This is a genomic window from Streptomyces sp. NPDC058741 (assembly GCF_042746715.1).
Lineage (GTDB): Bacteria > Actinomycetota > Actinomycetes > Streptomycetales > Streptomycetaceae > Streptomyces.
The window spans coordinates 1-44506 of record NZ_JBHYQH010000050.1 but is presented as its reverse complement, the minus strand read 5'-3'; the positions used below and the strand labels follow the sequence as shown (position 1 = coordinate 44506).

Below are 44506 nucleotides of genomic sequence, written 5' to 3'. Positions count from 1 at the left end.
GAGCCGGTACGGCCGGCTCCGCCGACGGCGCCGTGTCGGGGCGCTTGATCCGGAGCGTCTCCAGGCGAACGCCCGGAGCGTCCAGCGCCGCTCGCCGCAGCACCGCCTCGGCTGCCCGCTCGGCGATCCACGCCCCGTCCCGCGCGTCACCCAGCGGCAGCAGTCTGCCGATGCCCAGCTGATGTCTCACTGCCTGCGTCCACCGGTCGGCCGTCATTCCTCCAGCCTGCCGTATCAGAGGCGCGCTCCCCGGTAACCATGCTTACGGTGGTCGCAGGACGACGACCGAAAAGGACGTACGGCGATGACAGACATGACGGAGAACCGGGGCGGGGAGAGCGAGACCCCGGCGGTGCGCAGGAGCCCGCTGGTCAAGCGCGACGGCGGGGACCCGGGCTCCCGGGGCCGCACCACCATCGCGGACGGCGTCGTGGAGAAGATCGCCGGTCTGGCCGCACGCGACGTCGACGGCGTGCACGCCATGGGCAGCGGCCTGTCCCGCACCTTCGGCGCCGTGCGCGACCGCGTTCCCGGTGGCGCCAAGTCGGTCACGCGCGGCGTCAAGGCCGAGGTCGGCGAGGTCCAGGCGGCCCTCGACCTGGAGATCGTCGTCGACTACGGCGTGTCGATCGCCGATGTGGCCCGGGACGTGCGGGAGAACGTCATCACGGCCGTCGAGCGGATGACGGGCCTGGAGGTCGTCGAGGTCAACATCGCGGTCAGCGACGTGAAGCTGCCGGACGAGGAGGAAGAGGAACCGGAGCGCCGGATCCAGTGAGGCACGGACCACGGGACACGACAGCGGCTGAGGAGCTGAGGACCGCATGAGCATGGGCGTGGCTGGCATGATCGCCGGCATGGCGCTGGCCTTCGCCGGGTATTTCGGCGGATTCGGAGCCTTTCTGCTGGTGGCGGCGCTGGGCGCCGTCGGTTTCGTCGTCGGCCGGTTCCTGGAGGGGGACATGGACTTCGGCGACTTCTTCCGGTCCCGCGGCGAACGGCGGCGGTGACGCCTGTGAGCACGGGGGCCGGTGAGCTCGACAGACCGCCGACGGTCGTACCGCCGGGCGAGCGCGGCGCGACCCGCATCGCGGACCGGGTCGTCGCCAAGATCGCCTCGCAGGCGGCCCACGAGGCCGTCGGCAAGCTGCCGCCGGACGCCGGACGGCCCTCCGCCACGGTCGCCGTCCATCACGAGGTCGCCCATGTGCGGGTCCAGGTCGAACTCGACTACCCCTGCGACATCGGCGCCCGCTGCCACCGGGTGCGTCACCACGTGGTCGAGCGGGTAGGCGACCTGGTGGGCATGCAGGTGCCGGAGGTCGTCGTCCAGGTGGAGCGGCTGCACCTGGTTCCGGCACACGGCGCGGTAAACGGGAGGACGCGATGAGCGAACCCGGGGACACGGAAGCCTCCGACGGAGCGACCCAGCGCCTGCCCGTCCTGGAGAAGTCCGGGGCGGGCGACGGCACCGGACCCGACCAGTCGGCCTCGTCGTCCGCGTACGGGCCGCCGCCCGCACCGGACGGCGACGGCGGGCGCGCGGGCCGCTTCTGGTCGGCGCGCCGCATCCCCGCCGGCATCGTCGCCGTGCTGCTCCTGGGCCTGACCGGGCTGTTCCTGTACGACATCGTGTCCGTGCGCGCCGGCCGCCCCGGCATGGCCTGGCGCAAGGAACTGGCCCGGCAGCTCGCCGAACGGCCCCTGGACGACACCTGGGTGCTGGTCGGCGCCGGCGTCGCCGCCGTCCTGAGCCTCTGGCTGCTGATCCTGGCCGCCACCCCGGGCCTGCGGCGCGTGCTCCCGATGCGGCGCACCCACGCCGACGTCCACGCCGGCCTGCACCGCGACGCGGCCGCCTTCGCCCTGCGCGACCGGGCCATGGAGGTGGCCGGTGTCCGGACGGCGCGGGCCCGGGTGCGCCGGAGGCGGGCGGACGTGCGCGCCGTGTGCCACTTCCGCGAACCCGACGACGTACGAACCGAGCTGGACGCCGTGCTCGCCGACGCGGTCCGCGGACTGGGGCTGGCCAAGCCGCCCTCGCTGTCGGTGCACGTCCGGCGTCCCGGCCGGAAGGGGTGAGACAGCCGTGCTCAGGGTCGTCAACCGCGTGTTCCTCGGCCTCCTGGGCCTCGTCCTGCTGGTCGCCGGCGGATCCGTGCTGGCCGTCGGCCTCGGCGCGCCGGTGCCCTCCTGGTGGATCCACGACAGCAGGCACGACGTGCTGCTGAGCGACGCCGAGCGCACCCGCTGGCAGGACGAGGGCTGGTGGTGGCCGGTCGTCATCGCCGCCCTCGCGGTCCTCCTGCTGCTCACCCTGTGGTGGCTCGTCTCCGTGCTCCGCCGGCGCCGCCTCGCCGAGGTCCTCGTCGACACCGGCGACGGCGAGGGCGCGCTGCTGCGCGGCCGGGCCCTGGAGCACGTCCTCACCGAGGAGTCCGCCCGGATCGACGGAGTCGACCGGTCGCGCGCCCACCTCAGGGGCCGCCGCCACGCCCCCGAGGCCCGAGTGCGCCTCGTGCTGGAGCCGCACGTGGACCCCGGTACGGCCCTGACCGACTTCACGGCCGGCGCCCTGACCCACGCGAAGAGCTCGGCGGGCCTGGACTCACTGCCCGCGGAGGTGCGGATGAAGGGCGTCAAGCACCGCGAGGAAAGGGTCAGTTGAGCACGTGGCCGGACGGGGCGACGTGCTCAGAAGCCGTGCCGCGCTCCGCCGTCGACGGGCACCATGACGCCCGTCAGGTAGGAAGCGGCCGGCGACAGCAGGAACGCGGCCGTCCGGCCGAACTCCTCGGGCGTCCCGTACCGCCGCAACGGGATCCTCGACTCGGCCGCAGCCCTGGTCGCCTCGGGATCCGCCGAGAGCGCGTCCAGCTCCCGGACCCGGTCCGTGTCGATCCGCCCGGGCAGCACGCCCACCACCCGGATCCCGCGCGGGCCGAGCTCGCCGGAGAGCGACTTCGCGAAGCCCGCGAGACCCGGCCGCAGCCCGTTGGAGATCGTCAGCCCCGGGATCGGCTCGTACACCGACCCGGACAGCACGAACCCGACGACGCCCCCGGCCTCCAGCTCCTCCGCCGCGGCCCGGGCCAGCCGCACCGCGCCGAGGAACACCGACTCGAACGCCGCCTGCCACTGCGCGTCCGTGTTGTCCGCGACGAACCCCGCCGGCGGCCCGCCCACGCTCACGAGGACGCCGTCGAAACGGCCGAAGTGCTCCCGCGCGGCCCCGATCAGCCGGGCCGGCGCGTCCGGGTCGGCGTTGTCGACGGCCACGCCCACCGCGTTCGGGCCCAGCGCGGCCGCCGCCTCGGCGACCCCCTCGTCGCCCCGGCCCGAGACGACCACCCGCGCCCCGTCCTCGACGAGCGCACGCGCGGTGGCGTTGCCGAGGCCGCGTGTGGCCCCCGTGACGACGTACACCCGGTCCTTCAGTCCAAGATCCATGGCCCCTATCCTGCCCCGTCCGCCCCGTACAGGGCGAGGGCGGTGCTCACCAGTCCGATGTGGCTGAACGCCTGCGGGAAGTTCCCGAGCTGCCGGCCGGAGACCGGATCGAACTCCTCGGACAGCAGACCGACGTCGTTGGCGAGCCGCACCAGCCGTTCGAACAGCTCGCGGGCCTCCTTCGTGCGGCCCGTCATGTGCAGGGCGTCCGCGAGCCAGAAGGAGCAGACCACGAAGACGCCCTCGCTGCCGGGCAGTCCGTCGACGTCCTCGTCGCCGGGGTCCCGGCTGCTGTAGCGGCGCAGGAATCCGCCGTGGTCCAGTTCCTCGCGGACCGCGTCGATGGTGCCCAGCACCCGCGGATCGTCCGGCGGCAGGAAACCGACCCGCGGGATGAGCAGCAGCGCGGCGTCCAGCTCCCGGGAGCCGTAGGACTGCGTGAAGGTGTTGCGCTCGGCGTCGTAGCCCTTCTCGCACACCTCGCGGTGCACCTCGTCGCGCAGCTCGCGCCAGCCCTCCAGGTCGCCGCCCAGCTCCGGGTGCTCCTCCAGGGTGCGCACGGCACGGTCGGCGGCCACCCACACCATCACCTTCGAGTGCACGAACTGGCGCCGGCCGCCGCGCACCTCCCACAGCCCCTCGTCGGGCTGCCGCCAGTTCGCGCGCAGGAAGTCCATCAGGGCCGTCTGCAGCGCCCACACGTCCGGCTGGGCGGACAGGCCCGAGGCGCGCGCCAGCGACAGGGAGTCCATCACCTCGCCGTAGACGTCCAGCTGGAGCTGGTTCACGGCGTCGTTGCCGATACGGACGGGGGAGGAGTCGTCGAAGCCGCCCAGCCACGGCAGCTCGAACTCGGGCAGCCGCCGCTCACCCGCCAGGCCGTACATGATCTGCAGATCGGCCGGGTCGCCGGCGACCGCGCGCAGCAGCCAGTTCCGCCAGGCCTCGGCCTCCCCCTGGTAGCCCGCCGCCAGCAGCGCGCTCAGGGTGAGGGTGGAGTCGCGCAGCCAGCAGTAGCGGTAGTCCCAGTTGCGCACCCCGCCCGGCTCCTCGGGCAGCGAGGTGGTGGCGGCGGCGACGATGCCGCCGGTCGGGGCGTAGGTGAGGGCCTTGAGCGTGATCAGGGAGCGGACGACCTCGTCCCGGTAGGGCCCGTCGTAGCGGCAGTGCGCCACCCAGGTCCTCCAGTCCTCGACGCTGTGGCGCAGCGCCTCGTGGGGGTCGACGAGCGACGGGCGCGGCTCGTGGGAGGGGTGCCAGGTCAGGACGAAGGCGACCTTCTCGCCCTTGCGCACCGTGAACTCGGCGTGTGTGCCGAAGTCCTCGCCCCAGCTGCGCACCTCCGGCTCGCTGCGCAGCCAGGTGGAGTCCGGTCCCGCCACGGCGACGCGGTGGCCGTCGGTCCTGCGCATCCAGGGGACGACCGAGCCGTAGTCGAAGCGCAGCTTGAGGACGCTGTGCAGCGTCACCTCGCCGTCCAGGCCCTCGACGATCCGGACGAGGTCGGGGGCTTCGTCGCGCTGGGGCATCAGGTCGGTGACCCGGACCGTCCCGTGTTCGGTCTCCCACTCGGTGTCCAGGACGAGGGTGTCGGGGCGGTAGGCGCGCCGGGTGCACCGGTCCGCCCCCACGGGGGCGATGCGCCAGTGCCCGTTGTCCTCGTCGCCGAGCAGCTTCGCGAAGCAGGCGGCCGAGTCGAAGCGGGGCAGGCACAGCCAGTCGACGGAGCCGTCCGTGCCGACCAGGGCCGCGGTCTGTTCGTCGCCGATGAGCGCGTAGTCCTCGATGCGGGGGTGCACGGAGTGCGGATGCCCGGCAAGTCGGCGCCGCAATCCGGTCGGGGGCCGCGGGAGTGACGGGCCGTCCCGGCGGCCGCCGGCCGGGTGCCGTGCGGTGTGCGGGGGCCGGACTTCACCCCCGCCGGTCAGGCCCGCGGCCGGCTCGGGCCGGGACGGTCCTCCCTGGACTCACCCTGGGGCTGGGGCTGGGGGTGTGTCGTGGGGTTGTGGGTGCGGTTGTGGTCGTCCGCGCGGTTCCCCGCGCCCCTGAGGGGCGTGTCCCGGCTGGGCTGTTGGTGGTGATGTCGTCGGGCGGTGCGCCCATGGCTCCGGCGCTCGTGCCGGCACTCATTGCGGGGGCGCGGTTCCCCGCGCCCCTGAGGGGCGGGGTCACACCGAGGCCGGCTCCGATGTCTCGGCGTCGGCCGCCGAGGCCGTCTGCTCGGCGCGCTCCCGGGCCTCGCGGCGGGCCAGGACCACCCAGCCGACCGGGACGGCGGCCGAGAACAGCCACCACTGGACGGCGTAGGCGTAGTTCAGCGCGGCGTCCTCCTTGCCGGGGTCGCCCAGCAGTTCGGGGGAGTCGCCCTTCGGCTCGGGGGCCGTCTGGGCGATGTAGCCGCCGAGCACCCGGGCGTCCAGGCGCCGCGCCTCGAACTCGCTGTTGATCAGCATGATCTGCCGGTCCGGGAGACCCTCGAGGTTCCTGATGCCGCTCGTTTCGGTCGTCTCGTCGGGCATCAGCCGGCCCTTGATCGTCACCTCGCCGGACGGCGGGGCGGGCACCTCGGGGAACGTGCTCTGGCTCGGCCCGGAGGAGGGGATCCAGCCCCGGTTGACCAGCAGCACCCTGCCGTCGTGGAGGACGAACGGGGTCAGGACGTGGTAACCGACCTTGTCGTCGGCGTTGGTGCGGCGGCGGACGACGACCTCGTCCTCGGCGTCGAAGCGGCCCTTCGCGGTCACCGTGCGGTAGCGCTCCGCGCTGGTGACGGTGTGCCCCGGCCCGGTCAGCGCCTCCACGGGCACCGGCTTCGCGGCCAGGGCGTCGGCGACGCGCTCGTTGCGGGCGGTGCGCTCCTCGTAGCGGTGCATCTGCCAGATGCCCAGCCTGATCATCGTGGGGATGAGGAGCAGGGCGATCAGTGTCAGGATCACCCACTGCCGGGACAACAGGAAGCGGTACACCCCACGACCGTACAACTCGGTCGTGGGGTGCATTCAGGCGGGTACCGGCTCACACCTTGTCGACGATGCCCGCCTTTCCCTCCGCGCGGGCGCAGTGGGCGCCGCAGTACCAGTGGCCCTCGGCCTCCACGCCCTGCCCGATGATCTGCACCCGGCAGTGTTCGCAGATGGGGGCCATACGGTGGATCGCGCAGGCGAAGCAGTCGAAGACGTGCACCACGCCCTGCGCGTGCACCTCGAAGGTCATTCCGTACTGATTGCCACAAACCTCACAGGTCGCCATGCGCCACAGGGTGAGCCGTCGCCCCCGCCCGGGCGAGCGGCGGCCGGGCGAGTCGCCCGGCAATCACCCGTCCGTACGGTCGGGACCTGCGGTGACCGGTCACTCCCGCGGTGCGGGCTCCACGTCCGCGAGGAGCTGGCCGAACGCCGCCTCGTCCACGACCGGGGTGCCGAACTGGCGGGCCTTGACGACCTTGGAGGTGCCCGAGTCCGGGTCGTTGGTGACGAGGAGGCTCGTCAGCCGGGACAGGCTCGTGGCCACGTGCAGCCCGGCCTCGGTCGCGCGGTCCTCCAGCAGCTCCCGCTCGGTCGAGGTGTCGCCGGAGAAGGCGACCCGCATCCCCTGCTTGAGCCGCCCGCCCGGCTCGTACCGCCCGGGGTTGGGGTAGGGGCAGGCGGGCCGTTTCCGGGCGGGGCGCCACGTCGTGGCCCGGTAGCCGCCGTACCCCGCCTGCTGCCCGATCCGGGGCGTGGCCGGGCGGTCCGTCCACTCGGTCAGCGGCCGGCACTCGTGCAGCGGCAGCGGTACGTTCTTCGCCGCCGCGGCCAGGAGGCTGGGCCGGAACGCCTCCGCGAGCACGCGCGCGTCGTCCAGCGCGTGGTGCGCCCGCTGCTGGACGACGCCGAAGTGCGCGGCGAGCGACTCCAGCTTGTGGTTGGGCAGCGGCAGCCCGAGCTCCTTGGAGAGCGCGATCGTGCACAGCCGCTGCCGCACCGGCGCCTCGCGGTTCGCGCGCGCGTACTCCCGGGCGATCATCTGCCAGTCGAAGACGGCGTTGTGCGCGACGAGCACCCGTCCCGCAAGCCGGCTGGTGAACTCCTCGGCGATGTCGGGGAAAAGGGGCGAGCCCTCCAGTGCCTCGCTGGTCAGACCGTGGATCCAGACGGGGCCCGGGTCGCGCTCCGGATTGACCGTCGTGTACCAGTGGTCCTCGACCTCGCCGCGCGCGTCCAGCCGGTAGACCGCCGCGGAGATGATGCGGTCGTCCCGGGCCAGGCCCGTGGTCTCCACGTCGACGACCGCGTATCCCTCGGGGTACGCGGCCGGCCACGACGTGGGGGAGAACGCTGCGGTCGTCAGGTCTTCGAGCATGGTCCCTGAGGATACGGGCCGCGACTGACACCGCCGTCCGCCAGGTGCGCCCGCCCCGCCTCTCCCGATGCCCCCTCAGGCGTGCTGTCCGGTCTGTCCGTTCGCGAGGGGTACGTCTGACCCATGCTCAGGGTTTCGGGGCCAGGGGCCGCCCGTTCGGCGCGCTTGGCCGGGATCGCCAGGAAACAAGCGCGTACCGTCGGTAATACTCGTTGGTGGCAACGTCTGGTCGCCGGCGTGACGACGGTCCTACGGTGCTGGCACGCCGAACCTGCCCGATGTCGTGCTGTGGTCGATCCCCTCCTTCGTGCTGCTCACCGTGGTGGAGATGGTCAGCTGTCGGCTCCACCCCGACGAGGACGCCGAGGGCTACGAGGCCAAGGACGCCGCGACGAGCGTCGGCACGGGGCTGGGCAGCCTCGCCTTCGACTTCCTCTGGAAGGTCCCGATCGTCGCCCTCTGCACGGTCCTGTACGAACTCACGCCCCTGCGCGTGCCCGTTCTGTGGTGGACCGTCCCCCTGATGCTGCTCGGGCAGGACTTCTTCTCCTACTGGTCCCACCGCGGCCACCACGTCGTGCGCATCCTGTGGGCCTGCCACGTCGTGCACCACTCCAGCCGCAGGTTCAACCTCACCACCGCGCTGCGCCAGCCCTGGACGTCCCTGACCTCGTGGCCGTTCTACGTGCCGCTCGTCCTCGCCGGAGTCCACCCGGCCGCCCTCGCGTTCTGCTCCTCGGCGAACCTCGTCTACCGGTTCTGGATCCACACCGAGCGCATCGACCGGATGCCCCGCTGGTTCGAGTTCGTCCTCAACACCCCGTCGCACCACCGCGTCCACCCTGCTTCCCAGGGCGGCTCCCTGGACCGCAACCTCGGCGGCATCCTCATCGTCTGGGACCAGCTGTTCGGCTCGTTCGTCGCCGAGACCGAGCGGCCCCGGTACGGGCTGACCAAGAACATCGACGCGATTGCCCGCGGCCACGACCGAGGCGAGCGCGAGGGCGGCGAGGAACCCGGCGGCGGCCGCGTACGCCGACCAGCTGCGGGGCACGGCCGGGACGGTGGCGGTCCCTTCCGGGGCCGTCCCCGGCACCGACCGCGCCAGCCGGTCCACGAACAGCTCGCCGACGGGTACGCACAGCGCCGCGAACAGCACCGTGCGCAGCAGCGCTGTGCCCCCGGCGCCGGGCGCTTCGGCCTCCCCGGTGCCGTGCAGTGCGGTGGACGGGCCGAGCAGCGGGATCAGCGCGCCCAGCACCAGGACGGCGGCGGCACGGCCCGCACCGGCGCGCCGCGCGGACCCGCGTGCACCGGCGGTCCCGCCCCCGGGTCGTGTCAAGGTCACCCCAGGATCCTCACCAGCCCTCCCAGGAGGGGGCAAGTCCGGAAGCGGTGAACGGACAGAACCGGAACAGCTCGGTCGGCCCCGGCCCTGAACCGCCCTCACGAACGCAGCGGGCCGGGCAGGTCACCCCGCCCGGCCCGGACCGCCCTCACATCAGCCCTGCTTGGTCACCGCGTCCAGCGCGTCCGCGATGCCCCAGCCGTAGAAGCCGTTGCGGTTCTTCGTGCCCTCGCACACCGCGTCGACCTTGCCGTCGGCGTCGATGTCGTACGGGTCCGTGCACGCCTTGCCGTCCGCCTGCGCGTACAGCAGCGCCTTCACCATGGCCGGCGGCGCGTCCGGGTGCGTCGACTTGATGAGTGCGGCCACGCCCGCGACATGCGGGGACGCCATGGACGTACCGGCCATGTAGCCCCACTTGCCGCCCGGCAGCGTGCCCAGGATCAGTCCGCTCCTGGCCGGCGGCTCCGGCTTCTGGTAGGCCGTCGAGTCGCCGCCCGGCGCGGCTATGTCGGCCACGCCCAGACCGTAGTTGGAGAAGGACGACTTGAGGCCCTTGGCACCCGTCGCGGCGACGGTGACGACACCCGGCAGCTGGGTCGGGATGTCCAGGCACTCCGAGGGGTCGACGACCCGGTCGCCCGGGGTGGTGTCGTTCGGGGAGGCGGGGTCGGTGATCTCGTCGGACGACAGGTCGTAGTTCTCGTTGCCGGCCGCCGCGACGTTGACCGCGCCCTTCTTCTCGGCGTACCGCGAGGCGCGGGTGACGGCCTCCACGAGCGCCTTCTGGTCCGGGTCGTCCGTGCAGTTGAAGTACCAGGGGTCGGTGTAGTAGCTGTTGTTGGTCACGTCGACCCCGTGCTCGGCCGCCCACACGAAGCCGCAGACCACGGCCTCCGTGTAGAAGAAGCCGTCCGGGTTCGACACCTTGATGCCGGAGACCTTCACCCCGGGCGCCACACCGGTCATGCCGACGCCGTTCTTGGCGGCGGCGATCTCACCGGCCACGTGCGTACCGTGCGGGCTCTCCGAGGCGGCGGGCCGCCACGCCCCGTCCGCGGTGTCCGGCTTGCCGGAGACGCAGTTGACGGAGGCCTCGCGGTCGAAGTTGGGCGCGATGTCGGGGTGGGTGTCGTCGACGCCGGTGTCGATCACGGCGACCGTGACCTTGCTGCTGCCCAGCGACTTCTCGTGCGCCCGGTCCGCCTTGATGGCGGGCAGGTCCCACTGCAGGGACTGCAGCGGGTCCTGCCCGTCCGCCGCCTCGGCCTCCGCCACCTCGGCCGCGCTCAGCGTCCTGGGCGTGCCCAGGTCGGTCGTCGCCGCCGAGGGCAGCGGCGCCGTGCGGGTGGCGCCCGCCGACTGCACGCCGCGCACCGTGCGCATGGTCTTGGCGAAGTCGGGGTTCGAGGAGTGGACGACGAGGACGCCGATCTGGTCGTACGACGTCACGATCGTGCCGCCGGCCGTGCCGACGGCCTTCTTCACGTGCCCCGAAGCGCCGTGCCCGGGCTTGACGTTGACGACGTAGCTGAGCGGCGTGGCGTCGGCCGAGACCACCGCGGGGGCGGCGTCCTCGATGGCCGTGGCCGCGGTGTTCGGCAGGAACGCCAGCGCCGTGGCCACGGCCATCCCGGCCGGTATCGCGACGGCGCGGCGGTAGCGCGCGTGCGGCGCAGTCATGGTGTCTCCAGTTCGTTCGCGGTACGAGCTGATGGTGCGGAAGGTCTCAGCGGCACGGGCGGGTCACTTGACCGCGCGCAGCGCGTCGACGATGCCGTGTCCGTAGAAGCCGTTGAGGCGCTCGCCGCCCTCGCACACCGCGTCCTGCGTGCCGTCGCCGTCCTGGTCGTAGGACGTCGGGCAGGCGGTCTCGTCGGCCTGGGCCTTCAGCATCGCCTGCAGCTGCGCAGGGGAGGCCCACGGGTGCTTGGACTTCAGCAGCGCGGCGACACCGGAGGCGTGCGGCGCTGCCATCGAGGTGCCCTGCAGGAAGGCGTACGCGCCGTTCGGCATGGTGGACAGGATGCGGCCGTCCTTGGACGGCGTGTCCGGGATCTGGTAGCGGCGGTCGCCACCCGGCGCGGCGACGTCGACGACGCCCTCGCCGTAGCTGGAGTAGTACGACTTGACGTTCTGGACGCCGGTCGCGCTGACGGTGACGACACCCGGCAGCTGGGTCGGGATGTCGAAGCACTCGTGCGGGTCGATGGTGCGCTCGACGGGCGTGGTGTCGTTCGGGCTGGAGTCGTCGAGGATCGCGTCCGAGTCGAGGTCGTGGTTGGAGTTGCCCGCCGAGGCGACGTGCAGCGTCCCCTTGCGCTGGGCGTACCGCTGCGCCCGGTTGACCGCCTCGACGATCGCCCGCTGGTCCGGGTCGTCCATGCAGTTGTACAGCCACGGGTCGACGTAGTAGCTGTTGTTCGTGATCTCGACGCCGTGGTCGGCGGCGAACACGAACGCGCACACGACGCTCTCCGGGTAGAAGAGGCCGCTGGCCCGGTCGGTCACGTTGATGCTGGACACCTTGACGCCGGGAGCGACACCGGCGACGCCGACCCCGTTGCGGGCGGCGGCGATCTCGCCGGCCACATGGGTGCCGTGGTAGTCCTCGGGCGTGTACGGCCGCCAGGAGCCCTCGCTGGTGTCGGCCTTGCCGCCCGCGCAGTTCGCGGACTGCTCCGCGGAGAAGTTCGGCGCGATGTCCGGGTGGGTGTCGTCCACGCCGGTGTCGATCACGGCGACGGTCACCTTGCCGCTGCCCGGGTTGATCTTCGCGGCCTGGTCGGCGCCTATCGCGCGCAGGTCCCACTGGTCGGCCTCGAGCGGCTCGCTCCCGGGCTCCTGTGCCGACGCTGCCTCGGTCCGCTCCGCCTGGGCGGCCGTCAGGTACTCGACCGCGCCCTCCTCCCTGGTCCCCGCGGCGGCCAGCGGCGCCGTGCGGGTGGCGCCCGCCGACCGGACCCCGCGGGCCTTGCGTATGGACGCGGCGAAGTCGGGGTTCGAGGAGTGGACGACGAGGACGCCGATCCGCTCGTACGTGGCCACGACCGAGCCGTCGGCCCTGCCGATCGCCTTCTTCACCGACGCGATCGTGTGCCGGTCCACCGAGGTGTTGACGACATAGGCCAGCGTCGGCGACTCCGCAGTCCGGGTGGCCGACTCCGCGTGCGGGGCCGCCGACGCGGCAGCGGGCAGGAAGCCGAGCGAGGCCGTCAACGACAGCACGACGGGCACGGCGAGAGCGAGCCGGCGCCTGGAACGCAGATGAGACATGGGGTCTCCACATCCTCCGGAAACGAAACCGGCCCGAGACGCAGATGGTGCTCGGGCAGGTACATGACGAGGTGGTGCAGGGGTGAAGCTATCCCGCCCTCTCGCTGGCCAGCAACGTTTTGTCGAAACCACTTCGGAAAGAACGCCGCCCGGTTGAACCGCTCCTCGCGTGCCGCCGTGACGTTGGACAAGGAGTGCGAGGACACTCGCCTCCGCCCCCGTATCCACCGCTCACGTCATTGCGAGGAGACTCCGTGGCAACCGACGCACCGCCCCCCTCGAAGGAGCAGCACAAACTCCCCTCACCGGAGGAGTTCGCGGAGGTGCATCAGAGCGCGGAGTTCGCTGAACTGCGCCGCTCCTACCGCTCCTTCGCCTTCCCGCTGACCGTCGGCTTCATCGTCTGGTACCTGCTGTACGTCCTGCTGTCGAACTACGCGGGCGGCTTCATGGGCACCAAGCTGTTCGGCAACGTCAACGTCGCCTTCGTCCTCGGCGTCGCCCAGTTCGTCACCACGTTCCTCATCGCCTGGTGGTACTCGCGGCACGCCGCCGCCAAGCTCGACCCCAAGGCCGAGGCCATCAAGTCCCGGATGGAGGGCGGCGCATGAGCCCCGCACAGCAGACCCTGCTCGCCGCGAACGAGGCCAGCGAGCACCGCCCGCTGATCATCACCCTGTTCGCGCTGTTCGTCCTCGCCACCCTCGGCATCACCGTCTGGGCCGGCCGCCAGACCAAGGACGCCGCCGACTTCTACGCCGGCGGACGCCAGTTCAGTGCCTTCCAGAACGGCCTGGCCGTCTCCGGCGACTACATGTCCGCCGCGTCCTTCCTGGGCATCGCCGGCGCCATCGCCCTCTTCGGCTACGACGGCTTCCTGTACTCCATCGGCTTCCTGGTCGCCTGGCTGGTCGCCCTGCTCCTGGTGGCCGAACCGCTCAGGAACTCCGGCCGCTACACCATGGGCGACGTCCTGGCCTACCGCATGCGCCAGCGCCCCGTCCGCACCGCCGCCGGCACCTCCACGATCGTCGTGTCGATCTTCTACCTGCTCGCCCAGATGGCCGGCGCGGGCGTCCTCGTCTCGCTGCTGCTCGGCATCACCTCCGACGCCGGGAAGATCCTCATCGTCGCCCTGGTCGGCGTCCTCATGATCGTCTACGTCTCCATCGGCGGCATGAAGGGCACCACCTGGGTGCAGATGGTCAAGGCCGTGCTGCTCATCGGCGGCACCGTCCTGATCACCTTCCTGGTCCTGCTGAAGTTCGACTTCAACATCTCCGACCTGCTCGGCAAGGCCGCCGAGAACAGCGGCAAGGGCGCCGCCTTCCTGGAGCCCGGCCTCCAGTACGGCGCCACCGGCACCTCCAAGCTGGACTTCATCTCCCTGGGCGTCGCCCTGGTGCTCGGCACCGCCGGCCTGCCGCACATCCTGATCCGCTTCTACACCGTGCCCGACGCCAAGGCCGCCCGTAAGTCGGTGAACTGGGCCATCGGCATCATCGGCGGCTTCTACCTGATGACGATCGCGCTCGGCTTCGGCGCCGCCGCGCTCATCTCGCAGGACGAGATCATCGCGTCCAACCCGTCCGGCAACACGGCCGCACCCCTGCTCGCGCTGCACCTGGGCGGCGTCGACTCCACCTGGGGCGCGATCCTGCTCGCCACCATCTCGGCCGTGGCCTTCGCGACGATCCTCGCCGTCGTCGCCGGCCTCACCCTCGCCTCGTCGTCCTCCTTCGCGCACGACATCTACGCCAACGTCATCCGCAAGGGGAAGGCCTCCGGCGCCGAGGAGATCCGCGCCGCCCGCTGGGCGACCGTCTTCATCGGCGTCGTCTCCATCGGCCTCGGCGCCCTCGCCCGCGACCTGAACGTGGCCGGCCTGGTCGCGCTCGCCTTCGCGGTCGCCGCCTCCGCCAACCTGCCCACGATCCTCTACAGCCTGTTCTGGAAGCGGTTCACCACCCAGGGCGCCCTGTGGTCGATCTACGGCGGCCTGATCGTCGCCGTCGGCCTGGTGCTGTTCTCGCCCGTCGTCTCCGGCGACCCCAAGGCGATGTTCCCCGACGTGGACTTCGCCTGGTTCCCGCTGAAGAACCCGGGCATCATCTCCATCCCGTTCGGCTTCCTCATGGGCTGGCTCGGCACGGTCCTGTCCAAGGAGAAGCCCGACGCCGAGAAGTACGCGGAGCTGGAGGTCAGGTCCCTGACCGGCACCGGCGCCCACTGAGCACGACTCCGTCCGCGCGGCCGCCTCGTAGGAACCTCCAGGTCCCTGCGGCGCGGCCGCGCCGTTCGTCGTGGGATCGCGGTCTGTGGTGATGTCGGTGCGGTCACGTAGGCTCACAGGAGTCGGAGGAACACTGCTCCGGGCACGTCCGCGTCGAGGGAGGGGGCCCACGTGCTCATCGACACCTACGGCCGAGTGGCCACCGATCTGAGGGTCTCGCTGACCGACCGCTGCAATCTGCGCTGCACCTACTGCATGCCCGAGGAGGGGCTGCAGTGGCTGGCCAAGCCGGATCTGCTGACGGACGACGAGATCGTGCGCCTCGTCCACGTGGCGGTCACGTCCCTCGGGATCGAGGAGGTCCGCTTCACCGGCGGCGAGCCCCTGCTGCGCCCCGGCCTGGCCGGCATCGTGGAGCGCGTCGCCGCCCTGGAGCCCCGCCCTCAGATGTCGCTGACCACCAACGGCATCGGCCTCAAGCGCACGGCGGCGGCCCTCAAGGCGGCCGGCCTGGACCGGGTCAACGTCTCCCTCGACACGCTCCGGCCGGACGTCTTCAAGACCCTCACCCGCCGCGACCGCCACCGGGACGTCGTCGAGGGCCTGCACGCCGCCCGCGACGCCGGCCTCACCCCGGTCAAGGTCAACTCGGTCCTGATGCCGGGCCTCAACGACGACGAGGCCCCCGACCTCCTCGCCTGGGCCGTGGAGCACGACTACGAGCTCCGCTTCATCGAGCAGATGCCGCTGGACGCCCAGCACGGCTGGAAGCGCGACGGCATGATCACGGCAGGCGACATCCTCACCTCGCTGCGCACCCGCTTCGAGCTCACGCCCGAGGGCGAGGACACGCGCGGCTCGGCCCCGGCGGAGCGCTGGCTGGTCGACGGCGGCCCGCACGTGGTGGGTGTCATCGCCTCGGTCACCCGCCCGTTCTGCGCGGCCTGCGACCGCACCCGCCTCACGGCCGACGGCCAGGTCCGCACCTGCCTGTTCGCCCAGGAGGAGACCGACCTGCGCGGCGCCCTGCGCTCCGGCGCACCGGACGAGGAGATCGCCCGCATCTGGCGCCTGGCGATGTGGGGCAAGAAGGCCGGGGCGGGCCTCGACGACCCGGCGTTCGTCCAGCCGGACCGCCCCATGTCGGCGATCGGCGGCTGACTCAGCCGCGGCTCGCTTCCCACTCCCGAAGGGCCACGACGTCCTTCAGGAACCCCCGCACGCCGAGGAACCGCGACAGATGCTCGCGGTGCTCCTCGCAGGCCAGCCACGTCTTGCGCCGCTCCGGCGTGTGGACCTTCGGGTTGTTCCACGCGAGCACCCACACCGCGTCGACGCGGCAGCCCTTCGCGGAACAGACAGGCGTCTCGTCACTCACAGGTTCGTCTCACCACTGCACACAGAAAAGGCGACGCCGAGCAGCCACGGGGGGAGCTGCCCGGCGTCGGTCCGTCGCTCCGACGGGGGATGCGGAGCGCGTACGAAGTATGTCACGGGTACCCCCGCACCCGGCACCGGAACAGCATGATTGATCTCAGGTCTTCTTGAGCTTGGCGGGATTCCGGCTTGCGCCGCGTCCCGTCCGCTCCTCGGGCGCCCTACCGCTCGCCCGGCTCGCGCCGCGCCCCCGGCACCGGACCCGACGCGGCATCCTCCGACTCCGACATGGAGTCCGCCCGGGCGGACTCCCGCTCCGGCGGCGCGATCATCGGCCGTGCAGGGGGCCGCACGAACGTCGACGGCAGAGACGGCGCGTTCTCGCGCCCCGCGTTGGCGATCACCACCGCGATGTACGGCAGGACCAGCCCCAGCGCCAGGGCCACGATGGCCACATGCCGTTCGACGTTCCACAACGTGGCCGCGAGGACCACCGAGACCGTGCGGATCGTCATCGAGATCACGTAGCGGCGCTGCCGCCCCCGGACGTCCTCCTGGAGCCCCGTGCGGGCGCCGGTGATCCGGAACACCTCGACGTTGCCGCCGCCATGCCGCTTCCGCATCGCATTCCACCATCCGCCCGCATCCGACTCTCGCCGCCCCGTCACCGTCCTCGGCCGGTCGTGACCCTGACCGGGACAACTCCTACGTTACGCCGCGTCCGCGGCCGCCACGAGACCGGGTCCGCCCCCGGACGGCGCACACCGACCGCCGGAGCGCGGACGCCACGCGTCGGCATGCGCCGCAGCGCATCTGGGCCGACACTGGCGGTAGTCCGTCCGCCGAGCCGTACGAGGAGGCAGCGATGGGCTGGTTCTGGGCGATCATCGTAGGACTGGTTCTCGGCCTGATCGCGAAGGCGATCATCCCGGGCAGGCAGCACCTTCCCCTGTGGCTGACCCTCATCCTGGGCATGATCGGCGCGGTCGTCGGCAACGCCGTCGCCCGGGCGGCCGGGGTCGACGCGACGGAGGGCATCGACTGGTGGCGGCACGTCTTCCAGCTGGTGACGGCCATCGTCTTCGTCGGTCTCGGCGACCGGGCCTGGACGGCGGCCAGGGGAGAGCGCGCATGACGGGTCACACGGAAGGGGGCGGTCTCCGCGCCGGAGACCGCCCCCTTCACCGTTGTGTTCAGCCGGTCGTGACCTCGACCGCCGCCAGGTTCTTCTTGCCCCGGCGCAGCACCAGCCAGCGGCCGTGCAGCAGGTCCTCCTTGGCCGGGACGGCGTCCTCGGCGGTGACCTTGGCGTTGTTCACGTACGCGCCGCCCTCCTTGACCGTGCGGCGCGCGGCCGACTTGCTGGCCACCAGGCCGACCTCGGCGAACAGGTCGACGACCGGGCCGAGCTCGGCGACCCGGATGTGCGGCACCTCCGACAGGGCCGCCGCCAGCGTCCGCGCGTCGAGTTCCGCCAGCTCGCCCTGCCCGAACAGGGCCCTCGACGCGGCGATCACGGCGGTCGTCTGGCCGGCGCCGTGCACCAGCGTCGTCAGCTCTTCGGCCAGCGCGCGCTGCGCGGCCCGGGCCTGCGGGCGCTCCTCGGTCTGCCGCTCCAGCTCCTCCAGCTCCGCGCGCGAGCGGAAGGACAGGATGCGCATGTACCGGGAGATGTCCCGGTCGTCCACGTTCAGCCAGAACTGGTAGAACGCGTACGGCGTCGTCATCTCCGGGTCGAGCCAGACGGCGCCGCCCTCGGTCTTGCCGAACTTGGTGCCGTCCGCCTTCGTCATCAGCGGCGTCGCCAGCGCGTGCACGGTCGCGTCCGGCTCCAGGCGGTGGATCAGGTCCAGGCCCGCCGTGAGGTTGCCCCACTGGTCGCTGCCGCCCTGCTGCAGCGTGCAGCCGTAGCGGCGGTAGAGCTGGAGGAAGTCCATGCCCTGCAGGAGCTGGTAGCTGAACTCGGTGTAGCTGATGCCCTCGGAGGACTCCAGGCGCCGTGCCACGGAGTCCTTGGTCAGCATCTTGTTGACGCGGAAGTGCTTGCCGATGTCGCGCAGGAACTCGATCGCGGAGAGGCCCTCGGTCCAGTCGAGGTTGTTGACCATGACGGCCGCGTTCTCGCCCTCGAAGTCAAGGAACGGCTCGATCTGCCCGCGCAGCCTGCCGACCCATCCTGCGACCGTCTCCGGGTCGTTCAGCGTGCGCTCCGCGGTCGGGCGCGGGTCGCCGATCAGGCCCGTGGCCCCGCCGACCAGCGCCAGCGGCCGGTGCCCGGCCTGCTGGAGCCGGCGCACGGTGAGCACCTGCACCAGGTGCCCCACGTGCAGCGACGGAGCCGTCGGGTCGAAGCCGCAGTAGAACGTGACGGGACCGTCCGCGAGCGCCTTGCGCAAAGCGTCCTCGTCGGTGGACAGGGCGAACAGCCCGCGCCACTTCAGCTCGTCGACGATGTCCGTCACGGTTCTCGCATCTCCTCGAATGGGCCGGCTCGCAATCAGGTACGAGGTTATACGCCCTGGCTGACAGAGCTCATATTGAAGTCCGGCACCCGCAGGGCCGGCATCGCCGCCCTGGTGAACCAGTCGCTCCACTCCCGGGGCAGCGTCTTCTCGGTCCGGCCCGCCTCCGAGGCCCGGCCCAGCGCGCCGACCGGCGACTCGTTGAACCGGAAGTTGTTCACCTCCGCCGTCACCTCGCCGTTCTCCACGAGGTACACGCCGTCCCGGGTCAGGCCCGTCAGCAGCAGCGACGCCGGATCGACCTCGCGGATGTACCACAGGCAGGTCAGCAGCAGCCCGCGCTCGGTGGCGGCGACCATCTCGTCCAGGGAGCGGTCCTCGCCGCCGTCCAGGACGATGTTGTCGATGCCCGGCGCCACGGGAAGCCCGGTCAGGCCCGCGCTGTGCCGGCTGGTGGTCAGGCGCCGCAGCTCGCCCTCGCGCATCCACTCGGTGGCCGCGAGCGGCAGCCCGTTGTCGAACACCGACTGGTCGCCCCCGGAGGAGTGCGCGATCACGAACGGCGCCGACTCCAGGCCCGGCTCGTGCGGGTCGCTGCGCAGGGTCAGCGGCAGATCGGTCAGCTTCTCGCCGACCCGCGTGCCCCCGCCCGGCTTGGAGAACACGGTGCGGCCCTCCGCCGCGTCCCGGCCCGAGGCCGACCACAGCTGGTAGATCAGCAGGTCCGCCACGGCGGTCGGCGGCAGCAGCGTCTCGTACCGGCCCGCGGGCAGTTCCACACGCCGCTCGGCCCATCCGAGGCGCACGGCCAGATCCGCGTCCATGGCGGCCGGGTCGACGTCCTTGAAGTCCCGCGTGGAGCACCCGGCCCAGGCGGACCGGGTCCGGTCGGGCGACTTGGCGTTCAGCTCCAGCGTCCCGTTCGGCTGGTCGTGCCGCAGCCGCAGCCCCGTGGACGAGCCCAGGTACGTCGACACCAGCTCGTGGTTGGCGAAGCCGTACAGCTCCCGGCCGCCCGCACGCGCCCGTGCGAAGGCCTCGCCGAGCGCCGGCGCGAAGTCGGCGAACACGGCCGAGGACGTCTCGGCGGGCGCCTCGGTGAACTCCGGCGACCGCTCCACGCCCGCCACCAGCGGCTGCGCGTCCTCGGCGGGCCCGGCACCGCGCGCGGCGGCCTCGGCGGCCCGCACCAGCGGCTCCAGCTCGTCGGCGGTCACCGCGGACCGCGACACGACCCCCGAGGCCGTGCCCTCCTTGCCGTCGACGGTGGCGACCACGGTGAGCGTGCGCCCGCGCGTGACGCCGTTGGTGGTCAGCGCGTTGCCCGCCCAGCGCAGGTTGGCGGTGGACCGCTCGTCGGCGATCACGACGCAGCCGTCCGCCCGGGACAGTTCGAGGGCGCGCTCGACGACCTCGTGCGGCTTGCTGGTGCGCGCGCTCATCGGCCGGCCTCCTGGGTGGTGTTGAGACTGTGCTTTCCCGGGGGGGCGACCCCCGGACCCCCGGCCGAGCCCGCAGCTGGCGTTCATCGGCCGGCCTCCTGGGTGGTGTTGAGGATGTTGACGCCCTTGAACAGGGCCGAGGGGCAGCCGTGCGACACGGCAGCGACCTGACCGGGCTGGGCCTTGCCGCAGTTGAAGGCGCCGCCCAGCACGTACGTCTGCGGCCCGCCCACCGCGGCCATCGAGCCCCAGAAGTCGGTGGTCGTCGCCTGGTAGGCCACGTCCCGCAGCTGCCCGGCCAGCCGCCCGTTCTCGATCCGGTAGAAGCGCTGCCCGGTGAACTGGAAGTTGTAGCGCTGCATGTCGATCGACCAGGATCGGTCGCCGACGACGTAGATGCCGCGCTCCACGCCGCCGATCAGATCCTCGGTCGACATCCCGGCGGGGTCCGGCCGCAGCGACACGTTGGCCATGCGCTGCACCGGCACATGGCCGGGAGAGTCGGCGTAGGCGCACCCGTTGGACCGTTCGAAACCGGTCAGCCGCGCGATGCGCCGGTCCAGCTGGTAGCCGACCAGCGTGCCGTCCTTGACCAGGTCCCAGGACTGGCCCGCGACGCCCTCGTCGTCGTAGCCGACGGTGGCGAGGCCGTGCTCGGCGGTGCGGTCGCCGGTGACGTTCATCAGCTCCGAGCCGTAGCGCAGCGTGCCCAGCTGGTCGAACGTGGCGAACGACGTGCCGGCGTAGGCGGCCTCGTAGCCCAGCGCCCGGTCCAGCTCCGTGGCGTGCCCGACGGACTCGTGGATCGTCAGCCACAGGTTGGACGGGTCGACGACCAGGTCGTACACGCCGGCCTCGACGCTCGGGGCGCGCATCTTCTCGGCGAGCAGCTCCGGGATCCGCTCCAGCTCGCCCTCCCAGTCCCAGCCGGTGCCCCGCAGGTACTCCCAGCCGCGTCCCACGGGCGGCGCGAGCGTGCGCATCGAGTCGAACTCGCCGCTCGACTCGTCCACCGACACGGCGTTGAACACCGGGTGCAGCCGCACCCGCTGCTGCGTGGTCACGGTCCCTGCCGTGTCGGCGTAGAACTTGTTCTCGTGGACGGTGAGCAGGGAGGCGTCGACGTGGTCCACCCCGTCGCCCGCGAGCAGCCGCGCGCTCCAGTCCGCGATCAGCCCGGCCTTCTCCTCGTCGGGCACGGTGAACGGGTCGATCTCGTACGAGGAGATCCACGTCTTGTCGGCATGCACGGGCTCGTCGGCCAACTCCACCCTCCCCCACTGCCCGGAAGGCGTGGGAGGTGCCCCCACGTCCGACCCGGCCGCCTTGATCACCTGCGCGGACAGCTTGGCCATGGCCACCGCCTGCGAGGCGACCTTCGCGGCCGCGTCCATGGTCAGGTCCACGCCGGACGCGAACCCCCACGTCCCGCCGTGCACCACCCGCACCGCGTACCCGAGGTCGGTGGTGTCCGACGACCCGGCGGGCTTGGCGTCCCGGAACCGCCAGGAGGCGCCGCGCACCCGCTCGAACCGGAAGTCCGCGTGCTCGGCGCCGAGCGCACGCGCGCGTGCGAGGGCCGCGTCCGCGAGGGCGCGTAGGGGGAGGGCCGTGAAGGCCTCGTCGATGGTATGAGGCACCGCCGTCTCTTTCCGTCGAGGTGAGCGTGATCGCCGTGCTGGCGGGATGCGCGTGATGGCCGTACTGAGTGACCGGTCCGATCATCTCCTCCCGCGGGCCCGGGGACCACGCGTTTGCCGCCCCGGGACGGCTGCTTTCTGTAGGGACCCGACAGTGAGTCCCGTACGCCACTGTCGGTGCCCGATTGTCCGCGGGCGTGCCGGGACCGATAGGTTTTCGAGGAAGCCGCCTGTCGTCCGCCTGTCGTCCAGGCACCCGGGCGGACCCGCAGACCGCTATCGAAAGGGTGATCCGTTGAGCCGCTCGGTTCTCGTCACCGGAGGCAACCGGGGCATCGGCCTCGCCATCGCCCGTGCTTTCGCCGACGCCGGCGACAAGGTCGCCATCACGTACCGCTCGGGTGAGCCGCCCGCCGGCTTCCTCGCCGTCCGGTGCGACATCACCGACGCGGAGCAGGTGGAGCAGGCCTACAAGGAGATCGAGGTGGCCCACGGCCCCGTCGAGGTCCTGGTCGCCAACGCCGGCGTCACCAAGGACCAGCTCCTGATGCGCATGTCCGAGGAGGACTTCACCTCGGTCCTCGAAACGAACCTCACCGGCACCTTCCGGGTCGTCAAGCGTGCCAACCGCGGCATGCTGCGCGCCAAGAAGGGCCGCGTCGTGCTGATCTCGTCGGTCGTCGGGCTGCTCGGCTCCGCGGGCCAGGCCAACTACGCCGCCTCCAAGGCCGGCCTGGTCGGCTTCGCGCGCTCCCTCGCCCGGGAGCTGGGCTCGCGGAACATCACCTTCAACGTCGTCGCGCCCGGCTTCGTCGACACCGACATGACCAAGGCGCTCACCGACGAGCAGCGCTCGAACATCGTGTCGCAGGTGCCGCTCGGCCGGTACGCCCGGCCGGAGGAGATCGCCGCGACGGTGCGGTTCCTCGCCTCGGACGACGCCTCGTACATCACTGGAGCCGTCATCCCCGTTGACGGCGGACTGGGAATGGGTCACTGATCACCATGAGCGGAATCCTCGAGGGCAAGCGCGTCCTGATCAGCGGTGTGCTGATGGAGTCCTCCATCGCCTTCCACGCAGCCAGGCTGGCCCAGGAGCAGGGCGCCGAGATCATCCTCACGGCGTACCCGCGGCCCACCCTGACCGAGCGCATCGCCCGCAAGCTCCCCAAGCCCACCAAGGTCATCGAGCTCGACGTGACCAACGACGAGCACCTCGGGCGCCTCGCGGACATCGTCGGCGAGGAGCTCGGCGGCCTCGACGGTGTCGTGCACTCCATCGGCTTCGCCCCACAGGACGCCCTCGGCGGCAACTTCCTCAACACGCCGTTCGAGTCGGTCGCCACCGCCATGCACGTCTCGGCGTACTCCCTGAAGTCGCTGACCATGGCCTGCCTGCCCCTGATGCAGAACGGCGGCTCGGTCGTCGGCCTGACCTTCGACGCGCAGTACGCCTGGCCGCAGTACGACTGGATGGGCCCGGCCAAGGCCGCCCTGGAGGCGACCAGCCGCTACATGGCCCGTGACCTGGGCAAGCAGAACATCCGCTGCAACCTGATCTCCGCGGGCCCGATCGGCTCCATGGCCGCCAAGTCCATCCCGGGCTTCAGCGAGCTGGCCTCCGTGTGGGACCACCGCTCCCCACTGGAGTGGGACCTGAAGGACCCCGAGCCCGCCGGCCGCGGCATCGTCGCCCTGCTGAGCGACTGGTTCCCCAAGACCACCGGCGAGATCATCCACGTGGACGGCGGTCTGCACGCCATCGGCGCCTGACCCGCCCCGCGTCGCCGACGCCCCGTTCCCCGCACCGCGCGGGGAGCGGGGCGTCACTCGTCCGGCTCAGCCGGCCGGGCGGGGCGGGCCGCAACTGGGCAGGCTGGAATACGCGTTCACCCCGTGAACCCCTCCGCAGCACGGCCGAGGAGGTCCCCTTGTGCGCTCGTCCCGCCGAACGGCCTCACTGTTCCTCGCCGTCGCTCTCGTGACGACCCCGGCGTCGGAGGCGGTGTCCCACGCGCGCGTGCCGGCGTCACCCGCGCGCGTGCCCGCCGGCGAAAGCCCGGCCGCGGACCCCTTCGGAGCCGCCTGCCGGATCCGCGTCACCGGCTCCAAGGTGACCGCGTACTGCCACAACCCCTATCCACAGACCGACCGCGTCAGCCTGCACGTCGAGTGCGCCCGCTGGTGGGACATCGACACCGACAGCGCCCCGATCGAGGCGCAGCCCGCGCAGACCGTGCGCCTGACGGGACGCTGCTGGAAGGAAGTCGGCACGGCGTGGATCAGCCACCGGAGGGCGGGCTGACCCCGCCCGGGCGGCACAGGAACGGATAGCGCGCGGCCTCCGCCGCCGCCTCGTCCGCGCCACCCGCGCGGATCGCGTCGAGCAGACGCCCGTGGTCCATGTACGTCTCCGGCGTCAGCTCCTCGCCGACGTCCTCGCGCAGCCAGTCCCGCAGCACCTCGCCCAGGTCCGCGTACATGGCGGTCATGACGTCGTTGTGGGAGGCCGACACCACCGCGAGGTGGAAGGTCGCGTCCGCCGTCACGAACGCCTCCGCGTCGCCCGAGGCCCAGGCCTCCTCGCGCCGCAGCAGCAGCGCGTCCAGCTGCTTGAGGTCCTTCTCCGTGCGCCGCTCGGCGGCCAGCCGGGCCGCGGCCGACTCCAGCGTGGAGCGCAGCTCGGCGATGTGCCGCGGATCGGCGTCGGCGAACCGCCGCTGCATCACCCCGGCCAGCTCGCTCGTCGCCACGACGTACGTGCCGGAGCCCTGACGGATGTCCAGCAGCCCGTTGTGCGAGAGCGCGCGGACGGCCTCACGGACGGTGTTGCGGGCGACGCCGAGCTGCTCGACCAGCTCCGGCTCGGTCGGGATCCGGGAGCCGACCGGCCACTCGCCCGAGGTGATCTGCGCCCGCAGCGCGGCGATGACCTGCTCGGACAGCGCCGAACGGCGGGGATGGCTCAGAGGCATGGTTCACCTTCGCACGGGCGGGGGTGGACAGAGAATCATCCTATGATTCTATGATGGGTCTCATGGCTGGTGAGGAAATCCGGACGATGACGCCCTCGACCGTCCGCCGCTCGGCCGGGCGGGACACCCGGGAACCGGGCGGCTCCTCCGCGCGCGCGTGGACGATGCGGCTGCTCGTCGCCGGCATCGTGCTGTCCGCGCTGAACCTCCGTCCGGCCATCACCAGCCTCGGCGCCCTCCTGGAGGAGGTCCGGGACGGGCTCGGCATGAGCGGCAGCGTGGCCGGACTGCTGACCTCCGTGCCGCCGCTGTGCTTCGCCGTCTTCGGCGTCATGGCCCCCCGGCTCGCCCGGCGCTTCGGCCCGGGCGCCGTGGTGTGCGCCGGCATGGCCGCCATCGCCACCGGCCTGCTGCTGCGGCCGTTCACCGGGAGCACGGCCGGGTTCCTCGCCGCCAGCGCCCTCGCGCTCATGGGCATCGCGGTCAGCAACGTCCTGATGCCGGTCATCGTCAAGCAGTGGTTCCCCGACCGCGTCGGCTCCATGACCGGCCTCTACTCGATGGCTCTCGCCCTCGGCACCGCCCTCGCGGCCGCGGTCACCGTGCCGGTGACCGACGCCCTCGGCGGCGGCTGGCAGTCGGGCCTGGCCCTGTGGGCGGGCCTCGCCGCCGCGGCGGTCCTGCCGTGGCTGCCGTTCGTCCGCGGACGCGTCACGCCGACGGACACGGGGGAGCGGGCCGGGGCGCCGCGGACCGGCGCCGACGGGCCCGCACGGGACACCGCGGCCGGGGCGCGGAACCCCGCGGCGGGACCCGCGCGCGAGGCCGCTCCCCGGCTGCGGATCACCCGCAGCCGCACCGCCTGGGCCCTGGCCGTCTTCTTCGGGCTCCAGGCCACCGCCGCCTACATCACGATGGGGTGGATGGCGCAGATCTTCCGGGACGCCGGGGTGCCCGCGGGCACCGCGGGACTGCTGCTGGCCCTCACCATGGTGATGGGCGTGCCCCTGGCCTTCGTCATACCCCGCCTGGCCACGCGGCTGCCCCACCAGGGCCCCGTCGTGCTCGCCCTGGGCGTCTGCGGCCTCGCCGGATACGCCGGGCTGTACCTCGCCCCGGCCGCCGGAGCCTGGGCCTGGGCCCTGCTCCTCGGCGTGTCCAACTGCGCCTTCCCGCTCGCCCTCACCATGGTCGGCATGCGCGCCAGGACCGGCTCCGGCGTCACCCAGCTGTCGGCTTTCGCGCAGAGCACCGGGTACCTCATCTCCATCCCGGGACCGCTCCTGGTGGGCGTCCTGTACCAGCACAGCGGCGGCTGGGGCCTGCCGCTCGCGCTGATGGGCGCCCTGATGGTGCCGCAGATGGCGGTGGGCTTCCTGGCCGGCCGCGACCGCACGGTGGAGGACGAGGCCGCCCGCTGAGTCCCGCCCCCGAGGACGCTGCGTCCTGCCCCCGGACGCTGAGTCACGCCCCGAGGGCAGGGCACCACCCCGGGGCGCCGGGCGCGCACGGCGGGTGGGACACTGTCCCCATGCCAGTGCTCGACCCGAACCCCCAGCACGGTCAGAAGAAGATGCTGCTCGTCTTCGGCGCCTTCTTCGCGATCTTCATCGTCATCGCCGTCATCGCGACCCTCGCCTCCCCGTGACCGCCGCTCCACCGCCCGTGGTGGGGCTGTCCCCCCTGTCCCCTAGGGGGTGAGGGTCAGGGTCGAGTGGGTGGGTCACCGGATGGGCCGGCGCGCGCGCGTTCCGTAGCGTCGAGATGTGACCACGACAGAGGGTCACCGGCCACTCGACGAGCGGAGGCACCATGTCGGCTCCTGTGCGCACCCGGACCTGCCCGGCGTCCCGGGCCGGTGCCGACAGCCGGCTGCCCTGGTGGGCCCTGGCCCTGCCCGTGCTCGCCTTCACGGCCCTGCTCGCCCTGATCCTCCAGCCCTCCGACGCCCACGCGGCCGCCGGTGAGCCCGCGATCACCCACCTCTTCGAGCGGTTGCAGCAGCTGACGGGCCGCTGAGCAGCGCCGGACCCACCGGTCAACTCCCTGCGCCCTGTGGTGTGTTTCATGCGAAGCTGGATCTCATGAGCGTCGCAGAACTCCGCAGGATTGTCCTCTTCCGCCATGCCAAAGCCGACTGGCCGCAGGTGACCGATCACGAGCGCCCGCTCGCTGAGCGGGGCCGCAAAGACGCAGCGGAGGCCGGGCGCAGGCTCGCCGACACCGGCGTCCCCTTCGATCTGGCCCTGTGCTCCACCGCGGTCCGGACCAGGGAGACCTGGAAGCTCGCGGTCCAGGAGTTCCCGCAGCGGCCGAAAACCGTCTACGAGGAGCGGGTCTACGAGGCCTCGCCGGGCGAGCTGATCGCCCTGCTCAACGAGACGCCCGACGACGCGCGGAACGTCCTCATGGTCGGCCACAACCCCGGCATCCAGGGCCTGGCCGAGATCCTCGCGGGCTCGGCGCAGGACGAGGCCCGCGAGCGGATGTCCCGCCGCGGATTCCCGGCCGCCGCCTTCGCCGTCCTGTCCTTCAGCGGCTCCTGGAAGAGCCTGGAGCCGGCCACCGGAACGCTCCAGGACTACTGGGCGCCGACCGAGTAGGCGACTGCCGTGCGGGTGAGCGGCTGACGCGCTGTCCCCACGGTGAGTCGGTCACCGTGGGGACAGCACCTCCCCGACCAGGGCCCGGCGTCCTGCCGTGCCGGGCCCGGAGGGACGGCTCAGACCGCGTCGACGCCGTCGACGGTGTCGGCCGCCTCGACCTCTTCGCGTGTGATGCCCAGCAGGTACAGGACGGTGTCCAGGAAGGGGACGTTCACCGCCGTGTGGGCGGCCTCGCGCACCACCGGCTTGGCGTTGAAGGCGACCCCGAGACCGGCCGCGTTCAGCATGTCCAGGTCGTTGGCCCCGTCACCGATCGCCACCGTCTGCGACAGCGGCACCCCCGCCTCCGCGGCGAACCGGCGCAACAGCCGCGCCTTGCCCGCCCGGTCGACGATCTCGCCGGTGACCCTGCCCGTCAGCCGGCCGTCGACGATCTCCAGGGTGTTGGCCTGGGCGAAGTCCAGTCCGAGCCGTTCCTTCAGATCGTCCGTGACCTGGGTGAACCCGCCCGAGACCACGCCGACTTGGTAGCCGAGCCGCTTCAGCGTACGGATCAGGGTGCGGGCTCCGGGCGTCAGCCGTACCTCGCTGCGCACCTTGTCGACCACCGAGGCGTCCAGCCCCTCCAGCAGCGCCACGCGCGCGTGCAGGGACTGCTCGAAGTCCAGTTCCCCGCGCATCGCCGCCGCCGTCACCTCGGCGACCTTGTCCTCGCAGCCGGCGTGCGCGGCGAACAACTCGATGACCTCGTCCTGGATGAGCGTCGAGTCGACGTCCATCACGACGAGGCGCTGCGCACGCCGGTACAGCCCGGCGCCGACGACCGCCACGTCGATGCCGAGCTTCGCCGCGTCGGTCGCCAGGGCGGTGCGCAGCGGCTCGGTCTCCACGCCGGACACGGCGAACTCGACCGCGGTGACGGGGTACTTGGCCAGCCGGAAGATACGGTCGATGTTGCCGCCGGTCCGGGTGATCCGCGCTGCTATCGCGGCCGTCGCCTCCGCGGTGAGCGGGTGCCCGAGCACGGTGACCAGGGAGCGGCCCAGCCCGCGCGGCCGGTTGTCGCCGAGGCCGGAGATGATCTCCGCCTGCATCTTCATCGACTCGGCCCAGCTGTGGACGGTCGACCGCAGATCCCCCTCCCGCCCGGGGGGCGGCTCGGTCACGAGCGCGCACAGCACCATCCGGCCACGGGTGACGACCTGCTCGATGTCGACGACGTCGACGGAGTAGGCGGCGAGGGTGTCGAAGAGGCCGGCCGTGATGCCGGGCCTGTCCTTGCCGAAGATCTTCACAAGGAGGGTGGGGACGTCGGCAGGGACGTCGGAAGACGAGGTCTGCGAAGCGCTCATGGTCCTTCCACCGTATCCGGCGGGCCGGGCACATCGCCCCCGAGGTCCGCCTGGCGGACAGCGAACAGTGGGTGTCGCGTCCGTGGCGTGAACCTTGCGTACCGGTACCGCGTCCCCGCGCCGGGGGATGCGGTACCGGTCACTTTCCGCCCCGTGGCCTGCGCGGTGGCGGGGGAGGGGCCGGTGGGGGCGGCGGCCAGTCGCCGGGCCGGGCCGGCGGGCCGTTGCCGTTCCCCGGTCCCGGGGACTGCCGCGGGCCACGGGGCGGAGGGCCGACGGGGCGGGCGACCGTGGGAGCCCCGTAGATGCTGCCGCTGTCGTCGTCGCGGGCGGCGGCCTCGTCGTCCGGCGACGCCTCGTCCGGGCGCCGAGGGGCGCGGGATGGCCACTGGGGGGTGCCGTGTGGTTGTCCGGGGACGCCGAGTCCGGACCCGGCCCGACCGGACCCGCCCCCTGCCCGCGCCCTCTCCGCCGCGAACCGCCCCGCCGCCCCGCTCGCCCAGGCCAGCGACGCCCCCGCCGCCCCGGCAGCCGCTCCCCACACCGCGCCCAGCAGCAGGGCGGCCCCCGGACGGCCGTGCAGTTCGAGCCCCGCGCCGAACGCGTCGAAGCCGAGCACGGACAGCGAGGCCGTCACGGAGACCTCCGTCAGCCAGGCCAGCAGGGGCAGGGCGAGCGCGGTGGCGACGCCCAGCCGCAGCGCGCACCGGCCCGCGAAACCGAGAGCACCGGAACCCCCCGCTCGGGAACCCCCCAGTTCGAACCCCCCCGCTTCGGAACCGGCTGCCCCGGCCCCGGACACCACCGGCGTCCGCACCGCCGTCAGCACCCCCGCCAGCAGCAGGAGCAGGCCCGCCGCCACCCCCAGCAGCCACATCCGCCGGTCCAGCTCGGCCAGCCGCCCGAGGGTCACCGGCTGGTCGGGCCGCATCGTGAGGAGGTCGTCCAGCGGGTCCGGCAGGAAGCGGGTCAGCTCGCCGGTCGCGTGGCCGTCCCACGGCACGGAAAGGCCGATCGGGAGGCCCGTCCACACCCCGTTCGGTGCCCCCAGCAGCGCCGCCCCGGCGATCCGCTTCGGGTGGCCGTCGCCGGCCGCCGCGTACCCGGCCGCCGCGAGCCCCGCCGCCACCGCGCCCAGCAGCACGGTCACCACGGCCGACGCGGCCGGCCGTACGACCCGGTGCACGGCCTCCCAGCCCGGTGGCAGCGGAGTGCGGCGCGAGGCCAGCAGGGCGACGAGGAGGACCCCCGCCGCCCAGCCGAGCCCGCCGAGCAGCGTGGGCGCGGTGTCGACCGTGAAACCGACCGACGCCCGCGCGTCGACGAGGTCGCCGAGGCGGTCCGGCAGCAGCCCGCCGACGTCCCCCAGCCCGGGTACCTCCGGACCGCCGTCCCCGCCGGTGACGTCGTCCAGCCCCAGCGAGCCGCCGTCGATCGTGACGACGTCGCGCCCCGCCCAGGCGAGACCGCCCAGCATCGCCACGAACAGCGCGACCACCGCGCCCGCCCGCGCCAGGAGTTCGGGCGGCGCGATCACAACTCCCGCCGCCCGAAGGGACCTCAGGAAGAACCACGACAGCACCAGCGCCCCGACCAGGCTCACCCCCAGTGGCGTGATCTCGATGGCCGTCTCCGCCTCCGCGCCCGACAGGCCGAACGCCGAGACGTCACCGGACGGTGTGACCGAACCCCTCGCCGCCAGCGCCACCACCGCCGCCGTCATCGGACCCCAGGAACCGGCCGCGTCCGCCTCCAGCAGCCTCAGGCCCAGGGCCGCCGTCCCCGCCATCCCGATCAACGCCCAGCTCACGGCGGCGACGGCGGACACCAGCACGTCCCCCCACGGCACGCGCGCGCCGTCCCCCGCCGCCCCGGCCCCTGCGGCAGCACCCATGGCAGACCCCCCGATCCGCTCCGCGGCGGAACACCGCGCATGTCCCCCTCGCGTCGAAATACCACTCTCCGGCCCGTTTTCCACCGCGTCAACGGGGTGGGCCGGAGCGGTCCGGCGCGCTCTTCACAAGGTCCGACTTTCGGTCAGGGGGCCGCTCCTGAAATAGTTCCCCCCGATGTTCGACATCCCTAGACTCCCCATGTCGGGGGTAACTCGGGGGACAACTCAGTGGGGCATGGAGTGCCGGAACTCGTACTGGAATCAAACGGACGTACCTGGACGCTCGATCCGTCCAGGTCATACACCCTCGGACGTGATCCGCAGGGGGACGTCGTCTTCGACGACGCCAGGGTCTCCTGGCGTCACGCCACGGTCAGTCACAACGGCCGCAGTTGGGTCATCGAGGACCACGGCAGCACCAACGGCACCTTCGTGCAGGGCCGCCGGATCCATCACATGGAGCTCGGCCCCGGCTCGTCGGTGCACCTGGGCAACGCGACCGACGGACCGCGCCTGAACCTCTCGGGCGCCGAGGCCCCCGTCGCGACGCCGCAGGCCGCGCCCCAGCAGCAGCCGTTCGCGGCGCAGGGCGCGAACCCCGGCTGGGGGCAGCAGGCGCCCGACCGGCAGCCGCCCCGGCAGCAGCCACCGCAGGCCGGATGGCAGCAGCCGCAGCAGGCCGCCGCGCACATCCCGCAGCAGCAGGGCCCCGGCGGTGTCGCGGGGGCACCGCCGGTCCACGGCGACCGCAGCCCGACCTCCTTCCACCAGTTCTCCCTGGGCCGTGTGATGCGCATCGGCCGTGCCCTGGAGAACGAGCTGGTCGTCTCGGACCTGCAGGTCTCCCGGCACCACGCCGAGTTCCACGCCACGCCCGACGGGCGCATGGAGATCCGCGACCTCGGCTCGCACAACGGCACGTACGTCAACGGCCAGCCGATCGCCAAGGGCGGCTCGCAGCTGCTCGGCCCGACCGACGTCGTCGGCGTCGGCCACTCGACGTTCCGGATCGTCGGCGACCGGCTGGAGGAGTTCGTCGACACCGGTGAGGTGTCCTTCTCCGCCCGCCACCTGACCGTCACGGTCGACGGGGGCAAGCAGATCCTCAGGGACGTCTCCTTCGGCGTCCCGGAGAAGTCGCTGATCGCGGTCATCGGACCGTCCGGTTCCGGCAAGTCGACCCTGCTCAAGGCGCTCACCGGCTACCGGCCCGCCAACCAGGGCGAGGTCCTCTACGACAACCGCGACCTCTACAAGCAGTTCGCCGAGCTGCGCCAGCGCATCGGTCTGGTCCCGCAGGACGACATCCTGCACAAGGAGCTGACCGTCAAGAAGGCCCTCAAGTACGCGGCCAAGCTCCGCTTCCCGGCGGACACCACGGCCGCCGAGCGCGAGGCCCGCATCGACGAGGTGCTGCGCGAGCTGAAGCTCGACATCCACAAGGACAAGAAGGTCACGTCCCTCTCGGGCGGCCAGCGCAAGCGCGTCTCGGTGGCCCTGGAGCTGCTCACCAAGCCGTCGCTGATCTTCCTGGACGAGCCGACCTCCGGGCTCGACCCGGGCATGGACCGCGACGTCATGCAGCTGCTGCGCGGGTTGGCCGACGACGGCCGCACGGTCCTCGTCGTCACGCACTCCGTGGCCGAACTGGCCCTGTGCGACAAGCTGCTGGTGATGGCGCCCGGCGGCTCCGTGGCCTACTTCGGCCCGCCGGAGGAGGCGCTCAACTTCTTCGGCTACGGCACCTGGGCCGACGTCTTCTCCGCCTTCGAGAACTACCGCGACTACGACTGGGCGGGCCGCTGGAAGGGCTCGCAGCACTACCAGATGTACGCCGCGGACCTCGACGCCGTCGCGCCGCAGTCCGTACAGGTTCCGCCCATGCAGGCGCTGAGGCCGCCCAAGCCGCAGGGCTGGATGTCGCAGTTCGTCACCCTGGTGCGGCGCTACGTCTCCGTCATCGCGTCCGACAAGGGCTTCCTCGCCCTGATGGTGATCCTGCCGGCCGTGCTCGGCGCGGTCAGCCTGCTCATCGACGCGGACCGCGGCCTGCTGCCGAACCCGCCCAACCCGCAGACCGGCCGGATCATCCCGAACGGCACCGCCACCACGGTCCTGCTGATCCTCGCCGTCGGCGCCTGCTTCGCGGGCGCGGCCAACTCGGTCCGGGAGCTGATCAAGGAACGGGTCATCTACGAGCGGGAGCGCGCGACCGGCCTGTCCCGCTCGGCGTACCTGATGTCGAAGGTGTTCGTGCTCGGCATGATCACCGTGCTGCAGGGCCTGCTGGTCGGCGTCATCGGCTTCTCCAGCCGGGAGATCCCCGAGGAGGGCCTGGTCCTCGGCGGCGCGACCCTCGTGGAGCTCTCCATCCCGATCATGGCCCTGGGCTTCACGTCGATGATGTTCGGCCTGATCATCTCGTCGCTGGTCAAGACCGCCGAGAAGACCATGCCGCTGCTGGTGATGTTCGCGATCATCCAGGTCGTCTTCACGGGATGCCTGTTCGCGTTGCACGGCTCGATCGGCGTCAACCAGTTCTCGTTCCTGATGCCCTCGCGCTGGGCGGTCGCCGCGTCGGGCGCCACGCTGGACTTCAACAGGATCAGCCCGCCCGAGACGGCCGGCGACACCGACCCGCTGTGGGAGCACACGGTCGGGGCGTGGGCCATGGACATGGGCGCCCTGCTCGCGCTCGGGGTGATCTGCGGCTTCTTCGTGGCGCGCTTCCTGCGCCGCCACGAGCCCGAGGTCATGCGCAAGTAGTCACGGCCTCACCATGCCCAGAGGGCGGCACCTCGTCAGGAGGGTGCCGCCCTTCGGCGTTCGGTCCGGCGAAGCAGAGGTCCGCGCCAGCCTCAGTACGCGCTGTCGACGTTGTCCATGGAGCCGTACTTGTCGGCCGCGTAGTTGCAGGCGGCCGTGATGTTGGCTACCGGGTCGTAGATGTCCCAGGAGGTGCCGGGAACGTGCCAGTGCTTGAAGGTCGGCGGGATGACCTGCAGCAGACCCTTGGACGGGATGCCGTTGACGGCGTTGATGTCCCAGTTGTTGATCGCGCGCGGGTTGCCCGAGGACTCCCGCATGATGTTGCGCTTGATGCCCTCGTAGGAGCCGGGGATCCCGTGCTTCTTCATGACGTCGAGCGACTCGCGGATCCAGCCGTCGAGGTTGTTCGGGTAGGTCTTCTTGGCGGCCTTCTTCGCCTCGGCGCGCTTGGCGGCGCGGCTCGCGGCCTCCTTGGCCTGGCGCTCGGCGGCGGCCTTCTTCCTCGCGGCCTCGGCGGTGGCCTGCTTCTTCGCGGCAGCGGCGGCCTCGGCCTTCTTCTTGGCGGCAGCGGCAGCGGCGGCCTCGGCCTTCTGCTGGGCGGCGATCTGCTCCGCCTTCACGCTGGCGCCGGCCATCTGGTCCGTGACGCTGGCCTTCACGTCCTTGATCTGCTGGTTGCTGAACGCCACCGCAGCCGGCTGAGCGGCCTCGGTCGTGGTCTTCGTCGAGGCGCCGCTCGGCACCGCGGAGAACCCGATGGCGGCGGCGCCGAGGGTGGCGACACCGGCCATCGCGATCTTGTGGTGACGGGTCAGGCCTCGACCGCGATCACGGCTGAAGATGTTCGTGGGCATGGTGGTGTGGACCTCTTCGAATAGCGCGGGAGTCGCTCGGCGTCCGGCGTTGGACTCGGTGTGTTTCCGACACGAACGCCGCGGGGCAGAACCCACGGCGCTGAGCGACGGCAGCCATTCTTAGCGGCCGCAAAATAGCGTGGCAAAGGTGTGACGTACGAAGGGAGATAGTGGATCAGGGAAGGGCAAATCGGGGCAGATTGGACGATCCGCGCCGCTCATGAGGCCTGGTTTGTCTCCTATGCACTTTCGTACGTGACGTGGGTCCTGTGTGAGGGCTCACATCGGGCGCAGCCCGGTCTCACCGCGGGTTGCACAAGCGATGCTCTCCGTGAGGGCCCGTCGGGCCTTTCGTCACGGCAGGACGAGGTGTACGTCCCCGAACTCGTGCCACAGGTAGCGGCCTTGCAGCGCCGCCTCGTACGCCCGCTCGACGGCGACCCGCCCCGCGACCGCCTCCAGCATCAGCAGATGCGAGGCCTCCGGCTCGTGCAGCCCGGTGAGCAGCCCGTCCACCACCCCCGCTCCGGCGTCACCACCAGGTCGGTCCACCCCGCCCGCGAGGCACGCAGCAGCGGCAGCGCCTCCTGCACCAGGTCCCAGCCCCGCCACCAGGTTCACCTCCAGCGCCCGGCGCAGCCCCTCCAGGGGCAGCTCCTCCAGCCGGACCAGCGGTTCCGCGCCCAGCGCGCTCGTGTTGTGCACGAGCAGGTCGACGCCGCCCAGCCGCCACGCCGCCACCACCAGCGCGGCCCGGTGGGCGGCGTCCGTCACGTCCCCGGCCACGGCGGTCACCCGCGTGCCGTGCCCCGCGAGGGCCTCGGCCGTGTCCCGCAGCGCCTCCGCGCCCCGGGCGTCGAGCACCAGGTCCCAGCCCCGCCCGGCCAGGGCCTCGGCGAGCGCCCGTCCCAGTCCCTTCGAGGCCCCGGTGATGATCGCAACCGGCATGATCCGCTCCTTCGTCGTGATCGCGTTGCCCTCAACGCAGGAACGGGCCGTCCTGGCCGCCTCCGACCGGGGCCGCAGAGCACCGGGTCCCTTGGGCCTACACCACCGGCCTGACGCCCCGGGCCCTGCGCCCCGCATCCCGGGTGCGTCGGCCTCAGGCCCCTTGCGCCGGTCGAGGCGTACGTCCCCGGTTCTCCGGTGCTTCGGCTCTCCGGACTCTTTGTGTGCCGGTCCGGCCGCGCTCGGCATCCCGGGTGCGTCGGCCTCAGGCCCCTTGCGCCGGTCGAGGCGTACGTCCCCGGTTCTCCGGTGCTAAGGCCCTCGGGTCCCTCTGCGCCGACCCGGCCTGCGCACCACATCCCGGGCACCCGCAGCGATCCGGCCGCCCCAGGCCCCGGCCTCGACGCACGGATCCGCCGGGCCCAGCCTGAGGGCCTCGTCCCCTTTGCGCTGCCCGAGGCCTGCGCACCTCCCCCTCCAGCCCCTTGCGTCCGCCCGGGCCTACGTCCCCCACCCGGCCACCTCCGCCCCAAGACCTAGGCCCACCGGACCGCGCACCTGCGGCCACCGGCCCGATCCGCCCGGACGCGGCCCGCCGGTACCGTGAGGACATGAGTCACGGTCCCCGGTCCGGCCTCGCCGCGGTGAGTTCCGCGCTGCTGGCCATGAGCAGGCACCTCGAGGTGCGCGATGTCCTCAAGACGATCGTCGCCTCGGCCCGCGAACTGCTCGACGCGCAGTACGCCGCGCTGGGCGTCCCGGACGAGAACGGCGGCTTCGCCCAGTTCGTGGTCGACGGCGTCAGCGAGGAGCAGTGGAAGGCCATCGGCCCCCTCCCGCGCCAGCACGGCATCCTCGCCGCGATGCTGCACGAGGCCAGGGCCGAGCGCATCGCCGACGTCCGCAAGGACCCCCGCTTCGAGGGCTGGCCGAAGGCCCACCCCGACCTGGTCGACTTCCTGGGCCTGCCGATCCGCGACGGCGACGAGGTCATCGGCGCCCTGTTCCTCGCCAACAAGAACTGCCCCAGGCCCGAGGGAAGGTGCGGTTTCACGGCCGACGACGAGGACCTGCTCGGCATCCTCGCCCAGCACGCCGCGATCGCCCTCACCAACGCCCGCCTCTACGAGCGCAGCCGCGAGCTCACCATCGCCGAGGAACGCTCCCGCCTCGCCCACGAACTGCACGACGCGGTCAGCCAGAAGCTGTTCTCCCTGCGCCTGACGGCCCAGGCCGCGACCGCCCTGGTCGACCGCGACCCGGCCCGCGCCAAGGGCGAACTGCACCAGGTGGCCGTGCTCGCCGCCGAAGCCGCCGACGAACTGCGCGCCGCCGTGGTCGAGTTGCGCCCGGCCGCCCTCGACGAGGACGGCCTCGTCGCCACCCTGCGCACCCAGATCCAGGTCCTCGACCGCGCCCACAGCGCCCGGGTCACCTTCACCGGGCACGGCGTGAAGGCACTGCCCGCCTCCCAGGAGGAGGCGGTCCTGCGCGTCGCCCAGGAGGCCCTGCACAACGCCCTGCGCCACTCCGGCGGCTCCCGCGTCGAGGTCGCCCTGGAGCGCCGCGGCAACGGAGCCGTCCTGCGGGTCAGGGACGACGGCGACGGCTTCGACCCGGGCGCGGTCCGCCGCGCGGGGCGCCACCTCGGCCTGGTCTCGATGCGGGACCGGGCGAGCGGCGCCGGCGGCACGCTGACCGTGGAATCGGCGCCCGGCAAGGGCACCACGATCGAGATGGAGGTGCCCGGTGGCTGACGCGATCAGGGTGCTGCTCGTCGACGACCACCAGGTCGTCCGCCGGGGCCTGCGCACGTTCCTCGAAGTGCAGGACGACATCGAGGTCGTCGGCGAGGCCGCCGACGGCGCCGAAGGAGTCGAGCGCGCCGAGGAGTTGCAGCCCGACGTCATCCTCATGGACGTCAAGATGCCGGGCCTGGACGGCGTCGGCGCCCTGCGCAGACTCCGCGAGCTGGACAACCCCGCGCGCGTGCTGGTCGTCACCAGCTTCACCGAGCAGCGCACGGTCGTCCCGGCCCTGCGCGCGGGCGCCGCCGGATACGTCTACAAGGACGTCGACCCCGACGCCCTGGCCGGAGCCATCCGCTCCGTCCACGCCGGGCACATCCTCCTGCAGCCGGAGGTCGCGGGCGCCCTGCTCTCCCAGGAGGGCGCCAACTCCAGTCCCGGCAGGGCCGGTTCGCTGACCGACCGGGAGCGCGAGGTGCTCGGCCTGATAGCGGACGGCCGCTCCAACCGCGAGATCGCCCGCGCGCTCGTCCTCTCGGAGAAGACCGTCAAGACCCACGTCTCGAACATCCTCATGAAACTCGACCTGGCCGACCGGACGCAGGCCGCCCTGTGGGCCGTCCGCCACGGCGTGGCGGGCTGACGCGTTCCCCGCCGGTCACGCACAAGGTCGCGTTCCGGTCTGAGATTCATACCGTCGTGGGTATGTCCCCCGTATGGCGCATCCTCGGTGGATCTCCGGCGTTCTCCAGTGCCTGCCGCGGCGCCTGCCGCGGTGATGGCAAGGAGGGCTCAGAAGTGAAGAACCTGAAGAAGGCAGTGGCCGTGACGATGGTGACCGGCGGTCTGCTCGCCGCGGGCGCGGGCATGGCCTCCGCCACCAGCGCGCACGCCGACGGCCGGGCCGCGGGCCCGCCGGGCGTCGGCTCGGGCAACGTCGTCCAGGCCCCGGTGCACGTCCCGGTCAACGTGTCCGGCAACAGCGTGAACGTCGTGGGCGACCTGAACCCGGCCTTCGGCGACCTCGCCGTCAACCGCTGACGCTCACCTCCGTCTCCGAGCCGGAGGTGACACCGGCCTCCCGGGTGTGCCCGGGAGGCCGGATGGCCCGGCCGCGGGCATGGGTGCCGCCGGCCCCGTCACCGCACCCCCCGCTCCCGCTCCTCCACGACGGAGTTGTACGCGGCGACCTGCGCCCGCCGAGCCGTCCGTTCCACCGGCCGCAGCGCCTCCCGCCGCGCGGCCATCTCGGACGCGCTCACCGCACCCCCGTGCCCGCTCTGCGTCGCCACGGCGATGAGCGCCCCCACCCGCTGCGCCAGCTCCAGCACCCGCACCGCCCGTGTGGGATACCCCGGCGCCAGCACCTCCCGGCCCCGCTCGGCCCGCGCCCGGTACGCGTCGACCGCCGCCTCCGCCACCGGCCCCGACGCCGCCACGTCCAGCCGCGTCAGCACCTCGGTCGCGTCTCGCAGGGCCTCCGCGAGTTCCCGCTCCGCCTCGCCCAGCGACGGCACGTCCGCCGGCGGCGCCTCGCGCACGGGCAGCACATGCCACACCACCTCGTCCCGCACATGCTCGGGCCCGGCCTCGTACACGTCCGGCACCAGCCCGAGGGCGGCTCCGTGACAGACCACCGCCTCCTCCGCCTCCAGCGCCCGCGCGTTGAACTCCGGCGGCCCGCTCAGCCCCAGCGGATGACCCGGCGCGGGCAGGGCGACCCGCAGCCCGGTCACCCCCAGCGCCCGCAGCCGCCCCAGCGCGAGCGTCAGCCCGACCTGGCCCGGCTCTCCCGGCACCCCCTCCACCCGGTGCACCGCGTCCTCGCCGACGATGGCGAGGACGGCGTCGTCCGGAGAGACAAGTCCGGCCAAAAGTGCATTTCCCCAAGCTGCGAGACGTCCAGCGCGCGGTTCCGTGAGCATGCCCCCAACCCTAGGACCCTCCAAGGACCGGACCGAGGGAATGCCCCGGTCGGCCGGTGGCGTAGATTTCATGGAGGGCTGCGCCCACCGGCGCGGCGGACCGAGCCACAGGCGTACGCGACAGCCGAGACCGGCCACACTGCAAGGGGAGACAACGCGCTCATGAGCGATGTTCTGGAGCTTCAGGACGTATCCGTGGTCCGCGAGGGCCGGGCTCTGGTGGACCAGGTCTCCTGGTCGGTCAAGGAGGGCGAGCGCTGGGTCATCCTCGGCCCGAACGGCGCCGGCAAGACCACCCTCCTCAACCTCGCTTCCACCTACCTCTTCCCCAGCTCCGGCACCGCGGGCATCCTCGGCGAGACCCTCGGCAGGCCCGGCACAGACGTCTTCGAACTGCGCCCCCGCATCGGCATGGCCGGCATCGCCATGACCGAGAAGCTCCCCAAGCGGCAGACGGTCCTGGAGACGGTCCTCACCGCCGCCTACGGCATGACCGCCACCTGGCACGAGGACTACGAGGAGATCGACGAGCGGCGCGCCCGCGCCTTCCTCGACCGCCTCGGCATGAGCGAGTACCTCGACCGCAAGTTCGGCACGCTCTCCGAGGGCGAGCGCAAGCGCACCCTCATCGCCCGCGCCCTCATGACCGACCCCGAACTGCTCCTCCTCGACGAGCCCGCCGCCGGCCTCGACCTCGGCGGCCGCGAGGACCTCGTCCGCCGCCTCGGCCGCCTCGCCCGCGACCCGATCGCCCCCTCGATGATCATGGTCACCCACCATGTCGAGGAGATCCCGCCCGGCTTCACCCACGTCCTCATGATCCGCCAGGGCAAGGTCCTCGCCGCAGGCCCGCTGGAGCTCGAACTGACCTCCCGCAACCTCTCCCTGTGCTTCGGACTCCCGCTCGTCGTCGAACAGTCCGGCGAGCGCTGGACCGCCCAGGGCCTCCCGCTGTCCTGACCCACCCCGGCTCCGCGCACATTCCGGGCGGGCAACGGCATTTCACACCCCGGGCACCCTGTCGGCGACAGGGGCGTCGGTCCTACCATGACCAGGTGGACATCGACGCATGGCTGTGGTGGCTGATCGGCGCGACCGCGCTCGGCATCGCGCTCGTGATCACCGCGATGCCGGAACTCGGCATGCTCGCGGTGGGCGCCGTCGCCGCGTCCGTGGTCACCGGCGTCTTCGGCGGCGGAGCCGTCGCCCAGGTCGCCGTCTTCGCGCTCGTATCGACCGCGGGCATCGCCGTCGTACGGCCCATCGCGAACCGGCATCGCGCCCAGCGGCCCCAACTCGCCACCGGAGTGGACGCGCTGAAGGGCAGACAAGCCGTCGTCCTGGAGCGCGTCGACGCCTCGGGCGGCCGTATCAAGCTGGCCGGAGAGGTCTGGTCGGCCCGCGCCCTCGACACCGACCGTGCCTACGACGTAGGCCAGGAAGTGGACGTCGTCGACATCGAGGGAGCCACCGCGATCGTCATGTGACCTCGCACGACGTAAGTGGAGGAAGACCTCGCGTGGTGCGCGACGGTCTGTCAGACTCGACCAGCAAGATCTTCGACAACCACGAGATCTGCCAAGGCGCCGAGGCGGAGAAGGGTACGGGGAACGACGATGGAACCGGTCATCATCGTCCTGATCATTTTGGTGGTGTTGGTTTTCATCGCCCTGATCAAGACGATCCAAGTCATCCCGCAGGCCAGCGCGGCCATCGTGGAGCGCTTCGGCCGCTACACGCGGACACTCAACGCGGGCCTCAACATCGTCGTCCCGTTCATCGACACCATCCGCAACCGCATCGACCTGCGTGAACAGGTCGTCCCGTTCCCGCCCCAGCCGGTGATCACCCAGGACAACCTGGTCGTCAACATCGACACCGTCATCTACTACCAGGTGACCGACGCGCGAGCCGCGACCTACGAAGTCGCCAGCTACATCCAGGCGATCGAGCAGCTCACCGTCACCACCCTCCGCAACATCATCGGCGGCATGGACCTCGAGCGGACCCTGACCTCCCGTGAGGAGATCAACGCGGCACTGCGCGGCGTCCTCGACGAGGCCACCGGCAAGTGGGGCATCCGCGTCAACCGCGTCGAGCTCAAGGCGATCGAACCGCCCACCTCCATCCAGGACTCGATGGAGAAGCAGATGCGCGCCGACCGAGACAAGCGCGCCGCGATCCTCCAGGCCGAAGGTGTCCGGCAGTCCGAGATCCTGCGCGCCGAGGGCGAGAAGCAGTCCCAGATCCTGCGCGCCGAGGGCGAGGCCAAGGCCGCCGCCCTGCGCGCCGAGGGCGAGGCCCAGGCCGTGCGCACGGTCTTCGAGGCCATCCACGCCGGCGACCCGGACCAGAAGCTCCTGTCCTACCAGTACCTCCAGATGCTCCCCAAGATCGCCGAAGGCGACGCCAACAAGCTCTGGATCGTCCCGAGCGAGATCGGCGACGCCCTCAAGGGCCTCTCCGGCGCCATGGGCAACTTCGGCGGCATCGGCGGCGGTTCCGGCGGCAACGGGGGCGCCTCCGGAGCGGGCGTACCCGCCCAGGAGCGCCGCGAGCGGCCGTCCATCGACTGACCCGGCGCACCTGTACACGATGGGGGCCCGCTTCCCGAGGAGGCGGGCCCCCATTCACATCTGCTCAGGCCGCCGGCTGAGCCAGCCACTCCGGCAGCGCGTCGACATCGTCCTGCCCCAGCGCCAGCAGCATCGCGTCCGCCGGAGTCGGCTCGAACGGCTGCCGCAGCAGCGGCATCCCCGCCTCGTCAGGAGTCCGGTTGGCCTTGCGGTGGTTGTCCTCCGCACACGAGGCCACCGTGTTCAGCCACGTGTCCTGACCGCCCTGCGACCGCGGCACCACGTGGTCCACGGTCGTCGCCCGCCTCCCGCAGTACGCGCACCGGTGCCGGTCCCTGACCAGCACCCCCCGCCGCGACCACGGCGCTCGTCTTCGGAACGGCACCCGTACGTACTGGCAGAGCCTGATCACACGCGGCGCCGGTATGTCGACCGCGGCTCCCCGCATCCGCAGCTCGGGGTGGGCCTGCTCGACGACGGCCTTGTCCTGAAGCACCAGAACGACGGCTCGGTTCAGCGTCACCGTCGACAGCGGCTCGAAGCTCGCGTTGAGTACCAGCGTGTCCCGCATACCAGCCCACCTCCCGTGTGCACCGGCCCACCCCCTGGCGGGCTGGGATCAACTCTGGCCGGGCACGCCGGGATGGACAACGCAATATCTGCTGCTCCCGCGGGGGGTGTCCCACACGCCCCCGGCAACAAAAATGCCCGCTCCTGATCAATTCCAAGACCAGGAGCGGGCAAACGTCGCGTGAACGCCCGGAGCGGGGCGGTCCGGCTCAGTGCTCGGCGGGTACCTCGTACTCACCGATCAGCTGGGCTCGCCCGATCGTGTGGAACCGCAGGTTGAAGCCCACCACGGCCGGCGACGCGTCCGCGTCCGGACCGAGCTTCTCCTGGTCCACGGCGTACACCGTGAACACATAACGGTGCGGCCCGTCCCCGGGCGGCGGCGCGGCTCCGCCGAAGTCCTTGCCGCCGTAGTCGTTACGCGCGTGAACCGCCCCCTCGGGCAGCCCCTCGAACGCGCCGCTGCCCGCACCCGCCGGCAGCTCGGTCACCGACGCCGGGATGTCGAACAGCACCCAGTGCCAGAACCCGCTCCCCGTCGGGGCGTCGGGGTCGTAGCAGGTCACGGCGAAGCTCTTGGTCTCCGGCGGGAAGCCGCCCCACCGCAGCTGCGGCGAGGTGTTGCCGGCCGCGTGGACCTGAGCGTCCTTGAGCTTCGCGCCTTCCGTGACGTCCTCACTCGTCACCGTGAAAGACGCCACGGGCGGGTGGAAGTCGTGGGGGAGCGGCCGCCGCTCGAGCTCGGTCACCTCGGTACCTCCTGATCGGTTCGTGCAGTCGACCCCGAGCCTAGGCCCTCGACTAGAACCAGTTGCGCTTGCTGCCGACCTCGGAGAGCCACTGGTTCAGGTAAGCCGTCCAGTCCGTCCCCTGATAGTCGTTCAGCCCCACCTGGAACGACCGGAAGGTGTCACTGCCCTCGCTGAACAGCCCGGGCTTCTTGTCCATCTCCAGAACGACGTCCATCGCGTTCTGGTCGGCCACGAAGCTCAGCTCGACCTGGTTCAGCCCCCGGTACTGCTGCGGCGGGTGGAACTCGATCTCCTGGTAGAACGGCAGCCGCTGCCGCGTACCGCGGATGACCCCGCGCTCCATGTCCGCGTTCTTGAACCGGAAGCCCAGCTGGATGAACGCGTCGAGGAGGGCCTTCTGCGCCGGCAGCGGGTGCACGTTCACCGGGTCCAGGTCACTGGAGTCCACGGCACGCGCGATCTCCAGCTCCGTGGACACCCCGATGTTCATACCGCGCAGCGCCTGACCCTCGATCATCGTGATCGGGGTCTCCCACGGGATCTCCAGCCCGAACGGCACCGCGTGCACCGCGTTCGCCTGCAGCTCGAACGCACCGCCCAGCCGCGACTTCGTGAACTCGATGTCCTGCTTGTACTCCTGGTCGCCGCTCTCCACCTCGACCTTGGCCTGCAGCCCGACCGAGAGACCCTCGATCTGCTGGTTCACGGAACCGCCCTGGATCCGCACCTCGCCCTGCACGACACCGCCCGGGACGACGTTGACCTCGTGCAGCACCGTCTCGACCGAAGCCCCGCCGGCCCCCAGGCTCGCGAGCAGCTTCTTGAACGCCATGACTCTCCCTCTCGCCCACTACGGGTGGATCCCTGATCCCTGTAAACGCGATCCGGCCGTGACCGGTTCCACGTCCTCACCCTGACAAGGCCCGTGCCCAGAGGCCAGCCCGGCGCACCACGCGTCTCCAGTACCCTCGGGCGGCATGATCGCGACCCCCGACCGTACGCCCCTGTTCAGGGAGTTCTTCGACCGGCCCGTCCTCGATGTCGCCCCCGACCTGCTCGGCCGCATCCTGGTACGCACCACCCCGGACGGTCCGATCGCCCTCCGCCTCACCGAGGTCGAGGCCTACGACGGTGAGAACGACCCCGGCTCCCACGCCTATCGCGGCCGCACGGCCCGCAACGACGTGATGTTCGGTCCGCCCGGTCACGTGTACGTCTACTTCACCTACGGCATGTGGTTCTGCATGAACCTGGTGTGCGGCCCCGAAGGCAGGGCGAGCGCGGTCCTGCTGCGCGCCGGCGAGATCGTCGAGGGCGCCGAGCTGGCACGCACCCGACGGCTCTCGGCCCGCAACGACAAGGAACTGGCCAAAGGCCCGGCCCGTCTGGCCACGGCCCTGGCGGTGGACCGCTCCCTGGACGGCACGGACGCGTGCACCTCCGACGACACCCCGCTGCGCATGCTGACGGGCACGTCCATCGCCTCCGACCAGGTACGCCACGGCCCCCGCACGGGAGTCGGCGGCGAGGGAGCCGTGCACCCCTGGCGCTTCTGGGTGGCCGACGACCCAACGGTCAGCCCGTACCGCGCCCACGTACCGAGGCGCCGCCGCAGTTGACTCGCCCGGACAGGATGCGTAATGTGGCCCGAGCCGCTTGAACCGGGTACGGCGATCGCCTGCAGCCGGAAGCGGCCAAACCACTACCCAGCGACTCCCCTCAACCGGGGCGAATTCCACGTGCCCGCACGTCTGAATTCGACGCCGACGGACTCGATTATGAGTCGGGCGGGGAATCGGTTAACGTAGTGAATGTCGAAAGGCCGACGGGCGAAAGCCGCAGGCCTGAGGCACCTCCCGCCGACAGGGAATCCGATCGGAAAGATCTGATAGAGTCGGAGACGCAAGACCGAAGGGAAGCGCCCGGAGGAAAGCCCGAGAGGGTGAGTACAAAGGAAGCGACCGTTCC

Annotated in this window: 44 protein-coding genes and 5 pseudogenes; 25 read left to right on the top strand and 24 right to left on the bottom strand. The window is 71.9% G+C overall.

The genetic code is table 11. The features are described 5' to 3' along the window. A pseudogene (locus ACFW6P_RS28475) lies at positions 1-217 on the bottom strand (nucleopolyhedrovirus P10 family protein); the annotation flags it as partial. 87 nt (positions 218-304) lie between these two features. Between ACFW6P_RS28475 and ACFW6P_RS28470 the strand changes: the two are divergent. From ACFW6P_RS28470 to amaP, 5 genes are read left to right on the top strand one after another with little or no spacing between them, the layout of a single operon-like run. Further along, a complete protein-coding gene (locus ACFW6P_RS28470; protein ID WP_386359046.1) occupies positions 305-778 on the top strand; it encodes an Asp23/Gls24 family envelope stress response protein in 474 nt (157 codons plus the stop codon). Positions 779-824: 46 nt separating this feature from the next. Then, the gene (locus ACFW6P_RS28465; protein ID WP_386359048.1) at positions 825-1010 is read left to right on the top strand and encodes a hypothetical protein; all 186 of its coding nucleotides are present in this window, start codon (positions 825-827) and stop codon (positions 1008-1010) included. Beyond that, positions 1007-1390 (top strand): hypothetical protein, encoded by a 384-nt coding sequence (locus ACFW6P_RS28460; RefSeq protein WP_386359050.1) that lies wholly within the window; start codon positions 1007-1009, stop codon positions 1388-1390. The genes ACFW6P_RS28465 and ACFW6P_RS28460 overlap by 4 nt, the downstream gene beginning before the upstream one ends. Then, entirely contained in the window at positions 1387-2082 is a 696-nt protein-coding gene (locus ACFW6P_RS28455; protein ID WP_386359051.1) for a DUF6286 domain-containing protein, read from the top strand. The genes ACFW6P_RS28460 and ACFW6P_RS28455 overlap by 4 nt, the downstream gene beginning before the upstream one ends. A 7-nt stretch (positions 2083-2089) precedes the next feature. After that, positions 2090-2668 carry an alkaline shock response membrane anchor protein AmaP gene (gene amaP / locus ACFW6P_RS28450; protein WP_386359053.1) on the top strand — a complete coding sequence of 193 codons (579 nt, stop codon included), beginning with the start codon at positions 2090-2092 and terminating at the stop codon, positions 2666-2668. A gap of 26 nt (positions 2669-2694) precedes the next feature. Here amaP and ACFW6P_RS28445 read toward each other — a convergent pair whose 3' ends face one another. The 5 genes from ACFW6P_RS28445 to ACFW6P_RS28425 all read right to left on the bottom strand — a co-directional run bounded on the left by ACFW6P_RS28445 (position 2695) and on the right by ACFW6P_RS28425 (position 7791). Continuing rightward, on the bottom strand, positions 2695-3450 hold the full coding sequence (locus ACFW6P_RS28445) for an SDR family oxidoreductase (protein ID WP_386425300.1): 756 nt from the start codon (positions 3448-3450) through the stop codon (positions 2695-2697). Between the two features lie 5 nt (positions 3451-3455). Further along, positions 3456-5249: a glycoside hydrolase family 15 protein gene (locus tag ACFW6P_RS28440; protein WP_386359057.1), complete on the bottom strand. Its 1794-nt coding sequence runs from the start codon at positions 5247-5249 to the stop codon at positions 3456-3458. 369 nt (positions 5250-5618) lie between these two features. After that, entirely contained in the window at positions 5619-6416 is a 798-nt protein-coding gene (locus tag ACFW6P_RS28435) for an SURF1 family protein (RefSeq protein WP_386359058.1), read from the bottom strand. A 49-nt stretch (positions 6417-6465) separates the two neighbouring features. Continuing rightward, on the bottom strand, positions 6466-6699 hold the full coding sequence (locus ACFW6P_RS28430) for a hypothetical protein (RefSeq protein ID WP_356435861.1): 234 nt from the start codon (positions 6697-6699) through the stop codon (positions 6466-6468). Between the two features lie 99 nt (positions 6700-6798). Continuing rightward, positions 6799-7791 carry a DEDDh family exonuclease gene (locus ACFW6P_RS28425; RefSeq protein ID WP_386359060.1) on the bottom strand — a complete coding sequence of 331 codons (993 nt, stop codon included), beginning with the start codon at positions 7789-7791 and terminating at the stop codon, positions 6799-6801. 271 nt (positions 7792-8062) lie between these two features. Here ACFW6P_RS28425 and ACFW6P_RS28420 point away from each other — a divergent pair. Continuing rightward, positions 8063-8758: pseudogene (locus ACFW6P_RS28420) on the top strand (sterol desaturase family protein); the annotation flags it as partial. On the opposite strand, the pseudogene ACFW6P_RS28415 reads toward ACFW6P_RS28420, so the two are convergent. The 3 genes and pseudogenes from ACFW6P_RS28415 to ACFW6P_RS28405 all read right to left on the bottom strand — a co-directional run. Further along, positions 8756-9139: pseudogene (locus ACFW6P_RS28415) on the bottom strand (hypothetical protein); the annotation flags it as partial. The pseudogenes ACFW6P_RS28420 and ACFW6P_RS28415 overlap by 3 nt on opposite strands. A gap of 153 nt (positions 9140-9292) precedes the next feature. After that, positions 9293-10822, bottom strand: a complete 1530-nt coding sequence (locus ACFW6P_RS28410) for a S8 family serine peptidase (RefSeq protein WP_386359062.1) — start codon at positions 10820-10822, stop codon at positions 9293-9295. A 63-nt stretch (positions 10823-10885) separates the two neighbouring features. Then, positions 10886-12415 carry a S8 family serine peptidase gene (locus ACFW6P_RS28405; RefSeq protein ID WP_386359063.1) on the bottom strand — a complete coding sequence of 510 codons (1530 nt, stop codon included), beginning with the start codon at positions 12413-12415 and terminating at the stop codon, positions 10886-10888. Between the two features lie 254 nt (positions 12416-12669). Between ACFW6P_RS28405 and ACFW6P_RS28400 the strand changes: the two genes are divergently transcribed. The 3 genes from ACFW6P_RS28400 (at position 12670) to moaA (ending at position 15809) form a co-directional block, all read left to right on the top strand. Beyond that, positions 12670-13026, top strand: coding sequence for a DUF485 domain-containing protein (locus ACFW6P_RS28400; RefSeq protein WP_386359065.1), 357 nt, complete (start codon positions 12670-12672; stop codon positions 13024-13026). After that, positions 13023-14648 (top strand): cation acetate symporter, encoded by a 1626-nt coding sequence (locus ACFW6P_RS28395; protein WP_386359067.1) that lies wholly within the window; start codon positions 13023-13025, stop codon positions 14646-14648. The genes ACFW6P_RS28400 and ACFW6P_RS28395 overlap by 4 nt, the downstream gene beginning before the upstream one ends. A 171-nt stretch (positions 14649-14819) precedes the next feature. Continuing rightward, positions 14820-15809: a GTP 3',8-cyclase MoaA gene (gene moaA, locus ACFW6P_RS28390; protein ID WP_386359069.1), complete on the top strand. Its 990-nt coding sequence runs from the start codon at positions 14820-14822 to the stop codon at positions 15807-15809. A 1-nt stretch (position 15810) separates the two neighbouring features. On the opposite strand, the gene ACFW6P_RS28385 is transcribed toward moaA, so the two are convergent. Further along, complete coding sequence (locus ACFW6P_RS28385) at positions 15811-16026, bottom strand: hypothetical protein (RefSeq protein WP_386359071.1); 216 nt, start codon at positions 16024-16026, stop codon at positions 15811-15813. 220 nt (positions 16027-16246) lie between these two features. Next, positions 16247-16648 (bottom strand): DUF3099 domain-containing protein, encoded by a 402-nt coding sequence (locus ACFW6P_RS28380; protein WP_386359073.1) that lies wholly within the window; start codon positions 16646-16648, stop codon positions 16247-16249. Positions 16649-16890: 242 nt separating this feature from the next. On the opposite strand from ACFW6P_RS28380, the gene ACFW6P_RS28375 reads away from it, so the two are divergent. After that, complete coding sequence (locus ACFW6P_RS28375; RefSeq protein WP_386359075.1) at positions 16891-17160, top strand: GlsB/YeaQ/YmgE family stress response membrane protein; 270 nt, start codon at positions 16891-16893, stop codon at positions 17158-17160. 58 nt (positions 17161-17218) lie between these two features. Here ACFW6P_RS28375 and tyrS read toward each other — a convergent pair whose 3' ends face one another. The 3 genes from tyrS to ACFW6P_RS28360 all read right to left on the bottom strand — a co-directional run bounded on the left by tyrS (position 17219) and on the right by ACFW6P_RS28360 (position 21569). Then, entirely contained in the window at positions 17219-18487 is a 1269-nt protein-coding gene (gene tyrS, locus ACFW6P_RS28370) for a tyrosine--tRNA ligase (protein WP_386359077.1), read from the bottom strand. A 47-nt stretch (positions 18488-18534) separates the two neighbouring features. Further along, entirely contained in the window at positions 18535-19929 is a 1395-nt protein-coding gene (locus tag ACFW6P_RS28365; RefSeq protein ID WP_386359078.1) for a metallopeptidase TldD-related protein, read from the bottom strand. Between the two features lie 83 nt (positions 19930-20012). Further along, the gene (locus tag ACFW6P_RS28360) at positions 20013-21569 is read right to left on the bottom strand and encodes a TldD/PmbA family protein (RefSeq protein ID WP_386359079.1); all 1557 of its coding nucleotides are present in this window, start codon (positions 21567-21569) and stop codon (positions 20013-20015) included. Between the two features lie 295 nt (positions 21570-21864). Between ACFW6P_RS28360 and fabG the strand changes: the two genes are divergently transcribed. The 3 genes from fabG (at position 21865) to ACFW6P_RS28345 (ending at position 23874) form a co-directional block, all read left to right on the top strand. Then, positions 21865-22569, top strand: coding sequence for a 3-oxoacyl-[acyl-carrier-protein] reductase (gene fabG, locus ACFW6P_RS28355; RefSeq protein ID WP_386359081.1), 705 nt, complete (start codon positions 21865-21867; stop codon positions 22567-22569). Between the two features lie 5 nt (positions 22570-22574). Beyond that, complete coding sequence (gene fabI, locus ACFW6P_RS28350; RefSeq protein WP_386359082.1) at positions 22575-23342, top strand: enoyl-ACP reductase FabI; 768 nt, start codon at positions 22575-22577, stop codon at positions 23340-23342. A gap of 160 nt (positions 23343-23502) precedes the next feature. Continuing rightward, positions 23503-23874 carry a hypothetical protein gene (locus ACFW6P_RS28345; protein ID WP_386359084.1) on the top strand — a complete coding sequence of 124 codons (372 nt, stop codon included), beginning with the start codon at positions 23503-23505 and terminating at the stop codon, positions 23872-23874. Here ACFW6P_RS28345 and ACFW6P_RS28340 read toward each other — a convergent pair. Next, on the bottom strand, positions 23852-24544 hold the full coding sequence (locus ACFW6P_RS28340) for a FadR/GntR family transcriptional regulator (protein ID WP_386359086.1): 693 nt from the start codon (positions 24542-24544) through the stop codon (positions 23852-23854). The genes ACFW6P_RS28345 and ACFW6P_RS28340 overlap by 23 nt on opposite strands. A gap of 50 nt (positions 24545-24594) precedes the next feature. Between ACFW6P_RS28340 and ACFW6P_RS28335 the strand changes: the two genes are divergently transcribed. From ACFW6P_RS28335 to ACFW6P_RS28320, 4 genes are all read left to right on the top strand, one after another. After that, complete coding sequence (locus ACFW6P_RS28335; RefSeq protein WP_386359088.1) at positions 24595-25965, top strand: CynX/NimT family MFS transporter; 1371 nt, start codon at positions 24595-24597, stop codon at positions 25963-25965. Between the two features lie 110 nt (positions 25966-26075). After that, on the top strand, positions 26076-26192 hold the full coding sequence (locus tag ACFW6P_RS28330) for an SGM_5486 family transporter-associated protein (protein ID WP_104779641.1): 117 nt from the start codon (positions 26076-26078) through the stop codon (positions 26190-26192). Positions 26193-26356: 164 nt separating this feature from the next. Further along, entirely contained in the window at positions 26357-26563 is a 207-nt protein-coding gene (locus ACFW6P_RS28325) for a hypothetical protein (protein WP_386359089.1), read from the top strand. Between the two features lie 65 nt (positions 26564-26628). Next, entirely contained in the window at positions 26629-27147 is a 519-nt protein-coding gene (locus ACFW6P_RS28320) for a SixA phosphatase family protein (RefSeq protein ID WP_386425297.1), read from the top strand. A gap of 119 nt (positions 27148-27266) precedes the next feature. On the opposite strand, the gene serB is transcribed toward ACFW6P_RS28320, so the two are convergent. Then, entirely contained in the window at positions 27267-28502 is a 1236-nt protein-coding gene (serB, locus tag ACFW6P_RS28315; RefSeq protein WP_386359093.1) for a phosphoserine phosphatase SerB, read from the bottom strand. 139 nt (positions 28503-28641) lie between these two features. Then, on the bottom strand, positions 28642-30396 hold the full coding sequence (locus ACFW6P_RS28310) for a streptophobe family protein (RefSeq protein WP_386425295.1): 1755 nt from the start codon (positions 30394-30396) through the stop codon (positions 28642-28644). Between the two features lie 240 nt (positions 30397-30636). Here ACFW6P_RS28310 and ACFW6P_RS28305 point away from each other — a divergent pair, with 240 nt between their 5' ends. Next, positions 30637-33162 (top strand): FHA domain-containing protein, encoded by a 2526-nt coding sequence (locus ACFW6P_RS28305; RefSeq protein ID WP_386425293.1) that lies wholly within the window; start codon positions 30637-30639, stop codon positions 33160-33162. A gap of 92 nt (positions 33163-33254) precedes the next feature. Here ACFW6P_RS28305 and ACFW6P_RS28300 read toward each other — a convergent pair whose 3' ends face one another. The 3 genes and pseudogenes from ACFW6P_RS28300 to ACFW6P_RS28290 form a co-directional block, all read right to left on the bottom strand. Beyond that, positions 33255-34019, bottom strand: coding sequence for a transglycosylase SLT domain-containing protein (locus ACFW6P_RS28300; RefSeq protein WP_386359099.1), 765 nt, complete (start codon positions 34017-34019; stop codon positions 33255-33257). A gap of 239 nt (positions 34020-34258) precedes the next feature. After that, positions 34259-34582: pseudogene (locus ACFW6P_RS28295) on the bottom strand (S-adenosylmethionine:tRNA ribosyltransferase-isomerase); the annotation flags it as partial. Next, positions 34571-34967: pseudogene (locus ACFW6P_RS28290) on the bottom strand (SDR family NAD(P)-dependent oxidoreductase); the annotation flags it as partial. The pseudogenes ACFW6P_RS28290 and ACFW6P_RS28295, both read right to left, overlap by 12 nt. Before the next feature lie 611 nt (positions 34968-35578). Between ACFW6P_RS28290 and ACFW6P_RS28285 the strand changes: the two are divergent. The 3 genes from ACFW6P_RS28285 (at position 35579) to ACFW6P_RS28275 (ending at position 37756) form a co-directional block, all read left to right on the top strand. Next, complete coding sequence (locus tag ACFW6P_RS28285) at positions 35579-36724, top strand: GAF domain-containing sensor histidine kinase (RefSeq protein WP_386359101.1); 1146 nt, start codon at positions 35579-35581, stop codon at positions 36722-36724. Further along, positions 36717-37358, top strand: a complete 642-nt coding sequence (locus tag ACFW6P_RS28280) for a response regulator (protein WP_386359103.1) — start codon at positions 36717-36719, stop codon at positions 37356-37358. Before ACFW6P_RS28285 ends, ACFW6P_RS28280 begins: the two co-directional genes overlap by 8 nt. A gap of 155 nt (positions 37359-37513) precedes the next feature. Then, positions 37514-37756, top strand: a complete 243-nt coding sequence (locus ACFW6P_RS28275; protein ID WP_386359105.1) for a chaplin — start codon at positions 37514-37516, stop codon at positions 37754-37756. A 98-nt stretch (positions 37757-37854) separates the two neighbouring features. Here ACFW6P_RS28275 and ACFW6P_RS28270 read toward each other — a convergent pair whose 3' ends face one another. Then, on the bottom strand, positions 37855-38640 hold the full coding sequence (locus tag ACFW6P_RS28270; protein WP_386359107.1) for a hypothetical protein: 786 nt from the start codon (positions 38638-38640) through the stop codon (positions 37855-37857). Between the two features lie 162 nt (positions 38641-38802). Here ACFW6P_RS28270 and ACFW6P_RS28265 point away from each other — a divergent pair, with 162 nt between their 5' ends. From ACFW6P_RS28265 to ACFW6P_RS28255, 3 genes are all read left to right on the top strand, one after another. Beyond that, on the top strand, positions 38803-39600 hold the full coding sequence (locus ACFW6P_RS28265; protein WP_386359109.1) for an ABC transporter ATP-binding protein: 798 nt from the start codon (positions 38803-38805) through the stop codon (positions 39598-39600). 95 nt (positions 39601-39695) lie between these two features. Then, positions 39696-40127 (top strand): NfeD family protein, encoded by a 432-nt coding sequence (locus ACFW6P_RS28260; RefSeq protein WP_386359111.1) that lies wholly within the window; start codon positions 39696-39698, stop codon positions 40125-40127. 129 nt (positions 40128-40256) lie between these two features. Further along, on the top strand, positions 40257-41216 hold the full coding sequence (locus ACFW6P_RS28255) for an SPFH domain-containing protein (protein WP_386359113.1): 960 nt from the start codon (positions 40257-40259) through the stop codon (positions 41214-41216). Positions 41217-41280: 64 nt separating this feature from the next. Here ACFW6P_RS28255 and ACFW6P_RS28250 read toward each other — a convergent pair whose 3' ends face one another. The 3 genes from ACFW6P_RS28250 to ACFW6P_RS28240 all read right to left on the bottom strand — a co-directional run bounded on the left by ACFW6P_RS28250 (position 41281) and on the right by ACFW6P_RS28240 (position 43370). After that, positions 41281-41787 carry an HNH endonuclease gene (locus tag ACFW6P_RS28250; protein WP_386359115.1) on the bottom strand — a complete coding sequence of 169 codons (507 nt, stop codon included), beginning with the start codon at positions 41785-41787 and terminating at the stop codon, positions 41281-41283. A 208-nt stretch (positions 41788-41995) separates the two neighbouring features. After that, positions 41996-42535: a YbhB/YbcL family Raf kinase inhibitor-like protein gene (locus ACFW6P_RS28245; protein WP_386359117.1), complete on the bottom strand. Its 540-nt coding sequence runs from the start codon at positions 42533-42535 to the stop codon at positions 41996-41998. Positions 42536-42587: 52 nt separating this feature from the next. After that, complete coding sequence (locus tag ACFW6P_RS28240) at positions 42588-43370, bottom strand: sporulation protein (protein WP_386359119.1); 783 nt, start codon at positions 43368-43370, stop codon at positions 42588-42590. A 145-nt stretch (positions 43371-43515) separates the two neighbouring features. Here ACFW6P_RS28240 and ACFW6P_RS28235 point away from each other — a divergent pair, with 145 nt between their 5' ends. After that, a complete protein-coding gene (locus tag ACFW6P_RS28235) occupies positions 43516-44157 on the top strand; it encodes a DNA-3-methyladenine glycosylase (protein ID WP_386359120.1) in 642 nt (213 codons plus the stop codon). Positions 44158-44506: the final 349 nt, after the last annotated feature.

Excerpts from the sequence above, each read along its gene's own strand:
- ACFW6P_RS28470 (WP_386359046.1), top strand. The coding sequence starts at position 305 with ATGACAGACATGACGGAGAACCGGGGCGGGGAGAGCGAGACCCCGGCG.
- ACFW6P_RS28465 (WP_386359048.1), top strand. The coding sequence starts at position 825 with ATGAGCATGGGCGTGGCTGGCATGATCGCCGGCATGGCGCTGGCCTTC.
- ACFW6P_RS28455 (WP_386359051.1), top strand. The coding sequence starts at position 1,387 with ATGAGCGAACCCGGGGACACGGAAGCCTCCGACGGAGCGACCCAGCGC.
- ACFW6P_RS28445 (WP_386425300.1), bottom strand. The coding sequence starts at position 3,450 with ATGGATCTTGGACTGAAGGACCGGGTGTACGTCGTCACGGGGGCCACA.
- ACFW6P_RS28430 (WP_356435861.1), bottom strand. The coding sequence starts at position 6,699 with ATGGCGACCTGTGAGGTTTGTGGCAATCAGTACGGAATGACCTTCGAG.
- ACFW6P_RS28425 (WP_386359060.1), bottom strand. The coding sequence starts at position 7,791 with ATGCTCGAAGACCTGACGACCGCAGCGTTCTCCCCCACGTCGTGGCCG.
- ACFW6P_RS28410 (WP_386359062.1), bottom strand. The coding sequence starts at position 10,822 with ATGACTGCGCCGCACGCGCGCTACCGCCGCGCCGTCGCGATACCGGCC.
- ACFW6P_RS28405 (WP_386359063.1), bottom strand. The coding sequence starts at position 12,415 with ATGTCTCATCTGCGTTCCAGGCGCCGGCTCGCTCTCGCCGTGCCCGTC.
- ACFW6P_RS28395 (WP_386359067.1), top strand. The coding sequence starts at position 13,023 with ATGAGCCCCGCACAGCAGACCCTGCTCGCCGCGAACGAGGCCAGCGAG.
- ACFW6P_RS28380 (WP_386359073.1), bottom strand. The coding sequence starts at position 16,648 with ATGCGGAAGCGGCATGGCGGCGGCAACGTCGAGGTGTTCCGGATCACC.
- ACFW6P_RS28375 (WP_386359075.1), top strand. The coding sequence starts at position 16,891 with ATGGGCTGGTTCTGGGCGATCATCGTAGGACTGGTTCTCGGCCTGATC.
- ACFW6P_RS28365 (WP_386359078.1), bottom strand. The coding sequence starts at position 19,929 with ATGAGCGCGCGCACCAGCAAGCCGCACGAGGTCGTCGAGCGCGCCCTC.
- fabI (WP_386359082.1), top strand. The coding sequence starts at position 22,575 with ATGAGCGGAATCCTCGAGGGCAAGCGCGTCCTGATCAGCGGTGTGCTG.
- ACFW6P_RS28340 (WP_386359086.1), bottom strand. The coding sequence starts at position 24,544 with ATGCCTCTGAGCCATCCCCGCCGTTCGGCGCTGTCCGAGCAGGTCATC.
- ACFW6P_RS28335 (WP_386359088.1), top strand. The coding sequence starts at position 24,595 with ATGATGGGTCTCATGGCTGGTGAGGAAATCCGGACGATGACGCCCTCG.
- ACFW6P_RS28330 (WP_104779641.1), top strand. The coding sequence starts at position 26,076 with ATGCCAGTGCTCGACCCGAACCCCCAGCACGGTCAGAAGAAGATGCTG.
- ACFW6P_RS28325 (WP_386359089.1), top strand. The coding sequence starts at position 26,357 with ATGTCGGCTCCTGTGCGCACCCGGACCTGCCCGGCGTCCCGGGCCGGT.
- ACFW6P_RS28320 (WP_386425297.1), top strand. The coding sequence starts at position 26,629 with ATGAGCGTCGCAGAACTCCGCAGGATTGTCCTCTTCCGCCATGCCAAA.
- serB (WP_386359093.1), bottom strand. The coding sequence starts at position 28,502 with ATGAGCGCTTCGCAGACCTCGTCTTCCGACGTCCCTGCCGACGTCCCC.
- ACFW6P_RS28310 (WP_386425295.1), bottom strand. The coding sequence starts at position 30,396 with ATGGGTGCTGCCGCAGGGGCCGGGGCGGCGGGGGACGGCGCGCGCGTG.
- ACFW6P_RS28300 (WP_386359099.1), bottom strand. The coding sequence starts at position 34,019 with ATGCCCACGAACATCTTCAGCCGTGATCGCGGTCGAGGCCTGACCCGT.
- ACFW6P_RS28285 (WP_386359101.1), top strand. The coding sequence starts at position 35,579 with ATGAGTCACGGTCCCCGGTCCGGCCTCGCCGCGGTGAGTTCCGCGCTG.
- ACFW6P_RS28270 (WP_386359107.1), bottom strand. The coding sequence starts at position 38,640 with ATGCTCACGGAACCGCGCGCTGGACGTCTCGCAGCTTGGGGAAATGCA.
- ACFW6P_RS28265 (WP_386359109.1), top strand. The coding sequence starts at position 38,803 with ATGAGCGATGTTCTGGAGCTTCAGGACGTATCCGTGGTCCGCGAGGGC.
- ACFW6P_RS28255 (WP_386359113.1), top strand. The coding sequence starts at position 40,257 with ATGGAACCGGTCATCATCGTCCTGATCATTTTGGTGGTGTTGGTTTTC.
- ACFW6P_RS28250 (WP_386359115.1), bottom strand. The coding sequence starts at position 41,787 with ATGCGGGACACGCTGGTACTCAACGCGAGCTTCGAGCCGCTGTCGACG.
- ACFW6P_RS28240 (WP_386359119.1), bottom strand. The coding sequence starts at position 43,370 with ATGGCGTTCAAGAAGCTGCTCGCGAGCCTGGGGGCCGGCGGGGCTTCG.
- ACFW6P_RS28235 (WP_386359120.1), top strand. The coding sequence starts at position 43,516 with ATGATCGCGACCCCCGACCGTACGCCCCTGTTCAGGGAGTTCTTCGAC.